Origin of the sequence: Paenibacillus solisilvae (assembly GCF_042656405.1) — a bacterium.
Classification (GTDB): domain Bacteria; phylum Bacillota; class Bacilli; order Paenibacillales; family Paenibacillaceae; genus Paenibacillus_Z; species Paenibacillus_Z solisilvae.
Map to the genome: position 1 here is coordinate 1 of NZ_JBHSOW010000027.1, position 48,401 is coordinate 48,401.

49 protein-coding genes, 1 rRNA gene, 1 pseudogene and 2 riboswitches are annotated in these 48,401 nt (G+C 48.6%); of the genes and pseudogenes, 48 read left to right on the forward strand and 3 right to left on the reverse strand.

The genetic code is table 11. From position 1 onward, the window contains the following. The first annotated feature begins 190 nt into the window (after nt 1-190). Nucleotides 191-307 (forward strand): 5S ribosomal RNA (rrf, locus tag ACFPYJ_RS06935). 147 nt (nt 308-454) lie between these two features. On the opposite strand, the gene ACFPYJ_RS06940 is transcribed toward rrf, so the two are convergent. Then, the gene (locus tag ACFPYJ_RS06940) at nt 455-985 is read right to left on the reverse strand and encodes a transposase (RefSeq protein ID WP_379187357.1); all 531 of its coding nucleotides are present in this window, start codon (nt 983-985) and stop codon (nt 455-457) included. 228 nt (nt 986-1,213) lie between these two features. On the opposite strand from ACFPYJ_RS06940, the gene ACFPYJ_RS06945 reads away from it, so the two are divergent. The 10 genes from ACFPYJ_RS06945 to rsmI all read left to right on the forward strand — a co-directional run bounded on the left by ACFPYJ_RS06945 (nt 1,214) and on the right by rsmI (nt 8,802). After that, nucleotides 1,214-1,402: a sigma factor G inhibitor Gin gene (locus ACFPYJ_RS06945; RefSeq protein ID WP_379187358.1), complete on the forward strand. Its 189-nt coding sequence runs from the start codon at nt 1,214-1,216 to the stop codon at nt 1,400-1,402. Nucleotides 1,403-1,611: 209 nt separating this feature from the next. Beyond that, a complete protein-coding gene (locus ACFPYJ_RS06950) occupies nt 1,612-3,096 on the forward strand; it encodes an aminotransferase class I/II-fold pyridoxal phosphate-dependent enzyme (RefSeq protein WP_379187403.1) in 1,485 nt (494 codons plus the stop codon). 64 nt (nt 3,097-3,160) lie between these two features. Further along, on the forward strand, nt 3,161-3,817 hold the full coding sequence (tmk, locus tag ACFPYJ_RS06955; RefSeq protein WP_379187359.1) for a dTMP kinase: 657 nt from the start codon (nt 3,161-3,163) through the stop codon (nt 3,815-3,817). 99 nt (nt 3,818-3,916) lie between these two features. Next, nucleotides 3,917-4,246, forward strand: a complete 330-nt coding sequence (locus tag ACFPYJ_RS06960) for a cyclic-di-AMP receptor (RefSeq protein WP_379187360.1) — start codon at nt 3,917-3,919, stop codon at nt 4,244-4,246. Between the two features lie 16 nt (nt 4,247-4,262). Next, nucleotides 4,263-4,706 carry a YaaR family protein gene (locus ACFPYJ_RS06965; RefSeq protein ID WP_379187361.1) on the forward strand — a complete coding sequence of 148 codons (444 nt, stop codon included), beginning with the start codon at nt 4,263-4,265 and terminating at the stop codon, nt 4,704-4,706. 36 nt (nt 4,707-4,742) lie between these two features. Further along, complete coding sequence (holB, locus tag ACFPYJ_RS06970; protein ID WP_379187362.1) at nt 4,743-5,720, forward strand: DNA polymerase III subunit delta'; 978 nt, start codon at nt 4,743-4,745, stop codon at nt 5,718-5,720. 5 nt (nt 5,721-5,725) lie between these two features. Next, nucleotides 5,726-6,526 (forward strand): PSP1 domain-containing protein, encoded by an 801-nt coding sequence (locus tag ACFPYJ_RS06975; RefSeq protein ID WP_379187363.1) that lies wholly within the window; start codon nt 5,726-5,728, stop codon nt 6,524-6,526. A gap of 45 nt (nt 6,527-6,571) precedes the next feature. Next, nucleotides 6,572-6,964, forward strand: a complete 393-nt coding sequence (gene yabA, locus ACFPYJ_RS06980) for a DNA replication initiation control protein YabA (RefSeq protein WP_379187364.1) — start codon at nt 6,572-6,574, stop codon at nt 6,962-6,964. A gap of 156 nt (nt 6,965-7,120) precedes the next feature. Continuing rightward, entirely contained in the window at nt 7,121-7,903 is a 783-nt protein-coding gene (locus tag ACFPYJ_RS06985; RefSeq protein WP_379187365.1) for a tRNA1(Val) (adenine(37)-N6)-methyltransferase, read from the forward strand. Next, a complete protein-coding gene (rsmI, locus tag ACFPYJ_RS06990) occupies nt 7,900-8,802 on the forward strand; it encodes a 16S rRNA (cytidine(1402)-2'-O)-methyltransferase (RefSeq protein ID WP_379187366.1) in 903 nt (300 codons plus the stop codon). Before ACFPYJ_RS06985 ends, rsmI begins: the two co-directional genes overlap by 4 nt. Nucleotides 8,803-8,922: 120 nt before the next feature. Here rsmI and ACFPYJ_RS06995 read toward each other — a convergent pair whose 3' ends face one another. Further along, entirely contained in the window at nt 8,923-9,177 is a 255-nt protein-coding gene (locus ACFPYJ_RS06995) for an AbrB/MazE/SpoVT family DNA-binding domain-containing protein (RefSeq protein ID WP_379187367.1), read from the reverse strand. A gap of 271 nt (nt 9,178-9,448) precedes the next feature. On the opposite strand from ACFPYJ_RS06995, the gene ACFPYJ_RS07000 reads away from it, so the two are divergent. The 14 genes and pseudogenes from ACFPYJ_RS07000 to ACFPYJ_RS07065 all read left to right on the forward strand — a co-directional run bounded on the left by ACFPYJ_RS07000 (nt 9,449) and on the right by ACFPYJ_RS07065 (nt 22,238). After that, entirely contained in the window at nt 9,449-10,759 is a 1,311-nt protein-coding gene (locus ACFPYJ_RS07000) for an HD domain-containing protein (RefSeq protein ID WP_379187368.1), read from the forward strand. A gap of 20 nt (nt 10,760-10,779) precedes the next feature. Further along, a complete protein-coding gene (locus tag ACFPYJ_RS07005) occupies nt 10,780-11,547 on the forward strand; it encodes a TatD family hydrolase (protein ID WP_379187369.1) in 768 nt (255 codons plus the stop codon). 174 nt (nt 11,548-11,721) lie between these two features. Next, nucleotides 11,722-11,931, forward strand: a riboswitch (cyclic di-AMP (ydaO/yuaA leader). A 230-nt stretch (nt 11,932-12,161) separates the two neighbouring features. Next, nucleotides 12,162-13,310 (forward strand): 3D domain-containing protein, encoded by a 1,149-nt coding sequence (locus ACFPYJ_RS07010; protein WP_379187370.1) that lies wholly within the window; start codon nt 12,162-12,164, stop codon nt 13,308-13,310. 112 nt (nt 13,311-13,422) lie between these two features. Next, entirely contained in the window at nt 13,423-13,989 is a 567-nt protein-coding gene (rnmV, locus tag ACFPYJ_RS07015; protein WP_379187371.1) for a ribonuclease M5, read from the forward strand. Beyond that, nucleotides 13,986-14,882 carry a 16S rRNA (adenine(1518)-N(6)/adenine(1519)-N(6))-dimethyltransferase RsmA gene (rsmA, locus tag ACFPYJ_RS07020; protein ID WP_379187372.1) on the forward strand — a complete coding sequence of 299 codons (897 nt, stop codon included), beginning with the start codon at nt 13,986-13,988 and terminating at the stop codon, nt 14,880-14,882. Before rnmV ends, rsmA begins: the two co-directional genes overlap by 4 nt. A gap of 203 nt (nt 14,883-15,085) precedes the next feature. Further along, nucleotides 15,086-15,967 (forward strand): sporulation peptidase YabG, encoded by an 882-nt coding sequence (gene yabG / locus ACFPYJ_RS07025; RefSeq protein ID WP_379187373.1) that lies wholly within the window; start codon nt 15,086-15,088, stop codon nt 15,965-15,967. A gap of 150 nt (nt 15,968-16,117) precedes the next feature. Further along, on the forward strand, nt 16,118-16,390 hold the full coding sequence (gene veg / locus ACFPYJ_RS07030) for a biofilm formation stimulator Veg (protein ID WP_379187374.1): 273 nt from the start codon (nt 16,118-16,120) through the stop codon (nt 16,388-16,390). A gap of 166 nt (nt 16,391-16,556) precedes the next feature. Then, a pseudogene (locus tag ACFPYJ_RS07035) lies at nt 16,557-16,730 on the forward strand (small, acid-soluble spore protein, alpha/beta type); the annotation flags it as partial. 406 nt (nt 16,731-17,136) lie between these two features. Further along, nucleotides 17,137-17,991 (forward strand): 4-(cytidine 5'-diphospho)-2-C-methyl-D-erythritol kinase, encoded by an 855-nt coding sequence (ispE, locus tag ACFPYJ_RS07040; protein WP_379187376.1) that lies wholly within the window; start codon nt 17,137-17,139, stop codon nt 17,989-17,991. 83 nt (nt 17,992-18,074) lie between these two features. Next, nucleotides 18,075-18,899 (forward strand): pur operon repressor, encoded by an 825-nt coding sequence (gene purR, locus ACFPYJ_RS07045; RefSeq protein WP_379187377.1) that lies wholly within the window; start codon nt 18,075-18,077, stop codon nt 18,897-18,899. Between the two features lie 75 nt (nt 18,900-18,974). After that, complete coding sequence (locus tag ACFPYJ_RS07050; protein WP_379187378.1) at nt 18,975-19,358, forward strand: RidA family protein; 384 nt, start codon at nt 18,975-18,977, stop codon at nt 19,356-19,358. Between the two features lie 138 nt (nt 19,359-19,496). After that, the gene (gene spoVG, locus ACFPYJ_RS07055; RefSeq protein ID WP_018759486.1) at nt 19,497-19,781 is read left to right on the forward strand and encodes a septation regulator SpoVG; all 285 of its coding nucleotides are present in this window, start codon (nt 19,497-19,499) and stop codon (nt 19,779-19,781) included. A gap of 169 nt (nt 19,782-19,950) precedes the next feature. Then, complete coding sequence (gene glmU / locus ACFPYJ_RS07060) at nt 19,951-21,351, forward strand: bifunctional UDP-N-acetylglucosamine diphosphorylase/glucosamine-1-phosphate N-acetyltransferase GlmU (RefSeq protein WP_379187379.1); 1,401 nt, start codon at nt 19,951-19,953, stop codon at nt 21,349-21,351. Between the two features lie 236 nt (nt 21,352-21,587). Continuing rightward, nucleotides 21,588-22,238: a 50S ribosomal protein L25/general stress protein Ctc gene (locus tag ACFPYJ_RS07065; RefSeq protein WP_379187380.1), complete on the forward strand. Its 651-nt coding sequence runs from the start codon at nt 21,588-21,590 to the stop codon at nt 22,236-22,238. A gap of 42 nt (nt 22,239-22,280) precedes the next feature. Here ACFPYJ_RS07065 and ACFPYJ_RS07070 read toward each other — a convergent pair whose 3' ends face one another. Beyond that, entirely contained in the window at nt 22,281-22,481 is a 201-nt protein-coding gene (locus tag ACFPYJ_RS07070; RefSeq protein WP_379187381.1) for a hypothetical protein, read from the reverse strand. Nucleotides 22,482-22,659: 178 nt separating this feature from the next. On the opposite strand from ACFPYJ_RS07070, the gene pth reads away from it, so the two are divergent. The 23 genes from pth (at nt 22,660) to spoIIE (ending at nt 48,188) form a co-directional block, all read left to right on the forward strand. Continuing rightward, nucleotides 22,660-23,220, forward strand: a complete 561-nt coding sequence (pth, locus tag ACFPYJ_RS07075) for an aminoacyl-tRNA hydrolase (RefSeq protein WP_379187382.1) — start codon at nt 22,660-22,662, stop codon at nt 23,218-23,220. 55 nt (nt 23,221-23,275) lie between these two features. Continuing rightward, nucleotides 23,276-23,506 carry an anti-sigma-F factor Fin gene (locus ACFPYJ_RS07080; RefSeq protein ID WP_379187383.1) on the forward strand — a complete coding sequence of 77 codons (231 nt, stop codon included), beginning with the start codon at nt 23,276-23,278 and terminating at the stop codon, nt 23,504-23,506. A 103-nt stretch (nt 23,507-23,609) separates the two neighbouring features. After that, entirely contained in the window at nt 23,610-27,158 is a 3,549-nt protein-coding gene (gene mfd / locus ACFPYJ_RS07085) for a transcription-repair coupling factor (RefSeq protein WP_379187404.1), read from the forward strand. Beyond that, on the forward strand, nt 27,145-28,215 hold the full coding sequence (locus tag ACFPYJ_RS07090) for a peptidylprolyl isomerase (protein WP_379187384.1): 1,071 nt from the start codon (nt 27,145-27,147) through the stop codon (nt 28,213-28,215). The genes mfd and ACFPYJ_RS07090 overlap by 14 nt, the downstream gene beginning before the upstream one ends. A gap of 84 nt (nt 28,216-28,299) precedes the next feature. Next, nucleotides 28,300-29,349 carry a lactonase family protein gene (locus tag ACFPYJ_RS07095; RefSeq protein WP_379187385.1) on the forward strand — a complete coding sequence of 350 codons (1,050 nt, stop codon included), beginning with the start codon at nt 28,300-28,302 and terminating at the stop codon, nt 29,347-29,349. 336 nt (nt 29,350-29,685) lie between these two features. After that, nucleotides 29,686-30,939 carry an urea ABC transporter substrate-binding protein gene (gene urtA, locus ACFPYJ_RS07100; protein WP_379187386.1) on the forward strand — a complete coding sequence of 418 codons (1,254 nt, stop codon included), beginning with the start codon at nt 29,686-29,688 and terminating at the stop codon, nt 30,937-30,939. Between the two features lie 116 nt (nt 30,940-31,055). Then, nucleotides 31,056-31,961: an urea ABC transporter permease subunit UrtB gene (gene urtB, locus ACFPYJ_RS07105; protein ID WP_379187387.1), complete on the forward strand. Its 906-nt coding sequence runs from the start codon at nt 31,056-31,058 to the stop codon at nt 31,959-31,961. A 52-nt stretch (nt 31,962-32,013) separates the two neighbouring features. After that, the gene (gene urtC / locus ACFPYJ_RS07110; RefSeq protein ID WP_379187405.1) at nt 32,014-33,087 is read left to right on the forward strand and encodes an urea ABC transporter permease subunit UrtC; all 1,074 of its coding nucleotides are present in this window, start codon (nt 32,014-32,016) and stop codon (nt 33,085-33,087) included. Further along, nucleotides 33,050-33,835, forward strand: a complete 786-nt coding sequence (gene urtD / locus ACFPYJ_RS07115; protein ID WP_379187388.1) for an urea ABC transporter ATP-binding protein UrtD — start codon at nt 33,050-33,052, stop codon at nt 33,833-33,835. The genes urtC and urtD overlap by 38 nt, the downstream gene beginning before the upstream one ends. Further along, nucleotides 33,813-34,508 carry an urea ABC transporter ATP-binding subunit UrtE gene (urtE, locus tag ACFPYJ_RS07120; protein ID WP_379187389.1) on the forward strand — a complete coding sequence of 232 codons (696 nt, stop codon included), beginning with the start codon at nt 33,813-33,815 and terminating at the stop codon, nt 34,506-34,508. The genes urtD and urtE overlap by 23 nt, the downstream gene beginning before the upstream one ends. Before the next feature lie 133 nt (nt 34,509-34,641). Continuing rightward, a riboswitch (guanidine-I (ykkC/yxkD leader) is annotated at nt 34,642-34,787 on the forward strand. 75 nt (nt 34,788-34,862) lie between these two features. Further along, a complete protein-coding gene (locus ACFPYJ_RS07125; protein WP_379187390.1) occupies nt 34,863-35,870 on the forward strand; it encodes an ABC transporter substrate-binding protein in 1,008 nt (335 codons plus the stop codon). A gap of 6 nt (nt 35,871-35,876) precedes the next feature. Further along, the gene (locus ACFPYJ_RS07130) at nt 35,877-36,677 is read left to right on the forward strand and encodes an ABC transporter permease (RefSeq protein WP_379187391.1); all 801 of its coding nucleotides are present in this window, start codon (nt 35,877-35,879) and stop codon (nt 36,675-36,677) included. A gap of 18 nt (nt 36,678-36,695) precedes the next feature. Beyond that, nucleotides 36,696-37,547: an ABC transporter ATP-binding protein gene (locus tag ACFPYJ_RS07135; protein ID WP_379187392.1), complete on the forward strand. Its 852-nt coding sequence runs from the start codon at nt 36,696-36,698 to the stop codon at nt 37,545-37,547. Between the two features lie 448 nt (nt 37,548-37,995). Continuing rightward, nucleotides 37,996-38,538 (forward strand): stage V sporulation protein T, encoded by a 543-nt coding sequence (gene spoVT, locus ACFPYJ_RS07140; protein ID WP_379187393.1) that lies wholly within the window; start codon nt 37,996-37,998, stop codon nt 38,536-38,538. A 161-nt stretch (nt 38,539-38,699) separates the two neighbouring features. Further along, nucleotides 38,700-40,658 (forward strand): putative polysaccharide biosynthesis protein, encoded by a 1,959-nt coding sequence (locus tag ACFPYJ_RS07145; RefSeq protein ID WP_379187394.1) that lies wholly within the window; start codon nt 38,700-38,702, stop codon nt 40,656-40,658. Between the two features lie 64 nt (nt 40,659-40,722). After that, nucleotides 40,723-42,327, forward strand: a complete 1,605-nt coding sequence (gene yabN / locus ACFPYJ_RS07150) for a bifunctional methyltransferase/pyrophosphohydrolase YabN (protein ID WP_379187395.1) — start codon at nt 40,723-40,725, stop codon at nt 42,325-42,327. A gap of 155 nt (nt 42,328-42,482) precedes the next feature. Beyond that, nucleotides 42,483-42,755, forward strand: coding sequence for an HU family DNA-binding protein (locus tag ACFPYJ_RS07155; protein WP_379187396.1), 273 nt, complete (start codon nt 42,483-42,485; stop codon nt 42,753-42,755). Nucleotides 42,756-42,757: 2 nt separating this feature from the next. Continuing rightward, the gene (locus ACFPYJ_RS07160) at nt 42,758-43,042 is read left to right on the forward strand and encodes an RNA-binding S4 domain-containing protein (RefSeq protein WP_379187397.1); all 285 of its coding nucleotides are present in this window, start codon (nt 42,758-42,760) and stop codon (nt 43,040-43,042) included. A gap of 159 nt (nt 43,043-43,201) precedes the next feature. Continuing rightward, nucleotides 43,202-43,486, forward strand: a complete 285-nt coding sequence (gene yabP / locus ACFPYJ_RS07165; protein ID WP_379187398.1) for a sporulation protein YabP — start codon at nt 43,202-43,204, stop codon at nt 43,484-43,486. Beyond that, nucleotides 43,483-44,121 carry a spore cortex biosynthesis protein YabQ gene (gene yabQ, locus ACFPYJ_RS07170; RefSeq protein ID WP_379187399.1) on the forward strand — a complete coding sequence of 213 codons (639 nt, stop codon included), beginning with the start codon at nt 43,483-43,485 and terminating at the stop codon, nt 44,119-44,121. The genes yabP and yabQ overlap by 4 nt, the downstream gene beginning before the upstream one ends. Nucleotides 44,122-44,148: 27 nt before the next feature. Then, nucleotides 44,149-44,463 carry an FtsB family cell division protein gene (locus tag ACFPYJ_RS07175; protein ID WP_379187400.1) on the forward strand — a complete coding sequence of 105 codons (315 nt, stop codon included), beginning with the start codon at nt 44,149-44,151 and terminating at the stop codon, nt 44,461-44,463. Between the two features lie 163 nt (nt 44,464-44,626). Beyond that, entirely contained in the window at nt 44,627-45,217 is a 591-nt protein-coding gene (locus ACFPYJ_RS07180) for a S1 domain-containing RNA-binding protein (protein ID WP_379187401.1), read from the forward strand. Nucleotides 45,218-45,692: 475 nt separating this feature from the next. Next, nucleotides 45,693-48,188 (forward strand): stage II sporulation protein E, encoded by a 2,496-nt coding sequence (gene spoIIE, locus ACFPYJ_RS07185; protein WP_379187402.1) that lies wholly within the window; start codon nt 45,693-45,695, stop codon nt 48,186-48,188. The last annotated feature ends 213 nt before the right edge of the window (nt 48,189-48,401 follow it).

The following is a 48,401-nucleotide window of genomic DNA, read 5'->3' on the forward strand; positions in this document are numbered from 1 at the left end:
ATGCATGCAGCTGACGAATACTAATCGGTCGAGGGCTTATCCTACGCGTCTCATCGCAGATGAGCGCAGGGCTCCGGGATTTACGTGAAACCGTGACAACTCAGCTAAATGTAATCAATCGCAAAGGTTCATATCCAGTTTTCAGGGCGTAAAGCTTTGAGCACCGATCATGGGGCAACTCAAGATCACGTTTGGTGGCGATGGCGAAGGGGATCCACGCGTTCCCATCTCGAACACGACCGTTAAGCCCTTCAGCGCCGATGGTACTTGGACCGCAGGGTCCTGGAAGAGTAGGACGTCGCCAAGCACGAACAACCGACCGCAGTCATGCGGTCGGTTTTTTGTTGTTTGCTTCGGTTTTGAAATTTGTTTGTTTTCACAAAAATAAGAAGACATGCAATTAGTATAGTTTTTTTGGTCATGATTAGCATAGCCCTCTGATCGATTTAAACGCTTAGCGGTGATAGTAATTGATTTCTCTTGGTTGAATACGAACGATGCCATCTCTTCTTACTTTGCGGAGCTGCCTTAGTGATACTAGTCGAGGAGTCAGGAACCAGATATGCCAGCTGATTAAGCTAATCATCTGGGCTTCATTAGCCCAGGGATAGATAACACCGATTGCACATAGCCCTAGCCAGAGCAAATGACGATGCAGACGTCTGAACAGTGCGAGCTCAATATGTGAAATTGGAATATAACCTATCCACGGAGGTGAGAACCGCCAGTTCCAACGGCGGCTGTCCGGCTCATCGACACGAAGCAGAGTTAAGCGAATAATGGCAAAATGAATGATTTGTGTACAGACTATTCCAATCGCAAGAGCTATGGCCCCTTCCAGTCTATACATGAGCAGCTGGAAGAGCGTTAGAATCAGAATAATGAACAAATGGCTCCAGAGAGTTTCTTTTTTTATCGTTATTTTACGAATTAATTGGTACTGATATATAGTTGCCTTCTCTTGCTCGGCAAGTGTGCCTCTCATTTCTTTCAACATCCTTTCAAACCTACTACGACAATGTATCGGATGTTGACATTCATTTGTGAAGACCAACCTTGTGAAACAAGTACAAGCGAGGCATTCACCAAATGATTTGCAGCTACATAAGATGTAGGGCTATTTGAAATGGGCTATGAAACAAGTATAAGTTGCTAGACTTTGTGGCATAATAGAAGCAATGAGTTATTTTGATGCGAGGGTGAGGTGGATCGTATGGCAGAAGAAAGAGTGAGTAATTCATGTATTATCTGTGGTCATGACAAGCAGGAAGGGATTCGAATTGTAGACGAATTTATTTGCGAAACTTGTGAGGTTGAAATGGTCCGAACTGAGGTTCAGGATGCTAAGTATCCGTTTTTTATTCATCAACTAAAGAGAATATGGATTCAAAAAAATGCCTAACATCGCTAATCCAATTCAATATGTTCAAGAATGGTAAGTCCTTCCTAATCTCGAGACGCTGCAATGGCCGGGACGAAGAGGGACTTATTTTTTGGTTAGGATTGAATTATAGCTTGGCTAACATATAGGGTGAAGAAAGACTATAATGAAGAAAAACAATGATAGCAGAAGTTTTCGGAGGGAATAATTTCAATATGTACGAGGACATTATGGCTGCACACGCACCTTTATATGAAGCATTAATTCAATTATATCAATCGAAAGCCGTTAGCTTTCATGTTCCCGGTCACAAATACGGACAGATGCTGCGGCAGTTGCCGGGGGAAACTTACTCTAATACGCAATTTTTTCAATCTATTATGAACATTGATGTGACTGAGCTTGCAGGTACGGATGATTTGCATGCTCCCTCAGGAGTTATTGCACAAGCACAGCAGTTGGCTGCAAGATGCTTCGGAGCGGAGGAAACCTTCTTCCTTGTCGGTGGAAGTACATCAGGAAACATAGCGATGCTGCTTGCTGTATGTGAACCTGGCGATCAAATAATCGTGCAGAGAAATGCACATAAGTCTGTTTTAAATGGATTAGCGCTTGCAGGGGCGCAAGCGCTATTTATAATGCCGCAAACAGATCCGTTCAGTGGTCTTGAAGCTGCAGTTGAGCTAACTGTGGTGGAGGAAGCGCTTAAGAGGTACCCAGATGCAAAAGGGGTGTTTCTGACTAATCCTAGCTACTATGGCTTAAGTGTAGATTTGGAACCTTATGCTGCCCTTCTTCATAGGTATGATAAACTGCTCCTCGTTGATGAGGCTCACGGAGCCCATTATGGGCTGCATCCGGATTTTCCGACGTCGGCTCTGCAAGCAGGTGCTGATGCAGTAGTGCAATCCACCCATAAGACATTATCCGCGCTTACGATGGGGGCTATGCTTCATGTTCAAGGGGAGAGAATAGATCGTACAGCCCTTCGCTATGCATTAAGAATGATTCAAAGCTCCAGTCCCTCATACCCGATAATGGCATCCCTTGATATTGCCCGGGCACAGGTGGATACGATGAGTCCTAGCATGTTTAAGGATGGACTGGAAGCAGCTGCTTTATTCAAACAATGGGTAAGGGAAGAGTCCGCTGTATTTGATACTATTGAGAGCTGGCATGAATCTGAGCTAAATGTCCGAATGGATCCACTGCGAGTTGTATTGAAAGATGTAACAGGAACGTATACAGGATTTGAGCTGTTGGAGCGTTTGCAGGAATACGGCTGCTGGGCGGAAATGGCGGATTCTAAGACTATTGTCCTTATATTCGGTTTGGCGGCCTTAGAGGAAGACGTAGAGCGTTTAAAAGAGGCGCTGTCTGCAATAGCACTTTGCATTCCTTTAGAAAAACGTAAACAATTAGGGGCAGCTATTCGATTGACGGATCAAGTCTGCAAGATATCTGAACCGGTTGTGCTTTCGAGGCGTCCATTAAATAAGTCTCTTGTAGAAATAATAAATTTATCTGAATCAGTCGGGAGAAAAGCGGCAGAAGCGGTGATCCCTTATCCACCAGGAATTCCAATCGTATATACAGGAGAAATTATTTCTTCACGAACAGCAGCATGGATTGAGAATTTGTCGAAACAAGGGGCAAAGTTTCAAGCAGCAGCGGATTCGACAATGCGAACTATTGCTGTCATAAGAAATAGCTAGCGTTTACGCGAATGATTGGCTTTGTTATAGTAGGTGTATAAACATGACAGAGGGAGCACATGGATTGAAAAAAGGTTGGTTTTTCACAATTGAAGGCGGCGAAGGTGCCGGTAAGACGACTCTTATTGAACAGCTTGCGCAATATTTGACGGCACAAGGCTATCATGTTTTGACGACAAGGGAACCGGGCGGTATTCCAATTGCGGAGCAAATTCGCGGTGTTGTGTTGGATAATCGAAATACGATGATGGATGCTAGAACCGAAGCGCTTCTGTATGCAGCAGCTAGGCGACAGCATTTGGCAGAGAAAGTATTACCGGCGATTGCACAAGGGAAATTGGTTATCTGTGATCGTTTTGTAGACAGCAGTCTGGCCTATCAGGGCTATGCTCGTGGATTGGGTATGGAAGAAGTGAAATCCATTAATGATTTTGCTATAGATGGCATGATGCCGGATTTGACGTTATGGATGGATGTATCACCGGAAGTCGGACTCTCCCGGATACATCAAGGGGAAGGCAGAGAGATAAACCGGCTCGATTTAGAAGGGATTTCTTTTCACAAAAGGGTCCGTGAAGGCTATATTGAAATATTGCAGCGCGAACCAGAAAGAATGATCAGAATAGATGCCGAAAAAGAGCCGGATGTTGTATTAAATGACGCTATTTCGATAATAAATAATCGAATTAAAGGATTACCTGCAACCGATGTCAAAATATAATAGGTAAGGCTGACATCAATTAATTTTGTATAAGCTTCATAAATGATGTTTATTCTTACGAATTACATTACATTTGCAAAACTATAAGGAGGGGTATCGATGAAATTAGTTATCGCGATCGTTCAGGATAAGGACAGCAATCGATTATCAAATGCGCTTGTCCGTGAAGGATTCAGAGCTACAAAATTAGCGAGTACCGGTGGATTTTTACGTGCAGGCAATACGACGTTTATTATAGGTATTGAAGATGAACGCGTGCATGAGGTCATGCAGGTTATTCGTGCTAATTGTAAGGTGCGCGATCAGCTTGTTTCGCCGGTATCTCCTATGGGAAGTACAACAGATGCATATATTCCTTTCCCAGTTGAAGTTCAGGTGGGCGGGGCAGCGGTATTCGTTGTTCCAGTTGAACGCTTTGAACATTTCTGATTGGGTGTGAACCATAATGAAAATTAACCCTGGCTGGCGTCCTCTTGGTCAGGACCGGACACGGACCGACCTGGGCTCAAAGCAGGTGCAGCAGCGGAATTTCGCTGATATTATGCAGCAGCAGGATGAGCAGCAATCGATTGAACACCTTCAGAGAAAGCTGCAGGATATTCAAATGCAAGGTGAGCGGCTTTCCCGCTCAATGACAGTACGAGAATTAAAGCTGTACCGCCAGATGGTAAAGCAATTCCTCGAGGATACGGTTAAGCGGGGAATAGGAATGAAAGAAACGCGCGGGTTTGACCGACGCGGCCGGACTAAACGCTATAAGTTGCTTGATGAGCTTGATTCGGCGCTTGTGGCAATGGGTGAAGAGCTGCTGGGCTCAGAAGAAGGGCGCCTGGAGCTCCTTCAGAAAATTGGCGACATTCGAGGCATTCTTATCAACTTATTCTTCTAATAAATGCCGGTACGGATTGCGAAAGGATAGACAATCATGAGTATCGCACAACTACCTGGACAGCAAAAGGCCAAACGTATTTTACAGCATGCGCTCAGCAGCGGTAAGGTTTCTCACGCCTATCTGTTTACAGGGCCGCCTGGCAGTGGAAGAATGGCGATGGCTAATGCATTTGCTAAAGCGCTTTTCTGCACAAGCGGCGGAGATGATGCCTGCGGGCATTGTCTGGAATGCCGTAAATTCGATCATGGCAACCAACCGGATCTGCATGTCGTAGAGCCGGATGGGGCCTCTATAAAAATTGATCAAATTCGTGAGCTTCAAAGGGAGCTTTCTTATAAAAATATTGGAACGGAAAGAAAAATCTACATTATCCAGCAAGTTGAAACGATGACGCTGCAAGCAGCCAATAGTTTGCTTAAGTTTCTTGAAGAGCCCCAGTCGCCTGTTGTTGCTATACTGCTGACCGATAATGGACAGGCAGTGCTGCCTACCATACGTTCAAGAACGCAGTGGGTGCCTTTCATGCCGCTTGTTCCCCATGATATGCTGCAGACGCTATCACAAGAAGGTGTGCCGCAGCTGCTTGCACGAGCCGCTGTCCATCTGGCTTCCGGTTTAAATGCATGTAGGGAAATCATCCAGCAGAATGGGTTTGCAGAAATGAGAAACGTAGTGATACAATTAGGCAAGGATAGTCTGACCCGATTCACCGCGGGGATGATATCTGCCCAACAGCACGTCTTTAAGACCGAGCTTGGTGAACAGCCGCAGCTGCTGTTATCAATGCTCGTTTTATGGTATAAAGACATGATTCATTTTCAATCCGGAAGACATGAAGCACTTGTTTTTATAGATCAGGTTGATTGGATCGGTAAACATGCATTTGGACGATCGGCGGATGGCTACGTGAAATGCATGGAGGCAGCACTCGAAGCAGGAAAACGAATACGCGCCCATGTATCGCCGCAGTTGGCGGTTGAGCAGATGCTAATCCGTATACAGGAGGTGTGATTTGATTGTATAACGTTGTTGGTGTCCGCTTTAAGAAAGCGGGTAAGATCTATTATTTTGATCCTGTTGAATTTCCTATCGATAAAGAGCAGCATGTTATCGTAGAGACGGCAAGGGGAATTGAATACGGTAAAGTCGTGGTCGGACAGAAGCAAGTCGGTGAATCGGATGTTGTCCTTCCGCTTAAGAAAGTGATTCGCATAGCTGGTGATAATGACGCGAAAATCGTCGATGAGAATAAATCCGCGGCGCGGAATGCTTTTGCCACATGCTTGGAAAAGATAAGAGACCATCAACTGAAAATGAAGCTGGTCGATGTCGAATTTACGTTCGATCGCAACAAGATCATTTTCTATTTTACAGCTGAAGGTCGAGTAGACTTCAGGGAATTGGTTAAGGATCTGGCCAGCGTTTTCCGTACCCGAATCGAGCTTAGGCAAATCGGTGTGCGTGATGAAGCGAAAATGCTTGGCGGTATCGGGCCTTGCGGCAGGGTACTATGCTGTTCTTCATGGCTCGGAGACTTTGAGCCGGTCTCAATCAAAATGGCCAAAGATCAAAACTTATCGCTTAATCCAACGAAAATTTCCGGTTTATGCGGCAGATTGATGTGCTGTTTGAAATATGAGCACGATAATTATGAAAGTGTACGTGAAGAATTACCAGCGATCGGTAAAATTGTCATCACCTCTTATGGGGAAGGCAAAGTAACTGGAATAAACGCAGGAAGTAAATCCGTATATGTACAGCTGTTTGAAGGCGGGAAGCCAAAGGAACTGCCGCTTGACGACGTTGTTATTAAGTAATTATCATCAATATGTCCGAAGCCGTATCGTCTTTGGGGTGAAAACTTGAGTAAAAAAGACATTTTTAGTCAAATTAGCGAATTAGAATTAAGTTCTGGTAATTTGCACAGCGAGCTTGGAACACTCAAGCAAAAAATTAAGACTCTTCTTGAAGAGAATAAGCGATTAAGCATTGAAAATCAGCAGCTTCGCAAAGTACTCAAACGGGAAACAGCAGATCCGATTCAGAAAGCTGAAGCTCCGCCTAAGATTAGTTCCGCGAGTCCCGCACCCATGGAAGCACCTCAACTGTCAGCGGATCAAGCTGCAGTGGGTGAAGGCTATGACAATCTGGCGCGCTTATATCACGAAGGGTTTCATATTTGCAATTTATATTATGGACATTTAAGAACGGAAGGCGATTGCCTATTCTGCCTCTCGTTTCTGAATAAAGATTAAAACGACAACAAGACCCTTGAAGGGTCTTGTTTGTTTTAGGCCAATAATGAAATTGCTTTGATCCAGTAGGGATGAATAACCTTGAATGTATGCGGCTTATTCGTTTATGCTGATGATAAACAAAGCAGCTGTTCAGGATTAAGATAAGGATGTGAAATGACTCTGGTATCAAAAAATGTAAATTTATTGCCAAACGAACGGCTGGACGACTTATTAACGTATGATCTTCACATTATACAAAGCCGTGAGGTGTTCAGTTTCTCTATGGATGCGGTATTATTGGCTCGCTTTGCTGGTCTTCCCCCTCGTGGAAGAGTGCTTGATTTATGTACAGGCAATGGAGTCATACCTATTCTGATGACGACACGCACCAATGCAATTATTGACGGTGTTGAAATACAACCGCGTTTAGCTGACATGGCACGCCGCAGTGTTGAGGCTAACGAGCTTGAAGAGCAGGTTCATATTTATGAAGGGGATCTTCGCAATTTCCATGAACAGGTTGGCCGTGGAATCTATGATGCTGTTACCGTTAATCCGCCTTATATGCCGGCAGGTTCGGGCGATCAGAACGAAAATGAGCATTTTGCCATGGCCAGGCATGAACGAAATGGCGGTTTAGATGATATTGTAGCGGCATGTGCAAGGCTTGTCCGAACCGGGGGGCGGGTATCCATGGTTCATCGCCCCTCAAGATTAATTGAAATTATGGAATCACTGCGTAAATGGAAGCTCGAGCCCAAACGAATCCGGTTTGTACATCCTCATGCTGAGGCGGAAGCCAATATGGTCTTAATTGAAGCAGCAAGAGATGGGAAGCCAGAGGTTCGGCTGCTTCCGCCGCTCATCGTCTATAATGAACAAAGACAATATAATGAAGAGCTCATGAATATGTACTACGGAGATAGACGTCCGGAAATGAGGGAAACATCATCATGAATGTTCAACAAAGTTTCAAGACATCGGCAAACGGGGAAGGAACGAACAATAGAGGAACGTTATATTTGGTCGGCACACCGATTGGCAATCTAGAGGACATCACCTTTAGAGCAATTCGTACTTTAAAAGAAGTAGACCTTATTGCCGCCGAGGATACACGCCAAACCCGTAAGCTGCTTACTCATTTTGAGATTTCGACACGGCTTGTCAGTTATCATGAGCATAATAAAGATGCAAGCGGCAGTGAGCTGCTTCGTCTGCTCGAAGAAGGCCAGTCTATTGCATTAGTCAGTGATGCCGGACTTCCAGCCATATCTGACCCGGGAGCAGATTTGGTCGCAGATGCTGCCAAGAGATCGATAGCGGTTGTTCCCATTCCGGGAGCCAATGCCGCTTTATCTGCGCTCATCGTATCCGGTCTGCCGACCGACCGTTTCCTGTTTGTCGGCTTTCCCCCGCGTGACCGAAAGCCTCTAAACATCTGGCTGGATCGTCTCTACAAAGAGAATGCAACAATAATATGTTATGAGTCGCCTCACCGAGTGGCGAAGACGTTAACCGCGATGCTTGAGAGGTGGGGAAATCGGCCGATCGCAATGATACGGGAGCTGACCAAGCGCCATGAAGAAGTTGTAAGAGGTCTGCTATCTGAATGTCAGGAGTGGCTTAAAGAACATCCGCCGCTTGGCGAATATTGCCTGGTTATTTCGGGAATTAGTACGGAGGAAGAACAGGAATTAAAGGATAATGACATTCCATGGTGGGCGGAACTTGCGCTTGAGGAACATGTCAACCGGTATGAATTGGAGACAGGGGATCGTAAAGAAGCAATTAAACGTGCTGCACTCGACAGAGGATTGCCGAAGCGGGATGTCTATAATGAAATTATGAGGAAATAAATGGACAAAAAAAGGCCTTCCTGATAAATTCTGGATCAGGAAGGCATCAAGGAGTATATAAAAGGTTAGAATTAGCATAGTTGGTAAATTGATTATAACCTAAATATTCCGATTTGTCTCTTATTTTGTTACAGGAGTTGGCATTTCGGATAAACATACGTTACAAACGATTTTACCTTTGAAATAAACAACGTTCTCAGCATTACCGCAGAAGATACAAGCAGGCTCGTATTTCTTCAGCATGATGCGCTCTCCGTCCACGTAAATCTCCAGCGCATCCTTCTCGCCAATACCTAGTGTACGACGTAATTCAATTGGAATAACAACCCGTCCCAGTTCGTCTACTTTCCTTACAATTCCTGTTGATTTCATCATGATCTATCAGTGCTCCTCTCATATTATGAATTCGTCATAATCCGACAAAGTTCTATCATTTCTTGTTTCTATAGTACCAACGTTTCCCATAAGTGTCAACCACGATTTATCGTGAGATAATGCTCATAATGCTTGCTAGAGCTATAGGGTCAAGGAATATTGCCGGCGATGACCGTACGACAATCGCTTGAGTTTTGGAAATAAATTTACGACATAATTCGACAATGATTATTATTTTTGTCGAATTATTGAACGAAGGAGAGAATCGTATATGATGAATCCGCATGTATTGGAAGAAGAGAAAGTTTTCAAAGATCCAATTCATAAATACATTTATGTGCAGGATCAAATGATTTGGGATCTCATTAACACAAGAGAGTTTCAACGGCTTCGGCGAATACGTCAGTTAGGAACATCCTACTTGACTTTCCATGGTGCCGAGCATAGCCGGTTCTCTCATTCATTGGGTGTGTATGAAATCACTCGAAAAATCATTTCACAATTTGAGCGCGGAGGCTACAGTGACTGGCCGAGAGAAGAGAGAATGGTAGCTCTTTGTGCTGCTCTGCTTCATGATATCGGACATGGTCCATTTTCTCATTCTATAGAAGAAGTTTTTGACACCAATCATGAAGATTGGACTTGTCGAATTCTGCTTGAATCTACAGAAATTAATCAGATTCTTCATAACTATGATCCATCGTTCCCTGAACGAATTGCAGCAGTTATCCGCAAAACATACGATAAACCAATCGTCATCAGCCTTGTATCCAGTCAAATGGATGCTGACCGTATGGACTACTTGCTCCGGGATGCATACTATACGGGTGTTAATTATGGAACGTTTGATCTTGATCGTATTTTACGTGTTCTCAGGCCGCATCAAGAACGCATCGTAGTGAAGGAAAGCGGCATGCACGCGGTTGAAGATTATTTAATGTCCCGCTATCAAATGTATTGGCAGGTTTATTTCCATCCGGTTACCCGGAGTTCAGAAATAATACTAAGACAAATATTTCGTAGAGCGAAAGAGCTTTATGGGGGTAATTATACATTTTCTTGGATGATTAAACCTTTTCAGGACTTATTTGAAGGTACATTGGATGTAAAGTCCTATACCTTGCTCGATGAAGCTCTTGTACAGACCGTGTTTTCGCAGTGGATGAACGAATCTGATGAATTATTATCTGATCTATGTGAAAGATTTCTCAATCGTAGGTTGTATAAATATGTAACCTTAGACGATGCAGAAGAAGGGCTTTGGGATGAAATCAGTGACCAATTTCTCTCGATAGGCCTTCGTCCTGATTACCATCTGGAAATCGACTTTCCTTATGATTTGCCTTATGATGTATACCGTTCAGGTTCTCCAGCATCTTCACACGGAAAAGAGGAGAAACCTCCAATTCTGCTGCTTGATAAGGAGAATCGGCTGTCCGAAATATCGGAGAGATCCGATATCATTCGTTCCATTACAGGCCTGCATCAGGGTAAGTATCATTTATATTACCCGGAAGAGCCTCTAATTGAATCAGCACACAAGCTGAAGCCGCATATTCGCGAATTATTTGGTTTATTGTAGAAAGGAGTTTGCAATTACTTATGTTAATCGACACACATACACATTTAGATGCGCATCAATTCGACGAAGACCGCGCAGAAGTCATCGAAAGAGCGCGGGCTGCAGGTGTACATAAGCTCGTTAATATCGGCTTTAACCGAGAGACGATACCGACAACGATGGCATTAGCTGAACAATATGAGTTTATCTATGCGGCGGTTGGCTGGCATCCCGTTGACAGCATTGACATGCTGCCGGGAGATTTAGAATGGATCGCATCCCTATGCGATCATCCCAAAGTGGTTGCAATTGGTGAGATTGGGCTTGATTATCATTGGGATACGTCACCTAAGGATGTGCAGCAGCGTGTTTTTCGCCAGCAGATCCAATTGGCCAAGCAGAAGCGCAAGCCGATCGTCATTCATAACCGGGATGCACATGAGGATGTTGTCCGTATATTAAAAGAAGAGGACGCGAAAGATGTCGGCGGCATTATGCATTGTTACTCGGGCAGCTGGGAGACGGCTAAGAAATGCTTGGACATGAACTTCTATATTTCATTTGGCGGACCGGTCACGTTTAAGAATGCCAGGGTCCCAAAAGAAGTGCTTTCAAAAGTTCCGCTCGACCGTATTCTTATCGAAACAGACGCGCCTTATTTGGCCCCTCATCCGCATCGCGGAAAACGAAATGAATCTGCTTTCGTCCGTCTTGTAGCAGAAACTGCAGCTGAAATTACAGGCAAATCTGTGGCCGAAATTGCGAAAATAACGACTGAAAATGCACTGAAATGTTTTGGTATTCGATGAAAAACGATATGAAAGCAAGGATTTGGGAGTATACAAGTGAAAAAACTAATCTTTAATCAATAAATTGATTGTTTTTCACGTGATTTTCCTTAAAATTCGTTAAAATCGTCATTAATCTCTTCTTTACAATGTGGAGTAAAAGACGGTATCATTCATCTCAGAGCTTATAACTTTTCCAAATAAACGCTTAATCTCCGTGATCCGGAGAGCGGGGGAACCAAATATTGAAACAGTTTGTATCAAAGCTGGAGTAGATGTTGTTGAATTCTTCTAGGGGTGAATTTCGCGAACACGCAGGAGCAGTATACTGGTGTCAGAACGAATAGGGCGACTCTCTTTGCCCGAATCCGACAGCTAACCTCGCAAGCGTAAATAAGAGAGATCTTCCTCGTGTATTTAATCCATGCTACCTGATTTTATGGGAAGCCACGAAACAGATCCTCTGTCGTCGGCTTCTTTTTGTTTGAATAATGCGTAATCTGACGACATAGGGTGTATCATGGAGGAGGACACTGGGAAGATAGAACTGCGTGCCTGCACGCTAAATTCTATAGTCGCGTCTAGGGTCTTATGTAACACTATGGCGGCGGGGCTATGTAGGGAGGACCGAAGAAGTGGGAGCACTCCAGCTTAAGGATACCCATGGTAAACGATCATCCAGCATGTCTTTCGCATTGCGATGGAAGCATGAGAACGTGCGTTTAATTGTACTAAGCGCTCTGATCTCAATCGCTATGACTTTCATGTTTCTGGTGTTGTTGTACGGAACGGCTGACAAGCACGTCTCCGTAGTATTGAATGGACGAGAAAGCATTGTTTCGACAAAACAATGGGTCCTTCAACGCCTACTGGATGAACAAGCCATCACGATTGGAACTTATGATAAAGTTTCGATGCCGCTTAACAGCGGTGTCAAAGACGGTGACCGCATCATTATCGATCAAGCGGTACCTCTTGTAGTGAAGGCAGACGGCAAGGAAAGAACGTTGTACACGACAGAAAGAACGGTACAGGCGGCGATCGATCAAGCTAATATATCGGTACGCAGCCAAGATAAAATAATGCCTCCTTTGAATACCGCTGTTGAGCCGAATATGAAGGTTTCCGTTACTCGGATCGATAAGAAGTATTCAGAGAATGCATTCAAAGTTCCCTTCTCGATTGTGAAGAAGGAAGACCCTAAGCTTGCAAAGGGTAAGGAAAAGCTTGTACAAACCGGTAAAGAGGGTATGGTCATAAAACGGTTTGAGAGTGTTTTTGCAGATGGTGTTCTGGTTTCCCAGACGCTGGTCACCAAACTTACGCATTCGCCATCAGTGAATCAGGTCGTTGCTGTAGGCACGTTGAAGGAAGAGCCGAAGGTGACCGTATTATCGGCAAAAACAGCAAGTGTTACTACATTGACCAAACGCGGCGTGAAATTCAGCGCTAAGAAGGTTATCAAGAACGTAACGCTAACTGCTTATTCTGCAGGTGTTCAATCGACTGGGAAGAGTAAGAGCCACCCCGAATACGGCATTACAGCATCGGGCTCACGCGTTCAAGAAGGACGTACGATTGCGGTTGATCCGAGGATCATACCGATCGGCTGGTGGGTGTATATTGAAGGGATCGGCTTCCGTCGTGCCGAAGATACGGGAAGTGCGATCAAAGGCAATAAAGTTGACGTTTATTTCGATAGTGAATCATATGCTGAAAAGTTCGGGTTGAAGCGGGGATATACCATCTACGTGCTCGGTCCTAAGAAACCGGAATCACTTTAGCAGATAGGCTGTGATTTATTCATATCGTAATTTGAACGTAAATATGCCATCATAAGAAGAGGCGATGCCTCTTCTTTTTGTATGTTTGTCTGAAGGGAAGGAATGGACTTCCATGATTAAAGAAATCATTGTAGTAGAAGGCAAGGATGATACCGTCGCCATCAAACGGGCGGTTGAAGCAGAGACGATAGAGACCGGCGGATCAGCCATCGGACAGGCGGTTTTGAAACGTGTCGAACTTGCCCAGCAGCGGCGAGGTGTTATTATTTTCACCGACCCTGACCATGCAGGTGAACGTATCCGCAAAATTGTGGCTCAGCGTGTCCCTGGCTGCAAGCATGCTTTTCTCCCACAGGAGGATGCGCTTTATAAAGGCGACATTGGGGTCGAGAATGCTTCCCCGGAAGCGATTCAAAGGGCGCTTGCCAATGTGCGTACGGAAGTTATAGAAGGAAGCGCTGGCGACGCTGAAATTACAGGTGAGGATCTTATGCGGGCAGGACTGCTCGTTCATCCAAGTGCGGCGGACAGACGATTGCGGATGGGTAATCTGCTTGGCATCGGTTATGCGAACGGCAAACAGTTTTTTAAGCGATGCTCCATGTTTCGCATCACGCGTGAGGAATTCGATCTGGCGCTTGAACAGATGGAGCGGGAGACCGAAGGAGGCACTCCATGAGTGAAGGGCTGAAGGTGCATGCCAATGTGGCGACACCTAAACAAACGAACGACATTATCAAGAAATACGGATTTAAATTCAAGAAAAGTCTTGGTCAGAACTTCCTGATTGATCAAAATATATTGAAAAATATCGTAGCTGCAGCTGAGCTCGATGAAACTAAAGGTGCGCTGGAGATTGGTCCGGGAATTGGGGCTCTGACGCAGGAGCTTGCTCAGGCAGCAGGACAAGTAACAGCTGTTGAAATCGATAACCGGCTCATTCCTATTCTGCGTGATGTGCTCTCAGGAGTGCCTAACGTTCATGTGGAACATGGAGATGTGCTCAAGTTAAATCTTAAAGAACTCATTGATGCCCGTTTTAAAGGATTGACAGGTGTTAGTGTAGTCGCCAATTTGCCTTATTACGTCACGACACCGATCCTAATGAAGCTTCTGGAAGAGAAGCTTCCGCTTGAACATATCGTGGTTATGATTCAAAAGGAAGTCGCTCAACGCATGGCGGCAAAGCCAGGCGGCAAGGAATATGGCAGCTTAAGCGTTGCGGTTCAGTACTATTGTATACCTGAGCTTGTGTGCATAGTGCCGCATACGGTGTTTATTCCTCAGCCTAATGTAGATTCAGCGGTCATTAAACTGTCTCTGAGGGACAAGCCAGCTGTAGACGTAAAAGATGAAGGTCATTTCTTCCGTACGGTTCAGGCTTGCTTTGCGCAGCGCAGAAAGACGATTGCTAACAACCTTACGGCCTACGTGGGTAAAACCAACCGCGAGCGCCTCGGACCGCTCCTTGAGAGCTGCGGCATAGATCCGACCAGACGCGGTGAGACGCTTTCCTTGGATGAATTTGCGGCGCTTAGCCGAGCATTAATTGAAGCGGGTCTCCCCGGGTGAAAAATATTGACCAAAGAAATTTGAAGCTGTTTCAGCGCTCAACGGTTATTGCCGTGATGGCGTTGCACAGCTTTTTTCTGCTTTCTGCAGATTAATATCCTCTCAAGTATAAGTAACCATTTATTTGCAGGCCGAATAAATGAATTTTGAAACGCACCAAATGCCCTGTCCGCCCATAGGATAAACGAAGAGGTGATTTGCCCATGAAGCAAGGGGACCTGGTCGTCCGCAAATCGTATGGCGGGGACGTCCTTTTTCGTGTTGCAATAATGAATGAGCAATCTGCTATACTAAAGGGTACGGACTATCGGCTGCTTGCAGACGCGCCGATTCCTGATTTGTCGGTCGTTCCCGATCCTGAATTCACAGGGGCGGCAAGGCAGGTTCGGATCAAAGTAAACGAGTCCATGCAGCGGGTACAGGAGCAGCGGGATAAACAGGTAGCGCACAACGAAAGTCCACTGCGGAGGGCAATGAACCAAAGTCAGCCGTATTTTGAAGTACCCGGTAAAGTGCTTCATCTTGATGGAGACGGGAATTACATGAAAAAAAGCATGCAGTTATACACTCAGATGCGCGTTCCTGCTCATGGACTTCACGTGCATGAATCCCAAATGGCTGATGTCGTATACCGTCTGCTGCCGCAAATCAAGCCTGACATTATCGTCATAACCGGCCATGATGGAGTATTGAAAACAAGGAATGAGGGAGATTTACAAAGCTTGTCCAGCTACAAGAACTCTCAAAACTTCGTCAATGCCGTACACGTGGCCCGTGAATACGAGAAGAACAGAGATGGACTTATCGTTGTTGCTGGCGCTTGTCAGTCCCATTATGAGGCGCTTCTAAAGTCTGGGGCTAATTTTGCCAGCTCACCAGGCCGCGTGCTGATTCATGCCTTAGATCCTGTTTATGTTGCAATTAAAGCGAGTTATACGTCGATTAGGGAGACCATTAACTTAGCGGATGTCATTCACGGTACCATTAGCGGGATTGATGGTGTGGGTGGAATTGAAACTTTAGGGATGTATCGCGTCGGATTGCCAAAACCGCAAACATTAACGGGTGTGAAGTCAACCGTATAATATGCCTCGTCCTGGGCAAATTATACACAGTTCCTGAAAAATAGGTTTTTGTTTGTTGACAATCCGTTAACTTCGCTGTTATAATTATAATTTTTTGACAAACCACCTCCTTTTGGTTATAATGGACAAGGAAAGAGGTGGTAGTGGACAATGGCAAAAAATGCGCTATTGGAGATCAAACGCAGTTTGGAAGCCCATGTCGGCGCCAAAATACGTCTTCGGGCTAATGGTGGTCGCCGAAAGACTGTCGAACGCACCGGAGTGTTAGAAGAAATCTACCCTTCTGTATTTATTGTCAAGCTTGACCAGGAGCAGCATGCGTTTAAGCGTGTCTCCTACAGCTACGCGGATATTTTGACCGAATCGGTTGAAGTAATGGTCGATAGTGATGACGGTCAAGTGCGCATTACGTATATGCAATAAAAGCAAGTTTAAGCCATATGTTACAAGCACGGTCAATAATTGATCGTGCTTTTTTTCTGTCTGCAGAATGACTGCGTCCTGCTTTCGCATTGAAATGGGCTGGTGCATGAACTTAGCAGCGGAGAGCATACTACATTTAACTTACGATGCTAAGGAGGTTCATCTCATGAGTCGCAAACGGAGAAGCTTTATGAGCGAACAGTTGAAGAATGAGTTAGCGAAGGACTTAGGGATCTATGAAACGGTGCAGCGTGAAGGTTGGGGAGGTATTAAAGCGAAGGATGCCGGTAATATGGTGAAGAGAGCGATTCAGATCGCCGAAGAGGCAGCCGCTAAGCAGTATGAGCAAACCAAGCAGCATACACAGACACAAGCGTACGCGCAGCAGCAGCCTCGGTACCCGCAGCAGCAGGCACAATCCCAGTTCAGTACGACGGCAGCGTCGCATCAGGTACAGCAGCCGGCCGCTTATCGGCAGCCGCAGGTACAGCCTATGGCCGCTCGGGCACCGGTTTCTTCTGTTTCGGCAATCCCGCCTTATATGGCGCAAACAGGTCAATCCCAGCAGCACGCTCAATATCAGCAATAACAAAGTCATTCGGCGGTTGTCATAAATGGATAACAAAGGTTAAAAGGCTAAGATGATGAGACCGGGTTAATCGGCATCTCAGAGGTCATCTTAGCTTTTCTTATGACCTTTTGTTATAATATGTGAAGTTTAATGATAACGAGCGGGTGAATCGGATATGAAAGTCTATGAAAAAGCGCCAGCGAAAATCAATTTGCTGCTCGACGTCATACGCAAACGCGAAGACGGATTTCACGAAGTAGAAATGATTATGACTATGGTTGATTTAGCAGACCGTCTTGAGATGGAGGAACTGCCTCGGGACACCATTATTATATCGAGCCAGGCGGGTTATATCCCGCTTGATGAGAAGAACTTAGCTTTTCAGGCTGCAAGGCTTATTAAAGACCGCTATGACGTCCGTAAGGGGGTCTATATCCATCTGGACAAAAAGATTCCCGTTGCAGCAGGGCTGGCTGGCGGCAGCAGCGATGCCGCTGCGGCACTGCGCGGATTGAACCGGTTGTGGGGGCTTAATATTCCGGAAGAAGAGCTCTGTACATTAGGGGCGGAGCTGGGCTCTGATGTACCCTTCTGCGTAACAGGGGGAACCGCCATTGCTACAGGCCGGGGAGAGAAACTGGAACGAATCAGCAACCCTCCGCAGTGCTGGGTGGTTTTGGCCAAGCCTCCCATTAATGTTTCGACTGCGGATGTTTATGGAAAACTGCGTGCAGCAGAATTGAAATCCCATCCGTCTACAGCAGCTATGGTTTCCGCTATTTCGCGCGGTTCCTTCTCCAGCATATGTGATCATCTAGGAAACGTATTGGAATCGGTTACTCTCTCTCTATATCCTGAGGTGATGCAGCTAAAAGAAAGCATGCAGCGTTTAGGAGCTGATGGGGTGCTGATGTCCGGCAGCGGACCTACTGTTTTTGGGCTGGTGAACAAGGAAGCAAAAGTATCTCGAATTTATAATGGGCTTCGTGGTTTTTGCAAAGAAGTATATGTGGTAAGAATGCTAACATGAATCTGACGTTTTTCTTGATTAAATCCGTATAAAAATGATATATTGTCTATATATTATTCGGATTTAGCTGGGGGGAGAACGACTTGAAGAAGTTGAAACGAAGCGCAAGGTTAGTAGAAATGACGCAGTACCTACTTACACGCCCCCATACGTTAATTTCCCTAACAGCATTTGCTGATCGTTATCAATCTGCAAAATCGTCAATAAGTGAAGATTTGGCGATCATCAAAGAGGTGTTTGAGGAAGAAGGGCTTGGAGAGCTGAACACCTTAGCCGGTGCTGCGGGCGGAGTTAAATATACACCCAAAATGAGCAAAGCCGAGGCGCTCATGAATATGAATCATATATGCCGTCAACTAGAGCAGCCCGAGCGGGTTCTTCCTGGCGGTTATTTGTATATGACTGATATGCTGGGGATGCCGGGATTGCTCGCTGATGTTGGACGTATGTTTGCCACTGCATTTGCTGCGGCTGATGTTGATGTGATCATGACCGTGGAGACGAAAGGGATTCCTCTTGCTTATGCAACAGCCGCATGTTTGAACCTGCCGGTCGTTATCGTTCGTCGTGATAATAAAGTGACGGAAGGCTCGGCGGTTAGCATCAACTACGTATCCGGCTCGAATAAACGCATTCAGACGATGTCTCTAGCCAGGCGTGCTCTTAAAGAGCAGGCGCGCGTGCTTATCATAGACGACTTTATGAAAGCTGGCGGTACGATCCAAGGCATGATGGATCTGCTATTCGAGTTCAATGCTAAGGTTGCAGGCGTGGGTGTATTCGTAGAGTCAGGGGAGCTTGGAACCGAAGAGAGGCTGCTGGAAGACTATGTATCGCTGGCTAAGCTGACTGCGGTAGATTTGAAAACAAAGCACACGACGATTGTACCGGGGAACTACTTTGATTGATAAGAAATTAGGCATTAACAGGATCATGGTTACGAGGGTTGACTTCGTACAACTTAACTCACTGGAGGCATACTAATGAAATTACAACCCCAAATCATAGCAACGGACAAAGCGCCAGCAGCAATCGGGCCATATTCGCAAGCGATTAAACTTGGCAATTTGTTGTTCACTTCCGGCCAAATTCCGCTTAATGCAAACGGAGAGCTGGTTGAAGGCGGTATTGAAGAGCAGACGCATCAGGTTTTCCAAAACCTTAAAGCTGTTCTCGCAGAAGCTGGAGCAACGCTGGCTGACGTAGCCAAAGCGACGGTGTTTATCAAAGACATGAACCAGTTTGCAGCGCTTAACGCAATCTACGCTTCATACTTCGGAGATCATAAACCGGCACGCTCAACCGTTGAAGTGGCGAGGCTTCCCAAAGATGTCCTTGTCGAAATCGAGCTCATTGTAGCGATATAAGTCGAATAAAATCGAATAGTTTTCAATTGAAAAAAATATTTTTAGGAATGCTATATATTTTACAAAATCATGAAGGAATTTGCTTCAGAATGTGGAATTATACACCAAGTCTTCGAGAGGCAAAGGTGGTGAACACAGATGCAAATTACCGATGTCAGACTCCGCCGTGTAAATTCTGAAGGTCGCATGAAGGCCATCGCTTCCATTACCATTGACAATGAGTTTGTCGTTCACGATATCCGAGTGATTGACGGCAACAATGGAATGTTTGTAGCAATGCCAAGTAAGCGGACGCCAGATGGAGAATTCCGTGATATCGCTCATCCGATTTCTTCGACAACCCGTGAGAAGATCCAAGCTGCCGTACTCGCCGAGTACGAGCGTGCAGCCACGGAGGAAGAAGTGATCGAAGAAGGAGCCTAGTTTGACGATATTCGGAGTTCATGAATCGGAATGAAATGAACTAAACATGTCCATATCTTGGTTTGTAAAGAAAAGAGAGCCCCTGGGCTCTCTTTTCTTTTGCCCATGAATAGGCTATATTCAGTAGAGCATTTACAAGATCTTTCGTTTAAGCTAGGAGGAAATGACAGTGAAGGTTATGGCAATTGTGCTGGCTGCCGGACAAGGCAAGCGTATGAAATCCAAACTATATAAAGTTTTGCACTCGGTATGCGGTAAGCCAATGGTGGGACATGTGCTGCAAACGGTTAAAGAAGCTTCCTGCGAGCGGACAGTTGTTGTCGTGGGGCATGGAGCGGAAGCGGTTCAGTCTTATATCGGCGACGGCGCTGAATTCGTTCTTCAGGAGCAGCAGCTTGGAACAGGCCACGCGGTACAGCAGGTAGAGCCGCTGCTTGGCGGGGAGTCAGGCACGACGGTTATTTTGTATGGAGATACCCCGCTAGTGACAGCAGAGACCATTGGGGCTCTCCTCGAGCTGCATGCAGCGCAGAAGCTGGCAGCGACGGTCCTGACTGCGGTTGTCCCTAATCCCCAAGGGTTAGGCCGAATTATCCGCGATGAAGCAGGGCAAGTGATGCGGATCGTGGAGCAAAAGGACTGTACGCCAGAACAAGCGGCGATTACGGAAATTAATACGGGCATGTACTGCTTCGATAACCGCAAATTGTTTGAGGCATTGAAGCAAGTAACGAATAATAATGCGCAGGGCGAATATTATTTGACCGATGTTATGGAAATATTGAAAAAATCCGGTCAATCGATCGGTGCCTACTGTGCACCTGATTTCGCTGAAGGTATCGGTGTGAACGATCGCGTAGGCCTTGCTGAAGCAGAGCAACTGATGCGTGCACGTATCGTGCGCAGGCACCAGATCAACGGCGTTACGGTCATCGATCCGGCAGCCACTTATATAGAGGCTGATGTTCGTATCGGTGCAGATACGATTATTTATCCAGGAACAGTCCTTCGGGGCAGTACGGTAATCGGAGAGGATTGCATCATTGGTCCACAGGCTGATATTACAGATACGATTATCGGCAGCAGCGTAACGGTGAAGCATTCCGTAGCTGCTGAATCTATTATCGGCGATGAGAGTGCTGTCGGACCTTACGCCAATCTGCGTCCGGGCTCGAAGCTTGGCGTCGGTTGTAAAGTCGGTGATTTCGTAGAGCTTAAGAATGCCGAGCTTGGCGATGGAAGCAAAGTTTCTCATCTGAGCTATATAGGCGATGCCAAGGTAGGAAAAGAGGTTAACATCGGCTGCGGCGCAATTACGGTCAATTATGACGGGTACAATAAGTCGTTTACGGAGATCGGCGATCATGCATTTGTCGGAAGCAACGTCAATTTGATTGCCCCGGTGAAAATCGGAGACGGTGCCTATGTTGTAGCGGGCTCGACGATTACGCATGATGTAGCTGAAAATGACCTGGCTATTGCCAGAGAGCGGCAGGTAAATAAGCCTGGCTACGCAGAGAAGCTGCGCTCAAGAGCGAAGGCGAAGAAAGAAAGGCAACAAAAAGAGTAATTACGAATGAAAGAGACGGGATTTCGGTCAGAGCCATGGACCGGGATACCCGTCTTTCGTTTAATAACCCGCTGGATTGGGTAAGAATATATGGTAGATCGTTTATATCACGAAGTGCGATTCATTTGAGCACCGTGGGATGAGGCAGAGGGCGCAAAAAACTTGGCTTATGCTTTTTGTTTAACGTACCTCGGTACCGGAGCAGAGCACGCAAAAACTTGTAGGAGGATTCCATTATGGCGATACTTTTCAAAGCAGAAGAACGGACGGCAGGTACACGGGGAGAGCTTAGGAAGTTACGGCAGCAAGGAATAATCCCGGGAGTCGTATACGGAACAAAGCTTGGTAATCCGGTTAGTATTTCAGTCAATGAGAAGGAGTTAATGGCGCTTCTGCGCTCGCATCCGCATGCCCTTCTGGATCTGGATGTTCCAGGAGCAGGTAAACAGCCGGTGATGCTGACAGAAGTACAGCGTGACTCGTTGTCACGGAGTGTGCTCCACATTGATTTTCATCAAATTAATATGAACGAAACCGTTAAGACACCGGTACGAATAGAACTTACAGGCGATTCGCAAGGCGTAAGGGAAGGCGGGATCCTGCAAGCCTTGCTTCACGAGCTTGAGGTGCACTGCCTCCCAACCGCAATTCCAGATGTCATTGAAGTCGATATCTCTGGGCTGCAGGTCGGCGAGACTCTGCTGGTCAAAGATATAAAGCTTCCAAATGGGGTGACGACGAAGCTGGATACCGAACAGCTTGTTGTGACCATCCTGGCGCCGCAGAAAGAGCTTACGGAAGCGGAGGCTGCCGATCAGGCAGTTGAAGCGGAGGAGGCTAAAGAGCGGGCGGAGGATGCAAGGATGGAAGTTCATACTTCTGAATAAGTGTGCAAGGGGGCTGCCAACGTGCAGCCCTTTTACTTTTTTTCAATATCCGGGACGTGAAACAAAGGTAAATTGACTCCGGTTGTAGAACACATTATTAATCTTAATATACTCAGAACAGTACAGCTCCACGAAGCCAATATCGCTATGCTCGCTGCCCCAATAGATCTGAATAGGTACCTGATGCTCGTAATGATCCTTGAAGTGAAAGTCATCGAAAATCAATTGACCGTTGACGTACATTGAAACTCTCCTTTTGTGTACGAAGTTCGGCAAACCGCCGCCTCTATACATATGACAATTGAGAATGAAGATTCGTTGCATAGCAACATTTTTTATTTTGTGTACAATATAGAAGATGGTAGTAAGCAAAGCTGCTTCCAGCCGGAAGCGCATTATAATTTAGGAGCTGACCTGCAGCATGAAATGGATTGTCGGATTAGGCAACCCCGGCACCGCATACCAAGGAACGCGTCACAATGTCGGATTCATGGCGGTTGATGCGCTTGCGAAGCGATGGGGAATAAAGGTTACGCAAAGTAAGTGTAAGGGACTTCTTGGGGAAGGGAATGTGGGAGGCACGAAGGTAGCGCTGATCAAGCCGATGACCTATATGAACTTGTCCGGGGAGACGGTTCGGGGATTTATGGATTATTTTAAAGCCGATCTTGAGGAAGCGATTATCGTCTATGACGACCTTGATACCGAAGTTGGCAGGATCCGTCTCCGCTACCAGGGCAGCTCCGGCGGCCACAATGGAATTAAATCCATTATTCAGCATACCGGGACACAGCAGTTCAACCGTGTGCGAATGGGAATCTCCAGACCCCAGCCTGGGATGAATATAGCAGACTATGTGTTATCGAACTTCCCCAAGGCCGAATCTGATCGATTATCTGCCATGGTGGAGGATACTTGCGATGCCATTGAGTTTGCGCTGAAGAATCCGTTTGAACAGACAATGGCGAAGTTCAATCGTTAAATTTGATCCGATCCGGGCATACTAAGGGTATAACAGACTCTTAGGAGGCATACATATGGCTGTAAATTATATTTGCCGGCATTGCAAGACGTCGATGGGATCAATCGACAGTGCGCAGATAACGGAATCACAGCTCGGTTTCCATTTCTTGACCCTTGAAGAGCGCAGCGATATAATAGCGTATAATCCAAACGGTGACGTTACCGTCAAAGTCGTTTGCGATTATTGCCGGGAAGCGATTGAAAGTAACCCCGAGCTGCTGCTAGTATCCAGTCCTTTACAATAAAAGGATGCTTGCCTGAATAGTAAGAGAGCCTAGGCGCACGGCCGAGGCTCCTTTTGTGACGGCTTCGATCGAAGTCGTCACCATGATATTCCGTGCCTGTGGAATGAAACGAGGTGCCTGTGCATTGAAAGCATTACTAGAGGCTTACGCCGCAGATATGGACTATCAATCCATCGTATCTGGAATAAGAAAAGGAATGCGGGAGCAGCTGATCTCCGGACTCGCCGGTTCATCGAGGCAAGTGATGATTGCCGCCTTGAAGCGGGAGCTTGAGCAGCCGCTGCTGGTTGTCACGCATAATATGTTCGCAGCGCAGAAGATCGCCGAGGACCTAGTGGAATGCTTATCCCCGGATGAAGTACTGCTTTATCCAGCGAATGAATTAGTTGCCGCCGAAGCGGCTATATCAAGCCCGGAGATTCTTGCGCAGCGGATGGATGTGCTTATCCGATTGTCGCAAGGGTATCGCGGGATTGTTGTCGTGCCTTTCTCGGGGGTTCGGCGATATCTGCCTCTGAGCGAGGTTATGGCATCGTCTCGGATCGAGCTGAATGTAGGTCAATTGCTGCCAATGGAAGCGTTTTTACGTCAAATGGTCGAGCTTGGTTATGTGCGCGTCGAGAAGGTCGAGGGAAAAGGGGAAATGAGCGTACGCGGCGGCATTGTCGATCTCTATCCGCTGACCACCAGCCATCCCTACCGAATCGAATGGTTCGATGACGAGATTGACTCTATTCGAACATTCGATCCTGCGGATCAACGTTCGCTTGAGAAGCTTCAGAGCTATATCATTCCGCCATGCCAAGAACTGACGGCGGATCAAACCAGATTTGAGAATGCCGCGCAGCAGGCCGCAGAACGTTTGGAGCAGCAGCTGCAGAAAATGACAGACCGCGTAGCTAAAGATAAGCTTAGAGCAGAAATTGGCCAAGAAATCGATAAGCTCCGCGACCATCAGTATTTTCCGGAAATCTATAAATATATTTCATTGCTCTACCCGGAGCGTCAGACGCTCTTTGATTATTTGCCAAAGGATACGCTGCTTATTTATGACGAGCCGACACGGCTTATCGAGACGGGCCGCCAGTTGGAGCGGGATGAAGCCGAATGGGCGACGCATTTGCTATCGAACGGTAAGGCACTTCCAAGTCTGCCGATTGCCAGGCCTTCGGATGAGGTTCTCTATCACCGTCCATTCCCGACTTTGTTCCTGTCTTTGTTCCTGAGACAGATTCCGCATACGCAGCCGCAGAACATTCTGAATGTGGTTTGCCGTTCGATGCAGAATTTTCACGGGCAGATGAATGTGCTGAAGACCGAGATGGACCGCTGGCGAAAAGCCGGTGCAACGGTCATGATGATGGCGGGCAGCGCCGATCGTATGGAACGGATGCGCCGTGTCCTCGACGATTATGGAATTGAGCCCCCGGCACTGATTGAGGGTAATCTGCAAACCGGCTTTGAGCTGCCTTCCATTCACTTGATTGTTATTACAGAGGGTGAGATGTTCTCTCAGAAGCAGCGTAAAGCCCGCCGGATGGATAAGAAAATCGAAAATGCCGAGCGGATTAAAAGCTACACCGAGCTGAAGGTGGGCGATTTTGTCGTTCATCAGAACCACGGTATAGGCAAATATATTGGGATTGGCACGCTTGAAATTGCGGGCATCCATAAGGACTACATTCATATCGTCTACGCAGGCGGAGATAAGCTCTCCGTGCCGATTGAGCAGATCGACATGATCCAGAAGTATGTGGGCCAGGAGGAGAAAGAGCCTAAGGTCTATAAGCTTGGCGGCAGCGAATGGACACGCGTCAAGAGCAAGGCTCAAGCATCGGTTAAAGACATTGCCGACGACCTGATTAAGCTCTATGCAGAGCGTCAAGCCACTACAGGCTTCGCATTCGGCCCGGATACGACCTATCAGCAGGAATTTGAAGCGATGTTCCCGTATGATGAGACGAGGGACCAGCTGCGGGCGATTGAAGAGATCAAGAAGGATATGCAGACCAAGCGGCCGATGGATCGGCTGCTGTGCGGCGATGTTGGGTATGGGAAGACAGAGGTTGCGGTCCGTGCGGCGTTCAAGTCCGCCATTGAGGGCAAGCAGGTGGCCATTCTCGTTCCGACGACGATTCTGGCACAGCAGCACTATGAGACATTCCGGGAGCGTTTCTCCGGCTTTCCTTTCAACGTTCAAGTTTTAAGCCGTTTCCGTTCGAAGAAGGAACAGACCGATACGATGAAAGGAATCAAAGCCGGGACGGTCGATGTTGTCATCGGGACACACCGGTTATTATCGCAGGATATTATCTTTAAAGATTTGGGTTTGCTGATTGTCGACGAAGAACAGCGTTTCGGGGTTTCCCATAAAGAGAAGCTGAAACGGCTGAAAACCAATGTTGACGTGCTCACATTGACGGCGACTCCGATCCCCCGGACGCTGCATATGTCGATGCTGGGCGTGCGGGACTTGTCCGTAATCGAGACTCCGCCCGAGAACCGGTTCCCGGTCCAAACGTATGTGGTGGAGTACAGCCCGTCTCTTGTCCGTGAGTCAATAGAGCGGGAGCTAGCGCGGGGCGGTCAGGTGTATTACCTCTATAACCGCGTTCAGGGTATCCATCAGATGGCGGAGCAAATTAACGCGCTCGTTCCTGATGCGAAGGTTGCGGTCGGGCACGGCCAGATGTCCGAGCAGGAACTGGAGAAGACGATTCTCGACTTCCTGGACGGGGAATCCGATGTGCTTGTCAGCACGAGCATTATTGAGACGGGCGTCGACATCCCGAACGTCAACACGCTGATCGTGCATGATGCGGATAAAATGGGGCTTTCCCAGCTGTACCAGCTGCGCGGACGCGTGGGCCGGTCCAACCGGATTGCTTATGCTTATTTCACCTACCAGCGGGACAAAGTGTTGACCGAGGTGGCAGAGAAACGGCTGCAGTCGATTAAAGAGTTCACGGAGCTCGGTTCCGGCTTCAAAATCGCCATGCGCGATCTCTCCATCCGGGGGGCGGGCAATCTGCTTGGCGCCGAGCAGCATGGCTTCATCGCGTCGGTAGGCTTCGATTTGTACTCTCAGATGCTGGCCGATGAAATCGCTAAACGCAAAGCTGACATGGACGGAGTCGAAGTCGAAACCGTGAAGGAAGTCAGCACGGTGATCGATATGAGTATAGATGCGTACTTGCCCTCAGCGTATATTTACGATAGCATACAGAAGATAGAGATCTACAAAAAAGTGGCAACTCTGCGCTCCTTCGAGGAAGCGGACGACTTGCGCGATGAGCTCGTCGACCGTTTTGGAGATTTGCCGCAATCCGTCGATAACCTGCTTTCGGTAGCGCGGCTCAAAGTATTTGGAGCGGCATGCGGAATTGAGCAAATTAGCGGTAAAGGTGACGATATTACCTTGCGGTTCGCAGAACGGGAAAAGCAGCGCTTTGACAACAAGAAGGTTGACCAGCTATGTCTGCAATTGGAAAACAGGTTCAAGCGCTCAACTGGCCAAGAGCCTTACCCACTCGTGCAGTTAAGAGGGAAAGGACTTGCGATGGAGCAGAAGCTTGAGCTGCTAGAACGCTTTTTAACCCATTACAAAGACACCATTCAGTCGAAAGGGGAACTACAGGATGTTGCGCACTAGCTACTCGAAGAAAAGCATTCTGCTTGTACTTGCAGTGATGCTCATCGCCCTGCTTGCAGCAGGATGCGGTAAGAGCAAGGAAGAGGCCGGAGGTGCTCCGGGAGCCGGAGAAGGTAAAGTCATTGCAACGTATACGGACGGCAAAGTAACGGAGACTGAATTTAACAAGTATACGACTTTTTACGGTGTTTTCATGAACCAGCAGGCGGATATGTATTTGAGCATTCCACAGCTGAAAGAGCAAGTTCTACGCCAATATATCGCCTACAAAGTGTTATACGCGAAGATTGATAACGCTGCGAAGGATAAGGTTAAAGCAGAAGCGGGTAAATTCTACGACAATTTCAAAACTAACGGAATCGACAAGGACGCTGAATTGAAGAAGAAGCTGGATACGGGCGGTCTTGACGAGGAAGGAATTAAATATTTCTACACGGTGCTTACCGTTATCCAGCAGGATCAAGAGGGTAAAGTAACGGATGCGGACGTGAAAAAAGAGTACGATTCAACCAAAGATGACTTTAACGTGATCAGCGTCCGTCATATTCTAATCGGTACCGTTGACCCGCAAACTGGCGCGGAGAAGCGTAAAGATGAAGAAGCGTTGAAGATTGCAAAAGAAGTGAAGCAGAAGCTGGATGCGGGCGGAGACTGGAAAGCACTTGCCAAACAGTATTCCGAAGATGATGGATCCAAGGAAAATGGCGGCTTGTATGAGAATCAGCAGGCTAAAGCTTGGGTTGCCGAGTTCAAAGACGCTGCGAACAAACAAGAGATCGGCAAAGTCGGGGACCCGGTTAAATCTTCCTACGGCTATCATGTTATGGAGGTGGAGAAACGGACGCCAACTCCATTCGATAAGCTGAAAGCCGAGGATCTTACTGGGCTGAAGCAGGCTGTTGCCGCAGCGAAAATGAATGATTTTGTGACCAAGGATCTTGAGAAGCTGAATGTGAAAATCACATTGCCTGAAGCTGCAACAGATGCAGGCAAAACGAATGATACAACCACAAAAGACGATGCGGCTAAAACCGACGAGAAGACAGGAACAAAGTAAACGATGATGGTGTAACGGACAAGCTCAGCCTAAGGTGGTTGAGCTTGTTTTTGTATACAACAACCTTTACATGGAGGGATCATGATGAAGCGGCAATTTTACATTGGTTCTTATGCGCGTAAGGAAGAAGAAGGCATCTATTCCGCAAGGTTCGACGAGGAAACCGGTCAGATGGACTTGGAAGAGGGAACAATCGGCATTGAGAATCCTTCTTTTCTGACGCTGGATCGCGAGGGAACAACATTATTGGCTGTAAGCGAAGTTGGCGGAAGTGAGCATGGAAGTGTCATTAGTTATAGCAGAAATCCGGAGCGGGGCCGCTTGGAAGCGGTAACAGAGCTGTCGACATTGGGCGGGTCTCCATGTCATCTCATTGTGGATCAGCAGCAGCGTTTTGTAATTACTACGAATTATATGGGAGGCAATGTATGCTCATTCAAGCTGGGTGAGGATAGCGTGCTTGCCGGCTTAGCCGATCATGTTACCCATACGGGGAGAGGACCGCGCGATGACCGGCAGGAAGCGGCGCATCCGCATTCCGCTATTGTGGACCGTGCGAATCGATTCGTGCTTGTCGCCGATCTGGGTACGGATAAGCTGGTTCATTACCGGCTGGAGGGAGAAACGGGGCGTCTCATTGCGCATCACGAGACGAAGACTGCTCCTGGGGCAGGTCCTCGCCACTTCGCTTTCCATCCGGATAAGGAGCTGCTCTATGTAGTCAATGAGCTGGATTGCACCGTATCTGTATATAACTATGACAGCGAGAGCTCCGGGCTGACATTGCTTCAAGTGATCAGCACGCTGCCGGAGTCCTATACAGGAGAAAGCACCTGTGCAGATATTCATCTCACATCTGACGGCCGTTATTTGTATGCATCCAATCGCGGGCATGACAGCTTAGCCGTCTATCAAGTGCTGCAGGATGGACAGCTGGCTGTGGTGGAATATGCCTCAAGCGGCGGCCGAACACCGCGTAACTTTGCCATTACAGCAGATAATCGTTATGTCCTAATCGCTAATCAGGATTCTAATAATATCGTCAGCTGCCGCATTGATCCTGAGAGTGGACGTTTACAAGCAACCGGCCATGAAATTCAGGTTAAAGCGCCTGTATGCATTTGTTTGGTATAATTAATTCCTTGAATGAGGAGACCCCTATCCGGGGGTCTTTTTTTCATTATATATGTCATATTAATGTTAGGTTAAGCAATAAATATAGGGTAAATCGTCGATAAATCTGTTTATTTTGCTCTGATTTAAGAGAAATTCATCTATATATAACATATATATAACATAATATCCAATCATATAAACAGAATTTCATCAAAAAGTAGTCTGATCGAAACTTTTGTGTAAACTATATTGACATAGAAGAGGGGGCGAAATTATAATGAATTCACGAACGATGGAAGAATACTCCAAGTAAACGTTCGGAATAGAGAAAAAAATGGGTTGGGGAGTGGGAGTATGCAGAAGAACGTTTGGAAAAGTGTTGTTTTCTTATCAATTGCGCTCTGTTTGGTTCTGGCGGGATGCGGGAAGAACAATGAGGCCGCGACGACAACCAATTCAGGCTCGGACGGCGCAGCAGCAGCAGGAGACGAAATCAAAGTCGGCATTCTTCATTCGCTTAGCGGAACAATGGCCATTAGTGAAGTATCGGTAAAAGATTCAGAAATGATGGCTATCGATGAAATCAACGCCAAAGGGGGCGTGTTAGGGAAGAAAATCGTGCCTGTAGTTGAAGACGGTGCTTCCGATTGGCCGACATTCGCAGAGAAAGCGCGCAAGCTGATCTCTGAGGATAAGGTCGCTACCGTATTCGGAGGATGGACGTCTTCAAGCCGTAAAGCAATGCTGCCGGTCTTCGAAGAACTTAACGGTCTTCTCTGGTATCCGGTTCAATACGAGGGACTTGAGTCCTCGCCCAACATTTTCTACACCGGCGCTACAACCAACCAACAAATCGTGCCTGCGGTAACATGGCTGATCAAGAACAAAGGCAAGAAGTTCTACCTGCTGGGTTCTGACTACGTGTTCCCCCGCACAGCAAACAAAATCATTAAAGAGCAGCTGAAGGTTGAAGGAGGCGAGCTGGCAGGGGAGGAGTACACGCCGCTTGGCCACACTGATTACGCGACAATTATAAGCAAAATTAAAGAAGCAAAGCCGGAGGTCGTGTTTAACACGCTGAACGGTGACAGTAACGTCGCATTCTTCAAGCAATTGAAAGATGCCGGTATTACCTCGAAGGATCTGACTGTATTATCTGTTTCCGTGGCTGAAGAAGAGATCCGCAGTATCGGCGTTGATGTTCTGGCAGGATCGCTGGCATCGTGGAACTATTACCAAACAACAGATACACCGGCCAACAAAACCTTCGTTGAAAATTACAAGAAGAAATACGGGGATGACCGCGTAACGGCAGATCCGATTGAAGCCGGCTATGATGCCGTTTACTTATGGGCGGCAGCCGTTGAGAAAGCGGGCTCCGTCGATGTTGACAAAGTTAAGGCGGCGGCTAAAGGTCTGGAGTGGGATGCGCCGGAGGGTAAAATCAAAATCGACGGCGATAATCAACATATCTACAAAACCGTCCGGATCGGAGAAGTGCAAAGCGACGGCCAGTTCAATGAGGTTTGGAACTCCGGCGAGCCGGTTAAACCTGATCCATACCTTAAAGGATATGACTGGGCAGCCAGATTAAGCTCAGGCAGCTAATAAATAATCATCCTCCCATTAATCATAATAAAGTTGGAGCAGGGGAAGTATTCGTCGGTGTTCTCTTCGGATGCTTCCCTTGTTGTACAAAAAGCTTGAAAGCAAGGGGTGAAATTATGGATGTTATTGTGCTTCAGCTGTTTAACGGTATAAGCGTCAGCTCGATTCTTCTTTTAATTGCGCTTGGGCTGGCTATCACCTTTGGCCTTATGAAAGTCATTAACATGGCGCATGGGGAGCTTATTATGATCGGAGCGTATGCGGCTTATGTCGTTCAGAATATGTTCTCCTCCTACTTCCCGCAATCCGTGTTTGGACTGTACTTCCTACTGGCCATCCCTGTCAGCTTTATCGTTGCTTTCGCCTTCGGAATGCTGCTGGAAATGACCCTCATTCGCTTCCTGTATGGAAGACCGCTCGACAGCTTGCTGGCTACATGGGGAATCGGATTGATGCTGCAGCAGCTGGCAAGGTCCATCTTCGGCGCGCAGAACGTTGGGGTAACGAGCCCGGAATGGCTCAACGGCGGAATGACGCTCATGGGCGATGTGGTGCTGCCTTATAAGCGAATCTTCATTATTGGACTGGTGCTCGTTTGTTTGTTCGTCATGTACCTGTATATTTATCGCAGTCATTCGGGACGCAGGATGAGAGCGGTTATGCAAAATCGTGAAATGGCTGCATGTCTGGGGATATCGACGCGCAAAGTGGATGCAATGACATTCGCGGTTGGCTCGGGTATTGCCGGTATTGCGGGTTGCGCGCTCACATTAATCGGTCCGATAGGGCCTTCAATAGGCACCTATTATATTGTGGATGCGTTCATGGTCGTTGTGCTTGGCGGTGTCGGTAAACTGGTGGGTACGGTATTTGGAGCTCTGGGTATCGGGATGTCGAACACGTTATTCGAATATTGGACGAATGCGTCGCTTGGCAAAGTGCTTGTGTTTATCTGTATTGTGGCGTTCTTGCAGTGGCGGCCGATGGGCTTTGTCGCGATGCGGACGCGTTCACTCGATTAACCGGCTTGAGCTTTAGGAAGGTGGGGAAAACATGCAACTACAACTGCGAAAAATGTCCTCCCAGCGGCTTTGGCTGCTGGCGGGATATGCGGCGGCTGCGGTGATTCTGTTCTGCGCACCGCTGGTGCTAAGCGATTTTCGGCTCAATTTGCTTGCTAAATTTCTAGCGTATGCCATCGTTGCCTTAGGGCTTGATTTGATATGGGGGTTTACCGGCATCCTCAGCTTGGGGCATGGGGTATTTTTCGGTATTGGCGGGTATGCAATGGCGATGTATCTCAAAATGCAGGCCAGCGGCGGCAAGCTGCCTGATTTCATGGATTGGAGCGGGTTAACCGCAATGCCATGGTTCTGGAAGCCTTTCGAGAATTTCGGCTTCGCAGTCACTGCGGGCCTGCTGCTGCCGGCGCTGCTGGCGTTATTTCTCGGGTACTTTACCTTCCGCAATCGGATACGCGGCGTTTATTTTACGATTCTGACGCAAGCGTTAGTTATTATTACGGTTACCCTGTTCGTTGGCCAGCAGGCGTACACCGGAGGAACAAATGGGTTGACAGGTTACGGGAAGCTGTTTGGTTATTCGCTTGCTTCTCCGGATACGAAGCGGGGCTTGTATTTCATCACAGTTGTCGTGCTTATTGCCGCTTACGCACTCTGCAGGTTTCTGGTCAAAAGCCGGTTTGGCAAGGTGCTGAGGGCCATTCGCGACGGCGAGAACCGGGTGCGGTTTATCGGTTACAATCCGGCGCTCTATCAGATGGTGGCTTTCAGTATCTCAGCGGGCCTGGCGGGTCTGGCGGGCATGCTGTTCGTCCTGCATGTCGGCATCATCTCTCCGTCTATGATGGGGATTGTACCTTCCATTGAAATGGTGTTATGGGTAGCGATCGGAGGAAGAGGGACGTTATTCGGGGCTGCGCTTGGAGCGATTCTGCTTAATTCGGCAAAGAGCGCGTTCAGTGAGTCGTATCCGAATATTTGGCTGTTCTTTATGGGTGCGCTGTTCGTTGTTGTCGTTGTTTTCCTGCCCAAGGGTTCGGCAGGGCTGTTGGGACCATTCAAACGACTTGGAAGGAGGAAAACGGCAGATGAAGGAGCAGATGGAGTCCGTTATCCTGCAGTGTAGTGAAGTGACCGTCGATTTTGACGGATTCAAAGCCGTGCAAGGGATGAATTTCAAGCTGGAAAAAGGGGAGCTGCGTTTTCTAATCGGTCCCAACGGTGCTGGTAAAACAACGATGCTGGACGTAATTTGCGGGAAGGTAAAACCGACCTTTGGCAGGGTGATATTCAGCGGATCGGTTGATATTACGAAGAAGAAGGAACATCAAATTGCGGAAATGGGCATCGGGCGCAAATTTCAGACGCCTTCGATCTTTGCATCGCTCACGGTGTTCGAGAATCTTGAAATTGCCATGAAGCAGCACCGGGGTGTTTTTGCGGCGATGCGGGCTAAGCTGCACTCAGAGGACCGCGAGCGGATTGATGCGCAGCTGGCAATGATCGGGCTTGAGGATAAGGGGGAATGGCGGGCGGGCGGATTATCCCACGGCGAGAAGCAGTGGCTGGAGATCGGGATGATGCTGCTGCAGGAGCCGGAGATTCTGCTGCTCGATGAGCCGGTAGCAGGCATGACGGATAACGAAACGGAGAAAACCGGCGAACTGCTTCAGGAGATCAGACTGACGCAGTCGATCGTGGTTGTGGAGCATGATATGGAATTCGTCCGTAATTTTGCGAGCAAGGTAACCGTTATGCACGAGGGTAAGCTGCTTAAAGAAGGATCTATGGAAGAAGTACAGCGCGATGATCGCGTAGCGGAAGTATATCTGGGCAAAAGGCGGGATGTCGATGCTAGCCGTTCAACAGCTTGAAGCGGGATATGGAGAGAGCGTCATTCTGCGTGATGTGACGCTTAAGGTGAAGCCGGGCCAGGTTGTCTGCCTGCTGGGACGAAACGGGGTAGGGAAGACAACATTAATGAAGAGTATCATGGGCGTACTTAAAGCGCGCAGAGGCTCTGTCTCCTATAAGGATGCGGATATTACGAAGCGTGCGCCTGGTGAACGAGCGAAGCAGGGAATTGGTTATGTGCCGCAGGGCAGAGAGATCTTCCCGCAGTTGACGGTATTCGAGAATGTGCTGCTTGGACTTGAAGCATCTAGGCAGAAGAGAAGAACGATACCAGAGGCGGCGATTGAGAAATTTCCTGTGCTGCAAACCATGTACAGCAGGCGTGGAGGCGATCTTAGCGGCGGGCAGCAGCAGCAGCTTGCTTTTGCCAGGGCGTTAGCTTCTGAGCCGGAGATGCTGCTGCTCGATGAGCCATGCGAAGGGATTCAGCCCTCCATTGTCGATGATATCCGGGATGTGATCCGGTCCATCAAGGCAGATGGAAAGACGGCAATTTTGCTGGCGGAGCAGAGTCTTGAGTTTGTGAAGAGCGTCGGCGATTATTTCTATATTCTGGAGAAGGGCGCAGTTGCCTGGGAGGGAAAATTGGCTGATTTGAATGAGGAAGTCATCCGGCATTATTTGACAGTGTAATTATATGTTATAAAACCTAACATGGACGTTGACAAAGGGTAGGCTCCACTCTTACAATACAAATAGATGTTATATTATTTAACAAATCTTCGAATGACAACTATATATAGGTTCTCTGCTCTTATAGGGAGAACAAAATGCTGTCTAGGGTTCCGTGATGCAGAAGAGTGAGCGCGCTTATTCTTTTGATCAGGCTGGTCCAAGAGGCGGCGTATGGCAGGGACGTTCACATAAGGGCGGTTCAGCCATATAACACGGAAGGACAAAAGCCTGGGAGATTGCTCCCAAGGCTTTTTCTTTTTATAGATCGATAACCAGGATTTATAAAGAAAATACCAAGGGAGTGGGAGAGAAATGAGTAAAATGAAACGGAATGTCGCCGTATTACTGACAGCAGCTATGATTGCCGTACTTGCAGGATGCGGTGGTGCTAAGGAAACGTCAAACAGCGCCGATGAGCCGATTACGATTGCTCTGAGTCCCTGGCCGGGCTGGTTCTTCTGGTACTTAGTCGATGAGAAGGGCTTCTTCGACAAGCATGATGTGAAAGTAGATCTCAAATGGTTCCCCGTATACAGTGATTCCCTGCAGGCATTGGCAACGGGCAAAGTGGATGCCAACAGCCAAACGCTAAGTGACACGCTCGCCCCAGCCTCCAAAGGCATTGGGCTTAAGGCGGTTCTTGTAAATGACAACTCGTTCGGCGGAGATGCGATTGTCAGCAAACCGGATATTCAATCCATTAAGGATCTGAAAGGCAAAACCGTAGCGACTGAGCTCGGAACGGTTGATCACCTGCTGCTGCTGACCGCCCTCGACAAGAATGGTTTGAAGGAGAGCGATATCAACTACGTTAATATGACGGTCAACGATGCAGGCCCGGCCTTCATCTCCGGTAAAACCGATGCATCCGTTCTATGGGAGCCATTCCAGACCAAAGCGGTCAAGGAAGGCAAGGGCAAGGTACTCTTCTCCTCCAAAGATACACCGGGACTTATTCCGGATCTGCTCGTGTTCCGCGATGACGTCGTGAAAGACCGTGCGGATGACATTCAGAAGATCGTTGATGCTTGGTTTGAAGCTTTAGCATACTTCAAGACCCATCAGGATGAAGCGATTGAGCTGATGGCGAAGAAGGCGGAGACCACACCTGAAGACTTCAAGCTTGGGCTGGACAGCATTAAAATCTTTTCGGCGGCGGATAACGTTGAAGCTTTCGGTAAACGGGATGACTACACTTCGCTGGCTTACACAGCGGAGAAAACAGCGGACTTCTTGCAGAAGCTGGACATGGTGGATGAGATTAAAGATTTCTCTGTTCTCTTCGATTCACAATTTGTTGAAAAAGCCGCTAAGGAGTGATGAAGGATGAACGCGCCAAAACGCCGAAAGCCGCATCGTTTGCAAATATTTAAGGAGATCGGCGGGAGGCCGTTCGCCTTAGCTGCGGGGTTCTCGTTTATTCTGCTGCTTTTGGTGTGGTCCTTGCTCAGCTACACCAAAGCGGTGAATCCAGTATTCCTGCCAACGCCGCATAAAGTGCTGCTTGAAATGTTCCGTCTGCTCAGCACAGGTTCGTACTGGCACCATATCGGCATTAGCTTGTTTCGGGTTTCGGCAGGCTTCGTGCTGGCCTGTGTCATCGGTATCCCGATCGGTATTTTTGCCGGTACGTTTAAGCTTGGAGAAGCGATTGTCGAGCCGCCGATGGAATTTATCCGCTATATGCCGGCGGTTGCCTTCATTCCGCTTATCATGGTATGGGCTGGAATTGGGGAGTGGGCCAAAATCCTGCTGATCTTCATCGGCTGCTTCTTCCAGCTCGTGCTTATGGTTGCCGATAATACGCGCCGCGTTTCTCATGATCTGCTGCAGGCCTCCTTCACTCTTGGCGCAGGGCGCTGGAAAGCGATTGAGACGGTACTGATTCCGGCAATCATGCCGCAGCTGATGAATACGATGAGGCTCATCCTTGGCTGGGCATGGACCTACTTAGTCGTTGCGGAGCTGGTTGCGGTGAACAGCGGACTTGGATTTGCAATTATGAAGGCACAGCGGTTCCTCAATACGGATCAAATCTTCGTTGGTATCATCGTGATTGGCTTGCTTGGTCTTATTAGCGACCGGATCTTTGCCTTCTTGAACCGTCGTTTGTATCCTTGGGCTTAATTCTTAGGAGGTGAGGCAATGGAAACGATCAAAGAGGAGATTCAGGCTGCAGGAAGTGCTGAGGTCAATGACGAAGGAACAGATATAGAGCTTCACATGAAGTCTTTCTCCCCCAAAGGAGAAATTGGCATTCACCATCTTCAGAAGATTTATGAGTCGAAGAAATCCCGGTTTGAAGCGTTGAAGAATATTGACTTGTCCATTGGCACCAATGAATTTGTAACGATTGTAGGCCCTTCCGGCTGCGGCAAATCGACCCTGCTTCGCATCGTAGCCGGGCTGGATGAGCTCACGGACGGCTCGGTTACCGTCGATGGTGAAGAGGTTATCGGACCGGGTGCAGACAGGGGGATGGTCTTTCAAGGTTATACGTTATTTCCGTGGCTGACCGTCCGCGAGAACATTGAATACGGTCCGAAGCTGAAGGGCATACCGACGCTCGAACGCAGATCGATCAGCAATTATTTTTTGAAGGTTATTAAGCTGGAATCCTTTGCGAAAGCTTACCCGAAGCAGCTGTCCGGCGGAATGAAGCAGCGTGTGGCCATTGCCAGAGCGCTTGCCAACCGGCCTAAGGTGCTGTTGATGGATGAACCATTCGGTGCGCTCGATGCGCAAACGAAGCTGGAAATGCAGGAAATGCTGCTTGAGGTGTGGGAGAAAGAGAAGACGACGGTCCTCTTCATCACGCATGATATCGATGAAGCGATTTTTTTATCGCAGCGGATTGTCGTTATGGGGTCTAATCCCGGACGCATCCTCAAGATCTTTGACGTTAAGCTGCCTGCACAGCGGTCGCCTGAGGTTCGGGAACATCCGGAATTTCTCGCCTTGAAGCGGGAGCTAGGGCAGCTGTTGAAGCACGAGTAAAACGTCCAAAGACGGTAAATCCTAGTAATGAATAAGACATGGAAACGCAGCATCCTGCCTCTTCTAATGAAGAGAAAGGATGCTTTTGTTTTTCTTTATGCAGGGGTTAGAGGGATAAACTGGATAACCATTAATGGGAATTGAATCCATCAGCGGAGAATCAAGGCTTGAAGCCTTTTACTCCTTGCATAAGAAATTGGGAGTGGATGAATACTATGGTCAGATTCGCATTCACCACCACTCAAGGATCCGCTCCTCTTGAAATATCAATACGTGAGGGAAGAAACTTATATCGCCCCAAAAGGACGGCGACAGTCGCCGCCATCGTTCAGCGTCAGTTTACCAGCGCTGCCAGTGGGACGGCGGTAGCCTTTCTTCTTAAGCGATAGAGAAGCAGCCTGCATCCAGTCCAATTCAAAACCTTCAAGGAAAGTGGGGCAACTAGAACATGAAAGCAACTGGAATTGTTCGTCGCATTGATGATCTCGGCCGGGTCGTCATACCAAAGGAAATCCGCCGCACGCTGCGTATACGCGAGGGCGACCCGCTCGAAATATTCGTTGATCGTGACGGTGAAGTTATTCTGAAGAAATATTCCCCGATTGGAGAGCTCGGTGATTTTGCCAAAGAATACGCTGATTCTCTATCCGAGAGTACCAATCACATCACGTTAATCACAGATCGGGATAATATTATCGCAGTTGCAGGAGCACCGAAAAAGGAATATTTGGAGAAGCAAATCGGATCACTGCTTGAAAGCTGTATGGAAAACCGCAAAACGGTTAACGAATCAGGCGGCGGATCGTTCGAGGTCGTCAAAGATATTAGCGAGAACTTCAGTTCTTTCGTAGCTGCCCCAATTGTTGCAGGTGGAGATCCGATTGGAACCGTTGTCCTGCTAAGCAAAGATGACAGCGTCAAAATGGCGCAGATGGAAATCAAAATGGCTGAAACGGCAGCCGGGTTTCTAGCCAAGCAAATGGAACAATAAACACAAGCAGCTTCCTGAAGAGAGTGATCTTCATGGAAGCTTTTTTCTTGTTGAGCGGATGATAAAGGCTTTGTCAGAAGACGTTCACAGCCCTTCGCTTTCAGGTATAATAAGGGAAGGTGAAGAAGCAGGGCGGGTGTAAGCTTTTGGAGAGTGAGTGGATGAAGATAACCGCCTCTTCAACAGGTAAAGAGGGGCTGGCAAGCATAGAGCAAGAGAAGAATGATTTCGTGCAGAAGAAGAAGGCAGAGATGAAGAGCCGCGGGGATAGGGTTGTTTGGAAAGGCGCCGCTCTGATGGGGCTGGCGATGCTGATAAGCAAGGTTATCGGTACCCTGCAGAAGATTCCGCTGCAAAATGTAGCCGGTGACCGGGTATTTGGTATTTATAACGCGGTTTATCCGCTTTATCAGCTGCTGCTTGTTATGGTTACAGCGGGGTTTCCGGTTGCTGTATCCCTATTGGTAGCCGAGCATGAAGCCGTTGATGATCGCTTGGGAGCAAGGCGTGTGCTGAAGGCAAGCATGCTCCTGCTCTTCCTAAGCGGCATCGCGGGGTTCATGCTGATGTGGCTTGGAGCGGATCAAATTGCGGGTTGGATCGGCGACCCGAGCACGGTACAAGCCGTTAAGGCGGCATCGCTGGCCTTGTGGTTCACGCCGGTTATGGCAGCGCTCCGCGGTTATTATCAAGGGCGAGGGCAGATGCTGCCTTCAGCCGTTTCACAGCTATCCGAGCAGCTGGTCCGCGTTACGGCAATGATTACGATGCTGTGGATCGGCTGGCAGTTCAGCTGGTCCGATGCAGCGCTTGCCGCCGGCGCAACCTCCGGCTCTGCCTTCGGCGGTGCCGCGGGATTAGCCGTTATGGCGGTATATGGCCTCCGTGAACGAAGAGCCGGCAGGTCAGGCATTGCAGCTGGGCTTGGCGGCCGATGGAATGAAGCGAGTACGGCGGTCGTTCCTGATGAGGCCAAAGATGCGGCTGGAGAAATGAATGTGGAATCTGGAGATCAGGCTAAGCAGAGATTGAATGGAAGATTTGAAGATCATGCTGAAGATCAATCTGGATTTAGCGGTGGGAAAAAAGAAGGGTTTAAAGCGTTCAAGAGCGTGAATAAAGGGAATAGGGATTCTGCAGCGGCAATCTCGGCTGAAGGGTCTGGCGGGTTAGGGATTTGGCAGCAGATTCGCAGGCTTGCGCTGCTTGCCATCCCTGTCACTCTTGGTGCGCTTGCGGTACCCGCGCTTAGTGTAGTGGATGCTTTTACGGTTCCGCGGCTGCTGAAGGGTACGGGTATGGAGGCGGCTGAGGCGATGTCGCTGTTTGGCCAGTACGGACGGGGACAGCCCCTTGTGCAGCTGGTCGTTATGGTTGCCGGCGCGATGGGGGCGGCGCTCGTTCCTGCGCTGGCGTCAGCTCGGGCGCGCAAGGATCATGGCGCGGTGAAACAGCAGGCAGCTCTGGTTATGCGGGCTGCTTGGGCGGTTGGCGCAGCCGCTGCGCTTGGGCTCGCCTTACTTGCCGAGCCCATTAATGTTATGCTGTACGCGGACGATACAGGCTCGCGGACCTTTGCACTCGTGGGCTTAACGGCGTTTGCGGGAACCGTCAATGCCGTTGCGGCTGCGGCGCTGCAGGGGCTCGGCGCGGTGCGTGCCCCGGCGCTGTTTATGCTCGCGGCCGCGCTGCTCAAGGCCGCGTTCAATGCCGCGCTCGTGCCGGCGTTTGGCACGGCCGGCGCAGCCTGCGCGGGCATCGCCGCGCTCACGGCCGCCGCCCTGCTGAGCGCGGGCGCCGTGCGCCGCGCCGCTGGCGCGGCTATGCCCGCGAGCGGCGCCGCGGGCATTGGACTTGCGCTCGCGTGCACGGCCGCGGCGCTCGTCCTGGCCGAGCGCGGCGCTGCTGCGCTGCTCGGCCCACTGCCGCCAAGGGCTGCGGCCGCCGCGCTTGCGCTCGGCGGCGTCGCCCTTGGCGGAGCCGTCTTCGCCGCCGCTATGCTTCGCTGCGGCGGCATCACGGCGCGCGAGCTGCGCGCGCTCCCGGGCGGCGAAGCGCTGGCCGCCCGCTTGCAAAATTGGCGGCTGTTGCCCCAAAGCCGCCGCTCTGGCCGCAAGTAAACAATCAATCATTCATAACCGCAGCCGCCTAGGCGATTACGGTAACCCAAAGGAGGGTACATAGATGAGGGAACCATCCATTACAGTCGTCGGTCTCGGATCCGGGAATGCCGATCAATTAACGCTAGGTGTGTGGCGCAGACTCCAAGGCGCTGCGCACCGCTATGTCAGAACGGAAGATCATCCGATGATGCAGCTTTTCCGGGACAATGAGCTGACGTACAAGTCATTCGACAGCTTGTATGAACAGCTCGACTCCTTTCCGGATGTCTACGAAGCGATTACCGAAGCGTTGATCAAAGAAGCGCTGCAGCTTGCTGCAGGTGACGAGGCTTCAACTGGCGCTCCGATTACCGCGGCCAGCGGCCCTTCACCAGCGGCCACGGCTGCTTCGAATGCAACTAGCTCTGCATCTCTTTCATCGGGCGCGGTTTCCTCGAGCGAAATCATTTACGCCGTTCCCGGCCACCCGATGGTAGCTGAACGCACGGTGCAGCTGCTGCGCGAGCGCTGCCCGCAGAAGGGTATCACGCTGACGGTTCTGGGCGGGGAGAGTTTCCTCGATCAAGCCTTTACACGTCTTGGTTTTGATCCCATTGAAGGATTTCAGCTGCTTGACGCCGCGGATTTGAAGGCATCTCTGCTGAGGCCGGAGCTGCATACGGTTATTGGCCAAGTCTATGATGAATATACGGCATCGGATGTGAAGCTGACGCTCATGGAGCGGCTTCCTGATGACCATGTCATCGTCGTTGGGCACGCTCTTGGCGTTGCCGGTCAGGAGCAGATATTATCCGTGCCGCTTTATGAATTGGATCGTACCCCCGGCTTCGGCAATTTATCCTTGATTTGGCTGCCGCGGTCGACCGACGAAACGCTGCGCAATCGTTCTTTTGAACGGCTTCATGAGATTGTCGGTATCCTGCGCAGTCCAGAGGGCTGTCCATGGGATCGCGAGCAGACTCACATATCGCTTCGCAAAAATTTCATTGAAGAAACCTATGAGGCCATTGAAGCGATTGATAACGATGATCCGGACGGTATGCGCGAGGAGTTTGGCGATGTCATCCTGCAGGTCATGCTGCACAGTCAAATCGAAGAGGAAGTCGGCTCCTTTACCGTCTATGACGTGATTGAGTCCCTGAATGAGAAGCTTATCTTCCGCCATCCTCATGTGTTTGGCGACCTAGGCGCGAATAATTCCAAGGAAGCTCTCGCAAACTGGGAGCAGATGAAAGCGGAGGAAAAACGCCGTAAGGGCATCGATCCGGCCAAAGCCTCGCAGCTCGATGGAATCCCGCCGGACCTTCCGGCGCTGATGAAAGCTTATAAGATTCAGAAGAAAGCGGCTAAAGTCGGCTTCGACTGGGATGAGATCACACCGGTGCTGAATAAGATTGAGGAAGAACTTGGCGAGCTGCGCGAGGCGATAGCTTCCAAGGATGCGGAAGAGCAGGCCGCTGAGCTTGGGGATCTGCTGTTCGCTGCGGTCAATGCTTCCAGGTTCATTCAGGCCGATCCGGAAGAAGCGCTTGCGCGTACGAATCTCAAATTTAAAAAACGTTTTTCATATATTGAGGAGCAGCTCCGTATAAGTGGGCGAACCTTTGACCAAACTGATTTAACAGAGATGGATAAATTTTGGGAGGAAGCCAAGCGGTTTTCCTAGAAAAGTAGATCTACTTCTTGTTATGCTCACTCATTTTCGTCAAAATTCGTCTAATTCTCCCATTTTTCGCAAAAAAATTTTCCAGTAGGCAGGATTTATTTGGCGGCAAGCAGAATAGTATCTCGATAATGGAAATCTAGGAGGCAAAGTTAACCATGAACAAAACGGACTTGATTAACAACATTGCAACAAAGAGCGGCTTGACTAAACGTGATGTAGAATCAGTACTTAACGGATTCTTGGGTGAAGTTACTGAAGCACTTGCAGGCGGCGACAAGGTTCAATTGATCGGTTTCGGCACATTCGAAACCCGCAAACGTTCCGGTCGTACAGGCCGCAACCCGCAAACAGGCAACCCTATCACAATCGCGGAATCCAAAGTTCCTGCATTTAAAGCCGGCAATAAGTTGAAAGACGCAATCAAGTAGTCGTGCGTCTGGATAAGTTTCTTAAAGTATCACGGTTGATCAAGCGGCGTACCGTCGCCAAGGACGTATCCGATCAAGGACGCGTCTGGATCAACTCCCGGGAAGCCAAAGCGAGCAGCACCGTCAAAGCCGGCGACGAGCTCATGATTCAATACGGCCAGAAGGTAGTTACCGTCCGCATCGAGCGGATCGCGGAGACCACCAAGAAGGACGAGGCGAGCGGGATGTATACCGTGTTGAAAGAAGAGACGCGCCAACCGGAGAACAAATTCGATTGGCAGGCCTAGGAATGAAGCTGTCCCAAGAGATCCTTTGAGATCGAATTGGAACAGCTTTTTTTGTCTCTATGTCGACTATCAACTTGTGCAGCTTTGTTCTAAAACCTGTCCTACTCCCATAATCTAGTCTTAGTAGAAACCAGGCTAGTTTTTTGAGGAGGACAGACTATGAACGACCAAGGGAAGGGCCAGAAGCGCCAGGAAGTCAAAATGCTGAATCGAAAATTACTGGAGATTACCGGCGTGATGAATGTGGAAAGCTTCGATAATGAAGAGTTTCTGCTCGAAACGGATCTCGGCTTCTTAGCGATTCGAGGACAAAACTTGCACATGAAGCATCTAAGCCTGGAACAAGGGCTGGTTGCTATTGAAGGACTCGTCCATTCGCTCGCCTACTTGGACGGGAATACAGCCCAGAAGTCGAAGGGCTTGTTCGGGAAGCTGTTTAAGTGAGTTTAAGTGTGCAATGGTGGACGATGTTCACGATGCTGCTCTCAGGCATCGGTATGGGTATCGTATTCGACGGCTACCGCGTCATATCGGACGAGCTCCGGATCAGCCGTTGGTGGATACCCGTGTTCGATCTTCTCTATTGGATCGCCGCCACAATTGCCGTGTTTCAAGTATTGTCCGCAAGCAATGAGGGCGAGGTGCGGGCATACATCTTTCTGGGGCTGCTGCTGGGCATCGGCTGCTATTATTGGCTTTTCAGTAAAATCGTAGTTCTGCTGGTTCACGGCATCATCCGTGCTATCCGCGCGATCATTCAATTTGTTATCCGCATGTTTGTTGTATTTATCATCCGGCCGCTGCAGCTGCTCTATAAGCTTACTAAACTGATTTTTGCGTTTTTACTGGCATTTACTATGTTCCTGATAAAAGTTATGATACAATTGTTTCGTCCTCTATGGCTTTTGGTTAAGTGGATGTTATCCCCGCTTATTCGTCCGATCGGACGGTGGATTGCAAGCTGGGGGCAGCCCTTATTGCAAAGGTGGCGTATACGCGAGAGATACGCGGCAGCTAAGCAGCAAACGATAAAGCTATGGCATCGCATAAGGGACCGCAAGAAGGACAAAGTGGATTAATCATCTATACGTCAGGGGGTCTATGAAATGAAGACGGCAGTGGAATCGAATCAGACAGCTGTATATGCAGGAACGAAGCGTAGGCTGAAGCTTTGGTTTATCGTCGTTGCTTTATTCATGGGCTGGGCGTTATATACGTTATTTTCGCAGATCGATCGGCAAGGACAAGCAGAGCTTAAACTTGCCGATGCGCAGCAGAAGATTGCGGCGGCGACCAAGCAGATGGAGGATCTTCAGCAGCAGGTAGCTCGTTTGAATGACAAAGAGTATATTGGTCAAATAGCAACGAAAGAGCAAGGTATGGTGCAGAAAGGCGAGACGCAAATTCAAGTCGTCGAATAGCGCTCAAATCGGTGAGTCCGCCTGTTGCCTTGCTTCTTACATTGCGTTATAATCACGTTAGTAACAGCATTTTTAGCGGCTCAACGTCATATTTTTTTGGATATGCGGCTTTATTTCGAAGCTAACAGCTTCGCATAACGGTTAGGGAGGAACATTTTTACCTATGGCAATTGAAGTGGGCGCTAAGTTAGAGGGCAAAGTGACAGGTATTACGCATTTCGGAGCATTCGTCGATTTGTCGGGAGGTGTCACAGGGCTCGTTCACATCTCAGAAATTGCCGATAATTACGTCAAGGATGTTAAAGACCATCTAAAGCTGGAAGATGTCGTTACAGTGAAGGTCATTAATGTAGACAAAGACGGGAAAATCGGACTTTCGATTAAGCAGGCAATAGATCGGCCAGAAGGTTCTGCACCTCCTGCACGCGAGCGCAGCAGCGATCGTGGACCAGGTGGCGGCGGATTTAACCGTACTGGCGGTGGACCAAGCGGCGGAGGCGGTGGCTTCAATCGTGCTGGCGGAGATCGTGGACCAGGCGGCGGCGGAGGCGGCGGTTTCAATCGTGCTGGTGGCGGCGGAGGCGGTGGCGGTGGTCGTCCGTTTAACAAAGCTGGCGGCGGTAAACCTGCTTACGGCAAACCAACATTCGAGGATAAAGTTTCTCGTTTCTTGAAAGATAGTGAAGAACGCGCATCTTCGATTAAGAAGAATACGGAATCCAAACGTGGTGGACGTGGAGCGAAGCGCGTTTAAGTATATGAATGGTGATCGATCAGGAGGTCGATCGCAGGAAGAGGGTATCTCCTTCGTCAGCATAACTGGCGAAGGAGGTACCCTTTTTGTATGGATTGGAAAATGGACTCGTTTATTCTTCCGTATCCAAGTGGCAATTAAAGCCCCAACTATGCAGCAGTACCCCCGTTTATGACTCGTCAAACAAAAACTTTTCCCTTGTTCTCCACCAATCCCGACAGGTTCGGACGGCGTTTCGCCTCTTTGTTGTAGAAAGTCAGTTACATATTTTGTTGAACCAGCGACTGGGGGGTGAAGTAAGTTAACGCTCAAAGTCAGGCCGTCTCTAGGTTGCCGCAGCAGTGACAATGAAACGGCAGCTGCGGCAATTTTGTCGGAAAAAAATTTTTGAATGACAACGCTTTCTGACAAACTTTCTAGAAATCAGCTCCTATACTGAGAGAACAATAAAAACGGAATGGTGGTGCCTTGATCAATGACGGACAAGCATAACGTAGTGATGTTCCCAGGCGTTCAACGGACAAGCTTCGTGCAAGCAGCCCTTCAAAAAGGGATGAACTGGTCAGCCATAAGGCATATCGTGCAATTGTTCTCTACAAGAAAATGGACATTCGTCTTAATGACGGTCGGATTTTTATTGGGCCGCGCTGTTATTCTGGAGTCACTCACACCCTTTGCGGTTGCATACTTTGCAGTCATTTATTTCTTAAGACGTGATGCATACGGCTTGGTCGGGCTCTCGATCATTGCCGGCAGCTTCTTGGCGGTAACGCCGGAGCCGATGTGGATTGCGATGGAACTTGCTGTTGTGTTCCTGCTCTTCAAAGGACTTGAAGCTTATGAAAGGTCGGAGCTTTCGTATGCACCTATTCTGGTCTTTCTGGCCACGTTGCTTGTCCGGCTATTTGGCGTAGTCATCGCCGATAAGCTCAACTGGTACGAGTTTATGATGGTAACGGTTGAAGCGGCGCTCAGCTTCGTTCTGACGCTTGTCTTTATCCAAGCCATTCCTGTCCTGACGATGACCAGGAAAACAACATCGCTGAAGAATGAAGAAATCATTTGTTTAATGATTATGCTCGCTTCGGTCATGACAGGTGCTGTCGGCTGGACATTATACGGCTTATCTGCAGAACATGTGATGTCCCGTTATATGCTCCTCCTCTTTGCACTGGTAGGCGGAGCACCGCTTGGGGCATCGGTTGGCGTCGTTGCCGGATTGATTCTCAGCTTAGCCGATATGAATGCGATTATGCAGATGAGCTTATTGGCTTTTGCAGGGCTGCTTGCCGGATTATTGCGAGATGGAGGCAAAATGGCAGTGGCCTTCGGGATGCTGCTTGGCTCCTCCATTTTATCAATCTACCTGGGCAACCAAACCGATGTGATGGCATCTACTTGGGAATCGGTCGCAGCGGCAGTTCTCCTGCTGCTCACTCCACGTTCGATCATTCGTACGATATCTAAATATGTGCCGGGCACGCAGGAGCATGTCAAGACACAGCATGAGTACGCCAAGCGGGTAAGAGATGTAACCGCTCAGCGGGTATCCCAGTTCTCGGAGGTGTTTCGCCAGCTTTCCCGCAGTTTTGGACAAATTGGAGGGGAGAATGAAGCTGTCAATCGGGAAGAAACGGTGGGTCATTTCATGAATGCGGCCGCGGAGAAGACCTGCAGCTCTTGTCATCGCAAGGAAATGTGTTGGGAGGGTAAATTCTATGATACGTACAAAATGATGACGAATATGATGACGACGGTAGAGGATGGACGCCGCCTCGGGCCTAAGGAGGTACCCAAAGAATGGAGCGTCCACTGTATCAAGTCGCATCAGGTGCTGACGGTTATGCAGCAGCAGTATGAATTATACCAGCATGATCTGCAGTGGAGGAAGCAGCTCAATGATTCCAGAGTGCTGGTCGCCGAGCAGCTATCCGGCGTATCGCAGGTCATGGAGGATCTGGCCAGGGAGATTCAACGGGAAGGACAACAACTTCATTTGCAGGAAGAACAGATCCGAGAGGCGCTCGAAGGGCTCGGTTTATCCATACATGGCATTGATGTCGTTAACTTGGAGGAGGGGAATGTGGAGGTCGAAGTCTACCATACCTTTGCCAGAGGATATGATGAATGCCGCAAAATTATAGCGCCGCTGCTCTCAGATATTCTGGGGGAGCCAATTGCGGTCATGTCGGAGAAGTACTCCGATAAACCAGGCGAACCCGCGCTTGTCGTGTTCGGTTCCGCCAAAGCCTATGAAGTGGAAACGGGCGTAGCTGGGGTTGCAAAGGGAGGTGACCTTCTGTCGGGAGACAGTTTCAGCACGGTCGAACTGGGCAATGGCAAATTTGCCGTTGCGATCAGTGACGGCATGGGCAATGGAGAGCGGGCGAAACAGGAGAGCAGTACGGCGCTGACGATCCTTCAGCAACTGCTGCAATCCGGCATGGATGAGAAGCTGGCTATCAAGTCGGTTAACTCGGTGCTGCTGCTCCGCTCGTCCGATGAAATATTTGCAACTGTGGATGTAGCTCTTATTGATATGTACACGGCGAAGACGACCTTTATGAAGATCGGATCGACGCCAAGCTTTATTAAACGGGGAAATGAGGTGATTCTGGTTACCGCGAATAATTTGCCGGTCGGCATTTTGCAGGACATTGATGTTGATCTCATTCGCGTACAGCTGCAGCCGGGAGACACACTTATTATGATGACGGATGGGATTTATGATGCGCCGGGCCATGCGGTTAATAAGGAGATGTGGATGAAACGGGTCATCCAGGAAATCCGGACCGACAACCCGCAAGAAATCGCCGACTCCCTGCTCGATACAGTCGTGCGTTACCATAAAGGCGATATCGTCGATGATATGACGGTTGTCGTCGCTAGAGTGGACAAGCATCAGCCGGAATGGGCAACCTTCCGCTGGCCGGGGATGGCCAAAGTCGAACGACCAAGGACGGTGAGCTAAGAGATGCGAATACGTCAGCGGCAGCGAGAACCTGAATTAACGAAATAGGCGCAGAAGCGCAACCTTGAACTTGAATCAAGTAAAAAAAAGTCTGCCGCGCGTGGAGGAGGCCACTGAAAAAGTCCTTCTGAATAAAAAGGCACATCCCTCATTTTTTTGAGGGGATGTGCCTTTTTTTCTTGTATAATTTAAGTATCATTGCGAGAGGGTGAA

What these genes read in the sequence shown, in the direction of transcription:
- ACFPYJ_RS07000 (WP_379187368.1), top strand. Translation starts at nt 9,449, where the DNA reads ATGATGAATCCGCATGTATTGGAAGAAGAGAAAGTTTTCAAAGATCCA.
- spoVG (WP_018759486.1), top strand. Translation starts at nt 19,497, where the DNA reads ATGCAAATTACCGATGTCAGACTCCGCCGTGTAAATTCTGAAGGTCGC.
- ACFPYJ_RS07080 (WP_379187383.1), top strand. Translation starts at nt 23,276, where the DNA reads ATGGCTGTAAATTATATTTGCCGGCATTGCAAGACGTCGATGGGATCA.
- ACFPYJ_RS07130 (WP_379187391.1), top strand. Translation starts at nt 35,877, where the DNA reads ATGAACGCGCCAAAACGCCGAAAGCCGCATCGTTTGCAAATATTTAAG.
- ACFPYJ_RS06945 (WP_379187358.1), top strand. Translation starts at nt 1,214, where the DNA reads ATGGCAGAAGAAAGAGTGAGTAATTCATGTATTATCTGTGGTCATGAC.
- urtA (WP_379187386.1), top strand. Translation starts at nt 29,686, where the DNA reads ATGCAGAAGAACGTTTGGAAAAGTGTTGTTTTCTTATCAATTGCGCTC.
- ACFPYJ_RS07095 (WP_379187385.1), top strand. Translation starts at nt 28,300, where the DNA reads ATGAAGCGGCAATTTTACATTGGTTCTTATGCGCGTAAGGAAGAAGAA.
- ACFPYJ_RS06995 (WP_379187367.1), bottom strand. Translation starts at nt 9,177, where the DNA reads ATGATGAAATCAACAGGAATTGTAAGGAAAGTAGACGAACTGGGACGG.
- ACFPYJ_RS07070 (WP_379187381.1), bottom strand. Translation starts at nt 22,481, where the DNA reads ATGTACGTCAACGGTCAATTGATTTTCGATGACTTTCACTTCAAGGAT.
- ACFPYJ_RS06985 (WP_379187365.1), top strand. Translation starts at nt 7,121, where the DNA reads ATGACTCTGGTATCAAAAAATGTAAATTTATTGCCAAACGAACGGCTG.
- ACFPYJ_RS07180 (WP_379187401.1), top strand. Translation starts at nt 44,627, where the DNA reads ATGGCAATTGAAGTGGGCGCTAAGTTAGAGGGCAAAGTGACAGGTATT.
- veg (WP_379187374.1), top strand. Translation starts at nt 16,118, where the DNA reads ATGGCAAAAAATGCGCTATTGGAGATCAAACGCAGTTTGGAAGCCCAT.
- ACFPYJ_RS07050 (WP_379187378.1), top strand. Translation starts at nt 18,975, where the DNA reads ATGAAATTACAACCCCAAATCATAGCAACGGACAAAGCGCCAGCAGCA.
- urtD (WP_379187388.1), top strand. Translation starts at nt 33,050, where the DNA reads ATGAAGGAGCAGATGGAGTCCGTTATCCTGCAGTGTAGTGAAGTGACC.
- rsmI (WP_379187366.1), top strand. Translation starts at nt 7,900, where the DNA reads ATGAATGTTCAACAAAGTTTCAAGACATCGGCAAACGGGGAAGGAACG.
- pth (WP_379187382.1), top strand. Translation starts at nt 22,660, where the DNA reads ATGAAATGGATTGTCGGATTAGGCAACCCCGGCACCGCATACCAAGGA.
- spoIIE (WP_379187402.1), top strand. Translation starts at nt 45,693, where the DNA reads ATGACGGACAAGCATAACGTAGTGATGTTCCCAGGCGTTCAACGGACA.
- ACFPYJ_RS06950 (WP_379187403.1), top strand. Translation starts at nt 1,612, where the DNA reads ATGGCTGCACACGCACCTTTATATGAAGCATTAATTCAATTATATCAA.
- ACFPYJ_RS07125 (WP_379187390.1), top strand. Translation starts at nt 34,863, where the DNA reads ATGAGTAAAATGAAACGGAATGTCGCCGTATTACTGACAGCAGCTATG.
- ACFPYJ_RS07090 (WP_379187384.1), top strand. Translation starts at nt 27,145, where the DNA reads ATGTTGCGCACTAGCTACTCGAAGAAAAGCATTCTGCTTGTACTTGCA.
- holB (WP_379187362.1), top strand. Translation starts at nt 4,743, where the DNA reads ATGAGTATCGCACAACTACCTGGACAGCAAAAGGCCAAACGTATTTTA.
- rnmV (WP_379187371.1), top strand. Translation starts at nt 13,423, where the DNA reads ATGATTAAAGAAATCATTGTAGTAGAAGGCAAGGATGATACCGTCGCC.
- spoVT (WP_379187393.1), top strand. Translation starts at nt 37,996, where the DNA reads ATGAAAGCAACTGGAATTGTTCGTCGCATTGATGATCTCGGCCGGGTC.
- ACFPYJ_RS06965 (WP_379187361.1), top strand. Translation starts at nt 4,263, where the DNA reads ATGAAAATTAACCCTGGCTGGCGTCCTCTTGGTCAGGACCGGACACGG.
- urtC (WP_379187405.1), top strand. Translation starts at nt 32,014, where the DNA reads ATGTCCTCCCAGCGGCTTTGGCTGCTGGCGGGATATGCGGCGGCTGCG.
- ACFPYJ_RS07175 (WP_379187400.1), top strand. Translation starts at nt 44,149, where the DNA reads ATGAAGACGGCAGTGGAATCGAATCAGACAGCTGTATATGCAGGAACG.
- ACFPYJ_RS07065 (WP_379187380.1), top strand. Translation starts at nt 21,588, where the DNA reads ATGGCGATACTTTTCAAAGCAGAAGAACGGACGGCAGGTACACGGGGA.
- ACFPYJ_RS07005 (WP_379187369.1), top strand. Translation starts at nt 10,780, where the DNA reads ATGTTAATCGACACACATACACATTTAGATGCGCATCAATTCGACGAA.
- yabG (WP_379187373.1), top strand. Translation starts at nt 15,086, where the DNA reads ATGAAGCAAGGGGACCTGGTCGTCCGCAAATCGTATGGCGGGGACGTC.
- ACFPYJ_RS06940 (WP_379187357.1), bottom strand. Translation starts at nt 985, where the DNA reads ATGAGAGGCACACTTGCCGAGCAAGAGAAGGCAACTATATATCAGTAC.
- ispE (WP_379187376.1), top strand. Translation starts at nt 17,137, where the DNA reads ATGAAAGTCTATGAAAAAGCGCCAGCGAAAATCAATTTGCTGCTCGAC.
- yabP (WP_379187398.1), top strand. Translation starts at nt 43,202, where the DNA reads ATGAACGACCAAGGGAAGGGCCAGAAGCGCCAGGAAGTCAAAATGCTG.
- urtB (WP_379187387.1), top strand. Translation starts at nt 31,056, where the DNA reads ATGGATGTTATTGTGCTTCAGCTGTTTAACGGTATAAGCGTCAGCTCG.
- ACFPYJ_RS07135 (WP_379187392.1), top strand. Translation starts at nt 36,696, where the DNA reads ATGGAAACGATCAAAGAGGAGATTCAGGCTGCAGGAAGTGCTGAGGTC.
- ACFPYJ_RS07145 (WP_379187394.1), top strand. Translation starts at nt 38,700, where the DNA reads ATGAAGATAACCGCCTCTTCAACAGGTAAAGAGGGGCTGGCAAGCATA.
- urtE (WP_379187389.1), top strand. Translation starts at nt 33,813, where the DNA reads ATGCTAGCCGTTCAACAGCTTGAAGCGGGATATGGAGAGAGCGTCATT.
- rsmA (WP_379187372.1), top strand. Translation starts at nt 13,986, where the DNA reads ATGAGTGAAGGGCTGAAGGTGCATGCCAATGTGGCGACACCTAAACAA.
- yabN (WP_379187395.1), top strand. Translation starts at nt 40,723, where the DNA reads ATGAGGGAACCATCCATTACAGTCGTCGGTCTCGGATCCGGGAATGCC.
- mfd (WP_379187404.1), top strand. Translation starts at nt 23,610, where the DNA reads ATGAAACGAGGTGCCTGTGCATTGAAAGCATTACTAGAGGCTTACGCC.
- ACFPYJ_RS06960 (WP_379187360.1), top strand. Translation starts at nt 3,917, where the DNA reads ATGAAATTAGTTATCGCGATCGTTCAGGATAAGGACAGCAATCGATTA.
- ACFPYJ_RS07155 (WP_379187396.1), top strand. Translation starts at nt 42,483, where the DNA reads ATGAACAAAACGGACTTGATTAACAACATTGCAACAAAGAGCGGCTTG.